Origin of the sequence: Sphingopyxis sp. YR583, from assembly GCF_900108295.1 — a bacterium.
Taxonomy (GTDB): Bacteria; Pseudomonadota; Alphaproteobacteria; order Sphingomonadales; family Sphingomonadaceae; genus Sphingopyxis.
In genome coordinates this window covers 1,756,261-1,811,510 of sequence record NZ_FNWK01000001.1, presented here as the reverse complement: position 1 = coordinate 1,811,510, position 55,250 = coordinate 1,756,261, and the positions used below count along the sequence as shown (strand labels likewise).

General features: G+C 64.9%; 60 protein-coding genes and 1 tRNA gene (1 of these 61 running past the window's edge). 34 read left to right on the top strand and 27 right to left on the bottom strand.

Annotated elements, in window-relative coordinates:
* Window positions 1-69: 69 nt before the first annotated feature.
* The 17 genes from fliE to BLW56_RS08350 all read left to right on the top strand — a co-directional run bounded on the left by fliE (window position 70) and on the right by BLW56_RS08350 (window position 13,551).
* Entirely contained in the window at window positions 70-411 is a 342-nt protein-coding gene (gene fliE, locus BLW56_RS08430) for a flagellar hook-basal body complex protein FliE (RefSeq protein WP_093510092.1), read from the top strand.
* A 3-nt stretch (window positions 412-414) separates the two neighbouring features.
* Window positions 415-2,079, top strand: a complete 1,665-nt coding sequence (gene fliF, locus BLW56_RS08425; RefSeq protein WP_093510091.1) for a flagellar basal-body MS-ring/collar protein FliF — start codon at window positions 415-417, stop codon at window positions 2,077-2,079.
* On the top strand, window positions 2,072-3,103 hold the full coding sequence (fliG, locus tag BLW56_RS08420) for a flagellar motor switch protein FliG (RefSeq protein ID WP_093510090.1): 1,032 nt from the start codon (window positions 2,072-2,074) through the stop codon (window positions 3,101-3,103). Before fliF ends, fliG begins: the two co-directional genes overlap by 8 nt.
* Window positions 3,096-3,695 carry a FliH/SctL family protein gene (locus BLW56_RS08415; protein ID WP_093510089.1) on the top strand — a complete coding sequence of 200 codons (600 nt, stop codon included), beginning with the start codon at window positions 3,096-3,098 and terminating at the stop codon, window positions 3,693-3,695. Before fliG ends, BLW56_RS08415 begins: the two co-directional genes overlap by 8 nt.
* A complete protein-coding gene (locus BLW56_RS08410; protein ID WP_093510088.1) occupies window positions 3,692-5,023 on the top strand; it encodes a FliI/YscN family ATPase in 1,332 nt (443 codons plus the stop codon). The genes BLW56_RS08415 and BLW56_RS08410 overlap by 4 nt, the downstream gene beginning before the upstream one ends.
* The gene (locus tag BLW56_RS08405) at window positions 5,020-5,466 is read left to right on the top strand and encodes a hypothetical protein (RefSeq protein WP_093510087.1); all 447 of its coding nucleotides are present in this window, start codon (window positions 5,020-5,022) and stop codon (window positions 5,464-5,466) included. The genes BLW56_RS08410 and BLW56_RS08405 overlap by 4 nt, the downstream gene beginning before the upstream one ends.
* Entirely contained in the window at window positions 5,463-6,593 is a 1,131-nt protein-coding gene (locus BLW56_RS08400; RefSeq protein WP_093510086.1) for a flagellar hook-length control protein FliK, read from the top strand. Before BLW56_RS08405 ends, BLW56_RS08400 begins: the two co-directional genes overlap by 4 nt.
* A 17-nt stretch (window positions 6,594-6,610) precedes the next feature.
* On the top strand, window positions 6,611-7,216 hold the full coding sequence (gene fliL / locus BLW56_RS08395; protein WP_093510085.1) for a flagellar basal body-associated FliL family protein: 606 nt from the start codon (window positions 6,611-6,613) through the stop codon (window positions 7,214-7,216).
* 89 nt (window positions 7,217-7,305) lie between these two features.
* Window positions 7,306-8,160 carry a flagellar motor switch protein FliM gene (locus tag BLW56_RS08390; RefSeq protein WP_256203352.1) on the top strand — a complete coding sequence of 285 codons (855 nt, stop codon included), beginning with the start codon at window positions 7,306-7,308 and terminating at the stop codon, window positions 8,158-8,160.
* Window positions 8,153-8,485 carry a flagellar motor switch protein FliN gene (gene fliN, locus BLW56_RS08385; protein ID WP_093510083.1) on the top strand — a complete coding sequence of 111 codons (333 nt, stop codon included), beginning with the start codon at window positions 8,153-8,155 and terminating at the stop codon, window positions 8,483-8,485. The genes BLW56_RS08390 and fliN overlap by 8 nt, the downstream gene beginning before the upstream one ends.
* Entirely contained in the window at window positions 8,485-8,763 is a 279-nt protein-coding gene (locus tag BLW56_RS08380) for a flagellar biosynthetic protein FliO (protein ID WP_093510082.1), read from the top strand. Before fliN ends, BLW56_RS08380 begins: the two co-directional genes overlap by 1 nt.
* Window positions 8,753-9,523, top strand: a complete 771-nt coding sequence (gene fliP / locus BLW56_RS08375) for a flagellar type III secretion system pore protein FliP (RefSeq protein ID WP_093510081.1) — start codon at window positions 8,753-8,755, stop codon at window positions 9,521-9,523. Before BLW56_RS08380 ends, fliP begins: the two co-directional genes overlap by 11 nt.
* Window positions 9,524-9,527: 4 nt before the next feature.
* Window positions 9,528-9,797 carry a flagellar biosynthetic protein FliQ gene (locus tag BLW56_RS08370; protein ID WP_037557392.1) on the top strand — a complete coding sequence of 90 codons (270 nt, stop codon included), beginning with the start codon at window positions 9,528-9,530 and terminating at the stop codon, window positions 9,795-9,797.
* A gap of 4 nt (window positions 9,798-9,801) precedes the next feature.
* Complete coding sequence (fliR, locus tag BLW56_RS08365) at window positions 9,802-10,581, top strand: flagellar biosynthetic protein FliR (protein ID WP_093510080.1); 780 nt, start codon at window positions 9,802-9,804, stop codon at window positions 10,579-10,581.
* Between the two features lie 3 nt (window positions 10,582-10,584).
* Complete coding sequence (flhB, locus tag BLW56_RS08360; protein ID WP_093510079.1) at window positions 10,585-11,724, top strand: flagellar type III secretion system protein FlhB; 1,140 nt, start codon at window positions 10,585-10,587, stop codon at window positions 11,722-11,724.
* Window positions 11,725-11,768: 44 nt separating this feature from the next.
* Window positions 11,769-13,136 carry a flagellar filament capping protein FliD gene (gene fliD / locus BLW56_RS08355; RefSeq protein WP_093510078.1) on the top strand — a complete coding sequence of 456 codons (1,368 nt, stop codon included), beginning with the start codon at window positions 11,769-11,771 and terminating at the stop codon, window positions 13,134-13,136.
* 25 nt (window positions 13,137-13,161) lie between these two features.
* The gene (locus BLW56_RS08350; protein ID WP_093510077.1) at window positions 13,162-13,551 is read left to right on the top strand and encodes a flagellar export chaperone FliS; all 390 of its coding nucleotides are present in this window, start codon (window positions 13,162-13,164) and stop codon (window positions 13,549-13,551) included.
* Between the two features lie 193 nt (window positions 13,552-13,744).
* Here the strand turns inward: BLW56_RS08350 and BLW56_RS08345 are convergent, their stop codons facing one another.
* From BLW56_RS08345 to flgB, 14 genes are all read right to left on the bottom strand, one after another.
* The gene (locus BLW56_RS08345) at window positions 13,745-14,818 is read right to left on the bottom strand and encodes a sigma-54 interaction domain-containing protein (RefSeq protein ID WP_093510864.1); all 1,074 of its coding nucleotides are present in this window, start codon (window positions 14,816-14,818) and stop codon (window positions 13,745-13,747) included.
* A 180-nt stretch (window positions 14,819-14,998) separates the two neighbouring features.
* Window positions 14,999-15,862 (bottom strand): flagellar motor protein MotB, encoded by an 864-nt coding sequence (locus tag BLW56_RS08340; protein ID WP_093510076.1) that lies wholly within the window; start codon window positions 15,860-15,862, stop codon window positions 14,999-15,001.
* Window positions 15,862-16,725, bottom strand: a complete 864-nt coding sequence (gene motA, locus BLW56_RS08335; protein WP_093510075.1) for a flagellar motor stator protein MotA — start codon at window positions 16,723-16,725, stop codon at window positions 15,862-15,864. The genes BLW56_RS08340 and motA overlap by 1 nt, the downstream gene beginning before the upstream one ends.
* 102 nt (window positions 16,726-16,827) lie before the next feature.
* Window positions 16,828-17,658, bottom strand: coding sequence for a flagellin N-terminal helical domain-containing protein (locus BLW56_RS08330; RefSeq protein ID WP_093510074.1), 831 nt, complete (start codon window positions 17,656-17,658; stop codon window positions 16,828-16,830).
* Window positions 17,659-17,671: 13 nt separating this feature from the next.
* Entirely contained in the window at window positions 17,672-18,997 is a 1,326-nt protein-coding gene (flgK, locus tag BLW56_RS08325; protein ID WP_093510073.1) for a flagellar hook-associated protein FlgK, read from the bottom strand.
* Entirely contained in the window at window positions 18,994-19,311 is a 318-nt protein-coding gene (locus BLW56_RS08320) for a rod-binding protein (protein WP_093510072.1), read from the bottom strand. The genes flgK and BLW56_RS08320 overlap by 4 nt, the downstream gene beginning before the upstream one ends.
* On the bottom strand, window positions 19,308-20,417 hold the full coding sequence (locus tag BLW56_RS08315) for a flagellar basal body P-ring protein FlgI (RefSeq protein WP_093510071.1): 1,110 nt from the start codon (window positions 20,415-20,417) through the stop codon (window positions 19,308-19,310). The genes BLW56_RS08320 and BLW56_RS08315 overlap by 4 nt, the downstream gene beginning before the upstream one ends.
* A gap of 14 nt (window positions 20,418-20,431) precedes the next feature.
* Entirely contained in the window at window positions 20,432-21,091 is a 660-nt protein-coding gene (locus tag BLW56_RS08310; protein ID WP_093510070.1) for a flagellar basal body L-ring protein FlgH, read from the bottom strand.
* Complete coding sequence (flgG, locus tag BLW56_RS08305) at window positions 21,072-21,857, bottom strand: flagellar basal-body rod protein FlgG (protein ID WP_093510069.1); 786 nt, start codon at window positions 21,855-21,857, stop codon at window positions 21,072-21,074. Before flgG ends, BLW56_RS08310 begins: the two co-directional genes overlap by 20 nt.
* A gap of 12 nt (window positions 21,858-21,869) precedes the next feature.
* A complete protein-coding gene (flgF, locus tag BLW56_RS08300) occupies window positions 21,870-22,613 on the bottom strand; it encodes a flagellar basal-body rod protein FlgF (RefSeq protein ID WP_093510068.1) in 744 nt (247 codons plus the stop codon).
* A 35-nt stretch (window positions 22,614-22,648) separates the two neighbouring features.
* Entirely contained in the window at window positions 22,649-23,476 is an 828-nt protein-coding gene (locus BLW56_RS08295) for a flagellar hook-basal body complex protein (RefSeq protein ID WP_093510067.1), read from the bottom strand.
* Window positions 23,477-23,503: 27 nt separating this feature from the next.
* The gene (locus BLW56_RS08290; protein WP_093510066.1) at window positions 23,504-23,806 is read right to left on the bottom strand and encodes a flagellar hook assembly protein FlgD; all 303 of its coding nucleotides are present in this window, start codon (window positions 23,804-23,806) and stop codon (window positions 23,504-23,506) included.
* A 1-nt stretch (window position 23,807) separates the two neighbouring features.
* Window positions 23,808-24,218 (bottom strand): flagellar basal body rod protein FlgC, encoded by a 411-nt coding sequence (gene flgC, locus BLW56_RS08285; protein ID WP_093510065.1) that lies wholly within the window; start codon window positions 24,216-24,218, stop codon window positions 23,808-23,810.
* Complete coding sequence (gene flgB, locus BLW56_RS08280) at window positions 24,215-24,568, bottom strand: flagellar basal body rod protein FlgB (RefSeq protein WP_093510064.1); 354 nt, start codon at window positions 24,566-24,568, stop codon at window positions 24,215-24,217. Before flgB ends, flgC begins: the two co-directional genes overlap by 4 nt.
* 258 nt (window positions 24,569-24,826) lie before the next feature.
* Here flgB and BLW56_RS08275 point away from each other — a divergent pair, with 258 nt between their 5' ends.
* From BLW56_RS08275 to BLW56_RS08250, 6 genes are all read left to right on the top strand, one after another.
* Window positions 24,827-25,348 carry a flagella basal body P-ring formation protein FlgA gene (locus tag BLW56_RS08275; RefSeq protein ID WP_177175879.1) on the top strand — a complete coding sequence of 174 codons (522 nt, stop codon included), beginning with the start codon at window positions 24,827-24,829 and terminating at the stop codon, window positions 25,346-25,348.
* 169 nt (window positions 25,349-25,517) lie between these two features.
* The gene (gene flgM / locus BLW56_RS08270; protein ID WP_177175878.1) at window positions 25,518-25,814 is read left to right on the top strand and encodes a flagellar biosynthesis anti-sigma factor FlgM; all 297 of its coding nucleotides are present in this window, start codon (window positions 25,518-25,520) and stop codon (window positions 25,812-25,814) included.
* Window positions 25,811-26,119, top strand: coding sequence for a hypothetical protein (locus tag BLW56_RS08265; RefSeq protein WP_256203351.1), 309 nt, complete (start codon window positions 25,811-25,813; stop codon window positions 26,117-26,119). The genes flgM and BLW56_RS08265 overlap by 4 nt, the downstream gene beginning before the upstream one ends.
* A gap of 80 nt (window positions 26,120-26,199) precedes the next feature.
* Complete coding sequence (locus BLW56_RS08260; protein WP_093510062.1) at window positions 26,200-27,036, top strand: transglycosylase SLT domain-containing protein; 837 nt, start codon at window positions 26,200-26,202, stop codon at window positions 27,034-27,036.
* On the top strand, window positions 27,033-29,156 hold the full coding sequence (gene flhA, locus BLW56_RS08255) for a flagellar biosynthesis protein FlhA (RefSeq protein WP_093510061.1): 2,124 nt from the start codon (window positions 27,033-27,035) through the stop codon (window positions 29,154-29,156). The genes BLW56_RS08260 and flhA overlap by 4 nt, the downstream gene beginning before the upstream one ends.
* Window positions 29,146-29,892, top strand: coding sequence for a sigma-70 family RNA polymerase sigma factor (locus BLW56_RS08250; RefSeq protein ID WP_093510060.1), 747 nt, complete (start codon window positions 29,146-29,148; stop codon window positions 29,890-29,892). Before flhA ends, BLW56_RS08250 begins: the two co-directional genes overlap by 11 nt.
* Window positions 29,893-29,944: 52 nt before the next feature.
* Here BLW56_RS08250 and BLW56_RS08245 read toward each other — a convergent pair whose 3' ends face one another.
* The 7 genes from BLW56_RS08245 to manD all read right to left on the bottom strand — a co-directional run bounded on the left by BLW56_RS08245 (window position 29,945) and on the right by manD (window position 34,781).
* Window positions 29,945-30,442 (bottom strand): MarR family winged helix-turn-helix transcriptional regulator, encoded by a 498-nt coding sequence (locus tag BLW56_RS08245; RefSeq protein ID WP_093510861.1) that lies wholly within the window; start codon window positions 30,440-30,442, stop codon window positions 29,945-29,947.
* A gap of 26 nt (window positions 30,443-30,468) precedes the next feature.
* Complete coding sequence (locus BLW56_RS08240; RefSeq protein ID WP_093510059.1) at window positions 30,469-30,882, bottom strand: hypothetical protein; 414 nt, start codon at window positions 30,880-30,882, stop codon at window positions 30,469-30,471.
* Window positions 30,883-30,907: 25 nt separating this feature from the next.
* A complete protein-coding gene (locus tag BLW56_RS08235; RefSeq protein ID WP_093510058.1) occupies window positions 30,908-31,282 on the bottom strand; it encodes a hypothetical protein in 375 nt (124 codons plus the stop codon).
* A 58-nt stretch (window positions 31,283-31,340) separates the two neighbouring features.
* The gene (locus BLW56_RS08230) at window positions 31,341-31,838 is read right to left on the bottom strand and encodes a response regulator transcription factor (RefSeq protein WP_256203350.1); all 498 of its coding nucleotides are present in this window, start codon (window positions 31,836-31,838) and stop codon (window positions 31,341-31,343) included.
* A 97-nt stretch (window positions 31,839-31,935) separates the two neighbouring features.
* Window positions 31,936-32,643 carry a FadR/GntR family transcriptional regulator gene (locus BLW56_RS08225; RefSeq protein WP_093510056.1) on the bottom strand — a complete coding sequence of 236 codons (708 nt, stop codon included), beginning with the start codon at window positions 32,641-32,643 and terminating at the stop codon, window positions 31,936-31,938.
* Window positions 32,644-32,676: 33 nt separating this feature from the next.
* Window positions 32,677-33,570 (bottom strand): DUF4861 family protein, encoded by an 894-nt coding sequence (locus BLW56_RS08220; protein WP_093510860.1) that lies wholly within the window; start codon window positions 33,568-33,570, stop codon window positions 32,677-32,679.
* Complete coding sequence (gene manD, locus BLW56_RS08215) at window positions 33,570-34,781, bottom strand: D-mannonate dehydratase ManD (protein WP_093510055.1); 1,212 nt, start codon at window positions 34,779-34,781, stop codon at window positions 33,570-33,572. Before manD ends, BLW56_RS08220 begins: the two co-directional genes overlap by 1 nt.
* 127 nt (window positions 34,782-34,908) lie before the next feature.
* On the opposite strand from manD, the gene BLW56_RS08210 reads away from it, so the two are divergent.
* From BLW56_RS08210 to BLW56_RS08190, 5 genes are all read left to right on the top strand, one after another.
* Window positions 34,909-37,386, top strand: a complete 2,478-nt coding sequence (locus tag BLW56_RS08210; RefSeq protein ID WP_093510054.1) for a glycoside hydrolase family 3 protein — start codon at window positions 34,909-34,911, stop codon at window positions 37,384-37,386.
* On the top strand, window positions 37,377-38,528 hold the full coding sequence (locus tag BLW56_RS08205) for a glycoside hydrolase family 88/105 protein (RefSeq protein ID WP_093510053.1): 1,152 nt from the start codon (window positions 37,377-37,379) through the stop codon (window positions 38,526-38,528). The genes BLW56_RS08210 and BLW56_RS08205 overlap by 10 nt, the downstream gene beginning before the upstream one ends.
* Before the next feature lie 173 nt (window positions 38,529-38,701).
* Window positions 38,702-41,629 carry a TonB-dependent receptor gene (locus BLW56_RS08200; RefSeq protein WP_093510052.1) on the top strand — a complete coding sequence of 976 codons (2,928 nt, stop codon included), beginning with the start codon at window positions 38,702-38,704 and terminating at the stop codon, window positions 41,627-41,629.
* Window positions 41,626-42,861 (top strand): alginate lyase family protein, encoded by a 1,236-nt coding sequence (locus BLW56_RS08195; RefSeq protein WP_093510051.1) that lies wholly within the window; start codon window positions 41,626-41,628, stop codon window positions 42,859-42,861. Before BLW56_RS08200 ends, BLW56_RS08195 begins: the two co-directional genes overlap by 4 nt.
* Window positions 42,862-42,870: 9 nt before the next feature.
* Complete coding sequence (locus BLW56_RS08190) at window positions 42,871-44,034, top strand: alginate lyase family protein (RefSeq protein ID WP_093510050.1); 1,164 nt, start codon at window positions 42,871-42,873, stop codon at window positions 44,032-44,034.
* Here BLW56_RS08190 and BLW56_RS08185 read toward each other — a convergent pair.
* The 3 genes from BLW56_RS08185 to BLW56_RS08175 form a co-directional block, all read right to left on the bottom strand.
* Window positions 44,031-45,629 carry an acyl-CoA dehydrogenase family protein gene (locus BLW56_RS08185; RefSeq protein ID WP_093510049.1) on the bottom strand — a complete coding sequence of 533 codons (1,599 nt, stop codon included), beginning with the start codon at window positions 45,627-45,629 and terminating at the stop codon, window positions 44,031-44,033. The genes BLW56_RS08190 and BLW56_RS08185 overlap by 4 nt on opposite strands.
* Window positions 45,630-45,703: 74 nt before the next feature.
* Window positions 45,704-46,915, bottom strand: coding sequence for a CoA transferase (locus BLW56_RS08180; protein WP_093510048.1), 1,212 nt, complete (start codon window positions 46,913-46,915; stop codon window positions 45,704-45,706).
* A gap of 65 nt (window positions 46,916-46,980) precedes the next feature.
* Window positions 46,981-47,057: transfer RNA gene (locus BLW56_RS08175), tRNA-Arg, on the bottom strand.
* Between the two features lie 131 nt (window positions 47,058-47,188).
* Here BLW56_RS08175 and BLW56_RS08170 point away from each other — a divergent pair.
* A complete protein-coding gene (locus BLW56_RS08170; RefSeq protein ID WP_256203349.1) occupies window positions 47,189-48,220 on the top strand; it encodes a YeiH family protein in 1,032 nt (343 codons plus the stop codon).
* A gap of 31 nt (window positions 48,221-48,251) precedes the next feature.
* Here the strand turns inward: BLW56_RS08170 and BLW56_RS08165 are convergent, their stop codons facing one another.
* Entirely contained in the window at window positions 48,252-49,049 is a 798-nt protein-coding gene (locus tag BLW56_RS08165) for a zinc-ribbon domain-containing protein (protein ID WP_093510046.1), read from the bottom strand.
* A 205-nt stretch (window positions 49,050-49,254) separates the two neighbouring features.
* Between BLW56_RS08165 and ftsE the strand changes: the two genes are divergently transcribed.
* From ftsE to BLW56_RS08145, 4 genes are read left to right on the top strand one after another with little or no spacing between them, the layout of a single operon-like run.
* Window positions 49,255-49,950 (top strand): cell division ATP-binding protein FtsE, encoded by a 696-nt coding sequence (ftsE, locus tag BLW56_RS08160; RefSeq protein WP_256203348.1) that lies wholly within the window; start codon window positions 49,255-49,257, stop codon window positions 49,948-49,950.
* A 3-nt stretch (window positions 49,951-49,953) separates the two neighbouring features.
* Window positions 49,954-50,859: a cell division protein FtsX gene (locus BLW56_RS08155; RefSeq protein ID WP_093510044.1), complete on the top strand. Its 906-nt coding sequence runs from the start codon at window positions 49,954-49,956 to the stop codon at window positions 50,857-50,859.
* Complete coding sequence (locus tag BLW56_RS08150) at window positions 50,856-51,386, top strand: YdcF family protein (RefSeq protein WP_058539316.1); 531 nt, start codon at window positions 50,856-50,858, stop codon at window positions 51,384-51,386. Before BLW56_RS08155 ends, BLW56_RS08150 begins: the two co-directional genes overlap by 4 nt.
* Before the next feature lie 11 nt (window positions 51,387-51,397).
* Window positions 51,398-52,129: a lysophospholipid acyltransferase family protein gene (locus tag BLW56_RS08145; protein WP_093510043.1), complete on the top strand. Its 732-nt coding sequence runs from the start codon at window positions 51,398-51,400 to the stop codon at window positions 52,127-52,129.
* A 25-nt stretch (window positions 52,130-52,154) separates the two neighbouring features.
* Here the strand turns inward: BLW56_RS08145 and BLW56_RS08140 are convergent, their stop codons facing one another.
* Window positions 52,155-53,060 carry a prephenate/arogenate dehydrogenase family protein gene (locus tag BLW56_RS08140; protein WP_093510859.1) on the bottom strand — a complete coding sequence of 302 codons (906 nt, stop codon included), beginning with the start codon at window positions 53,058-53,060 and terminating at the stop codon, window positions 52,155-52,157.
* Complete coding sequence (gene hisC / locus BLW56_RS08135; protein ID WP_093510042.1) at window positions 53,057-54,172, bottom strand: histidinol-phosphate transaminase; 1,116 nt, start codon at window positions 54,170-54,172, stop codon at window positions 53,057-53,059. Before hisC ends, BLW56_RS08140 begins: the two co-directional genes overlap by 4 nt.
* Window positions 54,173-54,250: 78 nt before the next feature.
* On the opposite strand from hisC, the gene BLW56_RS08130 reads away from it, so the two are divergent.
* Window positions 54,251-55,250, top strand: partial view of a homoserine O-acetyltransferase MetX gene (locus tag BLW56_RS08130; RefSeq protein ID WP_093510041.1) — the 5' portion only. 122 nt of this gene lie beyond the right edge of the window; 1,000 of the gene's 1,122 nt are visible here — the first part of the coding sequence; its start codon is at window positions 54,251-54,253; its stop codon lies off the right edge, out of view.

The following is a 55,250-nucleotide window of genomic DNA, read 5'->3' as shown; positions in this document are numbered from 1 at the left end:
TGGCACATACTTTGCATTCTTCTTTGTGCGTGCGGCAAACCGCCGCGCATCAGGACGGATGAAGAAGCAATGAGCGCGATTGACCCGAGCCGGCTGCTGCAGATGCGCAGTTCGATTCTCAATCAGAACCAGGCGTTGCAGCGCGCCGCGGGCCAGGGCGGCATCGGCGGCGGTGCCAACGCCGAGGGAGCGCCCGATTTCGGTGCCGCGATCAACAACGCACTGCAACAGGTCAACGCCCAGCAGTCGAAGGCGAGCCAGATCAGCGAAGCCTATGAACGCGGCGACACGCACGACATCGTCAGCGTGATGATCGAGCGCCAGAAGGCCTCGCTCGGCTTCGAAACCACCCTGCAAGTCCGCAACAAGCTGCTGTCCGCGTATCGCGACATCATGAACATGCCGGTGTAATCCATGGCCGAGACCCAGATCCTTACCCCCGTCCCCAATATGGACGACGGCAACGCGAACCGCCTCCCCGCCCCCGTCCTGGGCGGTCGCTTCGCACCGTTGACGCAGTTCATGCGCCAGCCCGCCGTCCAGCGCGCACTGCCCGCTATCGCGATGACCTCGGCGATCGGCATTGCCGCGCTCGCCTATTTCACGATGCAGGCCGCACCGCAGGCGCAGCTCTTCGCCGGGCTCGACGACACCGACAAGGCGGCCGTCGCCGACGCGCTGCAGACGCAGGGCATCGCGCACAGTATCGACCCGACCACCGGCGCGCTGACAGTCGATGCCGACAAATTGCATCAGGCGCGTATCGCGCTCGCCGGACAGGGCCTGCCCAAAGCGGCGCCGAGCGGCGACAGCCTGATCGCCGCTCTGCCCATGGGATCGAGCCGCGCGATCGAAGGCGAAGCGCTGCGCTCGGCGCGCGAAGCCGACCTGTCGCGCACGATCGAGACGATCGATGCGGTCAAGAGTGCGCGCGTCCATGTCGCCGCTGCCGAACCCAGCCTGTTTGTTCGCGAAGACAAGCCCGCCACCGCTTCGGTAATGCTGACGCTTCAGAACGGCCGCTCGCTGTCCGACGGTCAGGTGCAGGCGATCCGCTTCCTCGTCGCTTCGTCGGTGCCCGGCATGAACGCCGATCAGGTGTCGGTGATCGATCAGCGCGGCGCGCTGCTGTCGGAAACCGCGACCGGCAGCGATATGAAAGCCTTTCAGCTCCAGCTGCAGGTCGAGGACCGCTTCCGCCGCGCGCTCGACACCCTGCTCGGCCCGATGCTCGGTGCCGGCAATTATACCGTCGAAGTCCACGCCGACGTCGACATGTCCGAAAGCCAGGCGACGCGCGAAAGCTTTCCCGAGAATGATCGTGCGCTGACTAGCGAACAGATCACGCGCTCGACCAGCGGCTCAAGCGCCCCCGCAGTCGGCATCCCCGGCGCGCTGTCGAACCAGCCGCCGCAGGCGACGACAATCACCGCGACCGGCCCGCAGACGGTTCCGCCCGGCGCCCCCCCCGCGCCCGGAACCGAGAGCAACGAAAATGCCGCGCGCGCCTATGAAGTCGGCCGCGAGATTTCGGTCACCCACTCGCCGCAGGGCAAACTGCGCCGCGTCTCGGTCGCCGTCGCGCTCAATCAGGGGAAGAAGGCGCTGACGCAGGCCGATCTCACCAAGATCGACAATCTGGTGAAGGGCGCGATCGGTTATGACGCGACGCGCGGCGACCTGGTCGCGATCAACCAGCGTCCGTTCGTCGCGGTCGAAGACACGTCGCCTGCCTTTTACGATCAAGGCTGGTTCCTGCCGCTGATCAAACAGGTCGGCGCGATCCTCGCCGCGCTGCTCGCCTTCCTGTTCATCGGTCGCCCGATGATCCGCGCCGCCAAGGAGCGCGCCGCGAAACGCATCGCGCAGAATCAGGAACTCGAAGCCTCGCTCCTCGCCGCGACCGACCGCCCGGCCCTTGCCAGCGGTCAGGGCGGCCGCGAAATCACCCTCGAGATGATCGAGCAGGCGCCGAGCTATGAAGCGCGCGCCAATCTCGTCCGCGCCTTTGTCCGTCAGGATTCGGCGCGCGCCGCGCTGGTCGTCCGTCACCTGATGCAGGAGGGCGCCCGTGCCTGAAGTCGCCGAATTGGATAACGCCCCCGCACCGGCCGCGATCGAAGGGTCGGCCGCCGCCGCGATCCTGTTGATGCTGCTCGACGAAAGCGAGGCTGCGACGATCATGAAGCAGCTCGATCCCGACGAGGTGCGCCAGCTTGCCAAGGCGATGTTCGACACCGCCAACGCCAGCGAACAGCAGATCGGGCTGGCGCTCGACCGTTTCGTGACGCGCAGCCGCGACGTCAGCGCGTTGGCGATCGGCGCCGACATGCGCATTCGCACCGTGATCAACGAAGCCGTGGGCAACGTCCGCGCCGACAATATCCTCGCCGCCGTCGCGCCGCAGCGGAGCGCCGCGTCGCTCGAAATGTTGCGCTGGATGGATGTCGACGCGATCAGCGGGCTGCTCGCCAGCGAGCATCCGCAGGTCGGCGCCCTGATCCTCTCGGTGCTCGTCCCCGATGTCGCCGCCCGCGCGATCGAAACGCTCGACGAAGTGCTGCAGGCCGATCTCGTGCTCCGCGCCGCCATGCTCACCTCGGTTCCCGCCGCCGCGATCGAAGATCTCGAATCGGTGCTCGCCAGCGCCAATGTCGACGGCCAGCGCGTCGCCAAGCAGGCGATCGGCGGCCCGAGCGACGTCGCAAAAATCATGAAGAAGATGCCGAAGCAGCTGTCGGAGCGCACGCTCCGCTCGCTGAAGAAGCACGACCGCATCCTTGCGCAGACGATCGAAGAAGAGATGTTCATCTTCGAAAATCTGCGCGACCTCGACAAGAAGAGCCTCAGCAGCGTTCTGCGCTCGGTCGATGCCGCCCAGCTTGCGATCGCGCTCAAGGGCGCCGACGAGGATATGGTCGACATGTGCCTCGCCACCATGTCGCAGCGCGCTGCCGAAACGATCCGCGACGAAATGACCGAAATGACGATGGTCAAGCGCGCCGATGTCGACGACGCGCAGAAGAGCGTGATGCAGATCGTGCGCCAGATGGCCGCGGCAGGCGAAATCATGATCGCTGGCGGAGGCGACGACTATGTCTGATCACTCCGCCGAAACCGGCTTTGCGCCCGTCAGCCTGGCCGACGCCATGGCGCGCGGCACCGGCTTTCGCCCGATCTCCTTCGCGCCTTCGGCCTATGCTCCGCAGCCCGTCGAAGAAAGCATCGACGAGCCCGCGCTCGACGATCCTTTCGCGCTTGGCCTGGCCGAAGGCCAGCGCCTCGCCGAAGCCGCCTTTGTCGCCGAACGCCACCAACTGCTCGCATTGCTCGCCGGTGCCGAAGCGCTGCAGGACGAACCGAGCGAAGAGCTGGCACAGCTGATCGCGACGACGGTCGAGCGGCTGGTCCGCCAGATCGTCGCGACCGCACCGATCGATACCGAATGGTTGCAAGCGCAGGTCGACACCGCCACCGCGATGATCGCCGACGCCGACAAGGCGCGCACGCTCCGGGTCCATCCCGACGATGCCGCGCTGCTCGCCGACGCGCCGCTCGCAATGGCGATCGAAAGCGACGCCGCGATGATGCGCGGTACGGTGCGCATCGAAACCTCCACTGGTTGGATCGAGCACGGCCGCGCCGTCTATATCGACGAACTTCGCACCGCGCTCGGCACGGGACACGCCGCATGACGCGCCGCCTTGCCATGAGCGCGCAGCAACTGCTCGACCCCGTCGACCTGGCTGGCGCCAGCCCGCGCCGCATCGGCACGCTCGTCGCGCACGAGGGAATCATGCTCGAAGTGTCGGGTTTCCCGCAGCCGCTCGGCAGCAACGTCCGCATTAAGTCGGCCGACAATGATTATGTCTATGGCGAAGTCGTCGGTTTCCGCGGTCACCGCAGCCTCGTCCTGCCGTTCGACATGAACAAGCCGCTGGTCACCGGCGCGCCGGTCGAGCCGCACGGTGCCAGCTCGATGGTCCCCGTTGGCAAGACACTGCTCGGCCGCATCATGGATGCGCAGGGCAACCCCCTCGACGGCCGCCCCGCGATCAAGTCGCAATTCCAGTGGCCGCTCGCCGGTCGCAAGGTCAATCCGCTGCGCCGCGGCCGCGTAACCAAACCGCTCAACATGGGCGTGCGCGCCATCAACGGCCTGCTCACCGTCGGTGAAGGCCAGCGCGTCGCAATCATCGCGGGCTCGGGGGTCGGCAAGTCGGTCCTGATGGGCCAGATGATCGCCGGTACCGAATGCGACGTCATCGTCGTCGGGCTGATCGGCGAGCGCAGCCGCGAAGTCAGCGACTTCGTCGAAACCAAACTGCCCCCGGAGGTCCGCAAGAAGTCGGTCGTCGTCGCGGTTCCCGCTGATCATCCGCCCTTGCTTCGCCTGCGCGCCGCGATGCGCGCAACCGCGATCGCCGAAGCTTTCCGCGCCGAGGGCAAGAAGGTACTGCTGCTGATCGACAGCTTGACCCGCGTCGCGCACGCGCAGCGCGAGATCGGACTGACGCTCGGCGAGCCCCCGACAATGAAGGGTTATCCGCCGTCGGTCTTCGCGCTGATCCCCTCGCTGTGCGAACGCGCCGGTATCGATCGTGAAACCGGCGGTTCGGTCACCGCGCTCTATACCGTGCTCGCCGATGGCGGCGACATCGACGATCCGGTCGTCGATTCGGCGCGCGCGATCGTCGACGGTCATATCATCCTGTCGCGCCAGCTCGCCGAACAGGGCGTCTATCCGGCGATCGACGTCGCCCGCTCGCTGTCGCGCACGATGGTCGATTCGGTCGATCCCGAACATGCCGCCGCCGCAGCCCGCTTCCGCCAGCTCTGGTCCGCCTATGAAGAGAATCGCGACCTGATGCTGATGGGCGCTTACGTCGCCGGCGCCGATCCCGTGCTCGACACCGCCATCGCGCGTCACGCCGACCAGCTCGCCTATGTTTCGCAGCCTGCCAAGGCGCAGGTCGATTTCGACATTTCCCGCCAAGCCCTGATTGAAGGATATTCCGCATGAACGCCCGTACCGCACGCCGCAAACGTATCATCCGCGTGCGCTCCGTCGAACATCAGATGGCGGAGGCCAATCTGGCGCGCGCCAATGGCGAACTCGCGAACCTCGTCGAGTTGGCGAAGCGGCTCGAAACGCTGCGCGTCGACCTCGCGATGGCCAAGGGTGCAGTCGCCGGCCGCGCGCTCAATACGATCGGCGAACTCGCGATGCGCCTCGACATCGCGCAGGAAAGCCTGACCGCACCGCTGAGCAATGCCAGCGAGCGCCGAGATCAGGCCGGCGCGCTGGCGCAGAGCGCGATGGTCAAGGAAGAATCGGCAGTCCGCCTCTACGAACGCAGCCGCAAGGCGGCGCAGGTCGAACAGGAACGCCGCGACGACGCCAACCGCCCACACCGCCCCCGCACGGGCATGCGCCTGCGCCTGATCGAAGGCGGCGCGGCATGATGAGCGCCCCCTCTCTCCCGGCGCAACAGGGTGCGATGCCCGCGGGCTTTGCAACCTTCCTCGCTAATATCGGCCAGCTTCCCGACGGTGGCGGCGAAGGCGGTTTCGACCAGCTTCTCGCCGCTGCTCCGGTTGCGAACGCCGCCACGACGATCAAGATCGATCCCGCGCTGGCTCTCGATGCCATGGCTTCGCAGATCGAAACCCCCGCGCAAACCGACGTCGCGGTCGAGACTCCCGTCGTGAAGACCGAACCCACGAACACCGATCCGGCGGCACTGGCCACGAACCTTCTTATCGCGCTGAACGGCAGCATTTCCGGAGCGACGCCCGCATCGGGCAAGACGAGTCCGGCCAATGCCGAAGCGGATGCCGCATCGCCGGACACGGCGGAGACCGGCGAGTCCGCGGCAACGGCATCCACGACCAATTGGGCCGCGATCGTCGCGGCAGCAATCCCTGCCGCTGCGAAACCCGCGAAGCCGGTGGATGCTGCGCCGGCTTCGGCCGACACGAGCCCGCCCGCACTTCCTGTTGCCGCGCGTCCGCGCGACGCCGCCGCACCGATCATCGCCGGTGCCGAGGCGCCGGCTGCCAAGCCGATCGACGCAGCGCCGTCGATGACGATCCTCTTCACCCAGCCCGCCGCGCAGGGCACCGCCACGCTCGCCGGCGTGAGCGCGCCGGTACAGATCGCCGAACGCGTGCTCGACCTGGACAGCGACGGCGCGTGGATCGACCAGCTCGCGCGCGATATCGCCGCGACGAAATCGGACAGCGGCGATATCAGCTTTCGCCTGATGCCGAAGCATCTCGGCCGCCTCGACGTCGCGATGCAAATGGGCGACGAAGGCGTATCGCTGAAGATGGACACCCACCATGAAGCGACCGCGACGATCGTCACCGCCGCGCAGGGCCGGCTCGTCGACGAACTGCGCCAGCAGGGCGTGCGCGTCACCGGCGCCGAAGTGACCTGCACCCCGGGCGAGACCGGACGCCAGTCGCAAAGCCAAGGTCAGGCCCGCGCAGGCGCGCCCGATACCGCACATCTCATCGAAACCGCAACCGAACGCGCCGAACCGCGCGACGAAGAGCGCGCCGCGGATCGCCGCGGGCGCTTCGCCTGATCAGAAAGGGTCTTATCATGGCCAAGGATAATGTCGAAGGCGCCCCCAAGAAAAAGGGCAAGTTCAAGAAACTGCTGTTCATCGGCGTCGGCGCGATCGCGCTGATCGGCGCGGGCGCCGGCGCGGGCATTTATTTCGGCGCTCTGCAGGCGCATGAAGCAAAGCCCGAGGATAATTATCCCAAGCTTGTCGTGCGCGGCGAAGGCGAGCCCGAAGCCGCCGCCGAAGGCGAAGGCAAGGAAGCGGCACCGAAGGTCGGCACGGTATCGGTTCCCAACGACAAATATAAGGTGGATCCCAAGAAATATGAGATCACCTATTACCCGATCACCGACGCCTTCACGACGAACCTCGCCGACGGATCGGGCTTCCTGCAGATCGGTATCAGCCTTTCGACCTTCTACGACGGCAAGGTTATCAATAATATCAAACGGCAGGCCGTGCCAATTCGCTCGGTCGTGCTAATGGTGCTCGCCGAACAGGATCCGGCTCTGCTCTCCACATCGCAGGGGAAACAGCGGCTTCAACGCCAGTTGACCGCCGCAATCAACGATGTGCTGCGCGAAAAGGAAGGTTTCGGGGGTATCGACAATGTCTATTTCACAAGCCTGGTGATTCAGTGACCGCCAGCACCAAAACCGTCAAAGCCGTGAAGGCACCGGCCGCACCTGCGCCTGCAGTTGCGGCCGCGTCCGCGGATACGAAAGAATCCTTGCTGCTGCGCAGGGCTGCGGACGGCTATGCCTTCCCCGCGCTCGAGGGCGTGGCAAACCAGTTTGCGCGCAGCTTGCGCGATCTGATCCGCGCACTCGGCGCGCCGACGCTCCAGATCGAACGCTCCGGCGCGCAGCAGATGAGCTTCGCCGAATGGAGCGCATCGGCCGCCCCCGCGATCTTCTGGCGCTATCACGCGCCGCCGCTCAAGGGGCCGGTGCTGCTCGCAGGCCCGCGCTCGCTACTCCTCCAGCTCGTCGACATCTTCTATGGCGGCCGCGGCCAGCTTGCCGCCGAACGCGAAGAGCTGACCGACGCCGAAGAACGGTTCGCGGCGCGCCTCGGCCGCGACATCGGACTGCAGCTCGCCGCCGCTTGGCGCGGCAAGCTGGCGATCGAACCCGAACTCGACTGCGTAACCGGCGACCCCGCAAAGCTCGCCGCCGTGCGCGCCGATGACGAACTGTTCGTTCAGCGCTTCACGCTGCGCGGCGCACCGTTCGAGGGGCGCACGATCATGTGCGCTTATCCGGTCGCCGCACTGCGCGGGATCGCCGGCGACGAACTGCTGCCCGACATGCAGCCGAACGGCGCCGACCCGGCGTGGGCCGGCGCGCTCGACAAGGCGCTGCGCGATGTGCGCATGCCCGTACGCTCGGTGCTCGCACGGCCCGAGATCAGCCTCGTCAAATTGCTCGCGCTCGAAGTCGGCGACATCATCCCGCTCACCATGCCGCGCCATGTGCCGGTGACCGTCGCCGGTCGCAGCTTCGCACTCGGCAGCATCGGCGAAGCCAATGGCAACGCCGCGATCATGATAGACCATATCGAAAAAGGACCCGACCATGACTGACATCAGCGACGCCCCGAAGGCGCGCAGCGACCGGCGCGACAAGAGCATCGCCGCCGCGCCCAATTTCGACCTGCTCGCTGGCGTCTCGCTGCGCGTATCGGTCGAAGTCGGATCGACCTCGATGACGCTTTCCGAACTGCTCGCGATCGACGAGGGCAGCGTGATCGAACTTGACCGCGCCGCGACCGACCTGCTCGACATCTATGCGAACGGAACGCTCATCGCGAAGGGCGAGATCGTCAGCGTCGACGGCCGCTATGGCATCCAGGTCGCCGAAGTCGTCGCCCCGGCGCGCGGGCTCGAAGGCTTCGAACGGAGAGGCTGATGTTCGAATATATCCTCCGCCTGCTCATCCTGCTGCCGCTGGTCGGCGGCATGGCATGGGGCAGCCTGTGGCTGTGGAAGCGCGTCCAGATGGGCGTGCCGCTCGTTGGCGGTGCAACCAAGTCGCGCGCGGTCGAGATGGTCGACGTGCTGCCGCTCGGCCCCGGGTCGAAACTCGCGGTCGTCGAGTTCGCGGGTCAGCGCATTCTCGTCGCGGTGTCGCGCAATGGCATCACGCGGATCGCCGATGACAGCCAGGGCGATTTCCATGCGGACTGATCGCCGCTTCTGGTTGCGCGCCGCGGCGCTCGCCGGCGGCGCTGCGCTGCTCTGCGCCGCACCCGCGGCCTGGGCGCAGGCCACCGATGGCCTCAATCGCGCGGTCAGCGAAATCGGCGGCGATGGCCGCCCCCTGAGCCTGTCGCTCCAGATCCTCGTCCTGATGAGCCTGCTGACGGTGCTGCCGTCGCTGCTGCTGATGATGACGAGCTTCACGCGCATCATCATCGTACTGTCGATCCTGCGCCACGCGCTGGGACTGCAACAGACGCCGCCTAACCAGGTGCTGGTCGGGCTCAGCCTCTTCCTCTCATTGTTTGTGATGCAGCCCGTGATCAGCGAAGTGAACCGTGTCGCGATCGAGCCTTATGGCCAGGAACAGATCGATATCGGTGAAGCGGTCTCGCGTTCAGGCACCGCGCTGCATGGCTTTATGATGAAACAGACGCGCAAGACCGATCTGATGATGTTCGCCAAGATTGCCAAGGCGCCGAACTATGCGAGCCCGAAGGACGTGCCCTTTTCGATCCTGCTTCCCGCCTTCGTCACCAGCGAACTCAAGACGGCGTTCCAGATCGGCTTTCTGATCTTCCTGCCCTTCCTCGTCATCGACCTGATCGTCGCATCCGCGCTGATGTCTCTCGGTATGATGATGCTGTCGCCGACGATCATATCGATGCCGTTCAAGCTCCTGCTCTTCGTCCTCGTCGATGGCTGGGCGCTGACGATGGGATCACTCGCCTCCTCCTTTGTAAGTTAGCGGGATGGAGGCCGACTATTTCATCGGGGTCGCGCAGCAATCGCTGTGGATACTTGCCCTCGCCTCGGCCCCGCTGCTGCTGCCGGTGCTCGTCATCGGCGTGCTGCTCGGCATGGTCCAGGCCGCGACGTCGATCAACGAGCAGACGCTGACTTTCGTGCCCAAGCTGATCGTTGCCGCGATCTGCCTCGCGATTTTCGGCGGCAGCATCCTCGTCCTGCTCACCGATTTCACGCGCGAGTTGTTCGCGCAAATTCCGGCGCTCGTCCGCTAGGTCGATGAATCCCGCCGACATCCCGAATATCGAGGCGATGCTCCAGCTTTGGATGCTGGGCATGATCCGCCCCGGCGCCGCCTTCATCGCCGCACCGGTATTCGGCGCATCCAGCGTCCCGATACAGCTCCGGCTCGTCATCGCGCTTGCCGTCGGAGTACCCGCTGTCGCGGCATCGGGCATGGCGCTGCCGCCCGAGGGTATCGTATCGGTTCCGGGCTTTTTCTTCATCATCGGCGAGGTCGTGATCGGCCTCGCGATCGGCTTCGTGCTCCAGATGGGGCTCGCCGCCGCGCTTCTCGCCGGCGAGGTGATCAGCAACGCGATGGGGCTCGGCTTCGCGTCGATGGTCGATCCGCTGAGCGGCGCCTCGAGCTCGGCGATCGGCCAGTTCCTGTCGATGATGGCCACCGCGCTGTTCCTCGCCGCCGACGGCCATCTCGTGCTGATCGACATCGTCGTGAGCAGCTACACCGCGCTGCCGCCCGGCAATGCCTTCCCGTCCTGGGATGCGCTCGGCGGGGCGATCCGTTTCGGTAGCCTGATGTTCGCCGCGGGGCTGACGATCGCGATGCCCGTCGGCTTCGTCCTTATCCTCGTCCAGATCATCATGGGCGTGATCGGTCGTTCGGCGCCCGCACTCAACCTGTTCGCGGTCGGCATTCCCGCGACGTTGCTTGCCGGGATCGTCCTTCTCGGCGTCGCGACGCCGGCGATGGCGGAAGCGATCGCGCATATCCTGTCCGACGCGCTCGACGCGGCACGCATGGTCGCAGGGATCTGACCGATGGCCGAAGGCAGCGACAAGGACCAGAAGACCGAACAGCCGACGGCGAAGAAACTCGCCGATTCGGCGCGCGAAGGCGATGTCCTCATGTCGCGCGAGCTGGCAACGGCGCTGATGATGCTTGCTGCCGCGGGCTGGATCGTCGCCGCGGGCGGCTGGTTCGTCCAGTCGGCAAGCGATCTTGTTCGCCGCGGGCTGACCCTGACCGCCGCCGATGTCGCCGATTTCGCGCCCGGAGAGGCGCTGATGCGAAACGGGGTCGAGATTCTGCTGCCGCTTGCCAGCCTGTTTGCGCTCGCGCTCGGCGCCGCAATCGCGGGTCCGGCGATGCTCGGCTCGATGGGCTGGCGCGGCAAGGCGTTGCAGTTCAAGGGCAACAGAATGAACCCGATGAGCGGCCTGAAACGCATGTTCGGGATGCAGGGCGTCACAGAGCTCGGCAAGGCGTTGGCGAAAGTCCTGCTGCTCGGCACGATCGGTTACTGGCTCGTCCTGAAAAGCCTGCCCGCGATTATGACGATGGCATCGACCGACCTGCTCGCCGCTATCGGCCTCGCCGGAAAGGAAATCGGCCATGCGATGCTGACGCTCGCCGGCGGACTGGTGATCATCGCGCTGATCGACGTCCCGGTGCAATGGTTCCAGCGCAACAAGCGGCTGATGATGAGCAAGCAGGAGATCAAGGAGGAAATGCGCCAATCGGACGGCGCGCCCGAACTGAAGCAGGCACAGCGCCAGCGCGCGCATGAGATTTTGAGCGGGTCAGCGCGCAAGGCGGTGTCGGAGGCGACCGTCGTCCTGACCAACCCGACCCATTTTTCGGTCGCGCTGCGTTATCGCCCGGGGACCGATGCGGCGCCGGTCGTCGTCGCGCGCGGGCGCGGCGATGTCGCGATGTCGATCCGCGAGCTTGCCCGCGCCGCCAGCGTGCCGATGCTCGAATATCCGCAGCTCACCCGCGCCATCTATTTCACCGCGCGCGCGGGACGGACGATTCCAGAGGAATTGTTCGTCGCGGTCGCCACCGTGCTCGCCTTCGTCTTCCAGCTTGAGCGCGCGGCGGCCGAAGGGACCGCCCAGCCTTCCGTCGACGTTCCGCCCTCGCATCGTTTTGATCCGGAGGGTCGCCGACAGGCTTAATCTTGTCCGCGGGCCGCCGTTAAGGGGTTCGAAGGATATTTGCCATGGTCAGCTCAATCGCAAACAGCCTCGGCTTCGGGTCGGGTATCGACATCAAACAGCTCGTCACCGACCTGTCGAACGCATCGCGTGATCCCAAGATCAAGCAAATGGCGGATTTGACGCAAAAGAACCAGACGCGGATCAGTGCGCTGGCGCAGGCGCGATCCGATCTTGATGGCTTTGCCGATTCCCTCGGCCAGATGGTGAGCGACGGAACACTGCGCAGCACGCCGACGGTTTCCGACGAAAGCGTGCTCGGTGCGACCAGCCGCGCCGGCCTTTCGGCCGACAGCTTTGCCGCGACCGTCGTCGTGAACCAGCTCGCGCGCGCGCAAACCAACTATTCGGGCGTCGTCGCCGACCGCACCGCCGCAATCGGCACGGGTACGATGACACTGACTGTCGGCGGCGTCGCCAAGACGATTACCATCGGCGCAACGAACAACAGCCTCGACGGACTTGCGAATGCGATCAATACCAGCGGCGCCGGTGTAACCGCGTCGATCATCGCCGACGAAGGCGGCCATCGGCTGATCCTGAAAGGCCCGACGGGCGAGGCCGGCGCTTTCACGTTCAGCGCCGACGCGGGCGCAGATCCCGGACTTTCATCTTTCTCCACCAGCGGAATGACGGTCGGACAGAGTGCGGCAAACGCCGAATTCACGATCGATGGCGTCGCATTCAGCCGTGCGACCAACATCATCGACGACGTCGTTCCCGGTATGTCGCTGACGCTCAAGAAGGCGGCCCCCGGACAGCCCGTCGATATCGGCGCGAGCCGTCCGCTCGACATGATCAAGCAAACCGTCGGCGATTTCGTCGCAGTGTATAATCAACTCAAGAAGAGCCTTGTCGCGGCATCGAGCATGTCGGGGCCGACCACCTCACTTCGCGAGCTCGAGCGCGAACTGTCCGGGCTCCTGCACAAAGTCATTTCGAGCCACGGCAGCATCAACAAACTATCCGATATCGGCATCACGTCGACCAAGGACGGCCTTCTGGCGGTCGATAACGCCAAGCTCGACAAGGTGCTCGCGTCCGATGCCGGCGCGGTTGAGGCGCTCTTCAATCCGCGACGCGACGCGACGCATACCGAGCAGAGCGATCCCGGCATCGCCTTTGCGCTCGACGCGATCCGCGACAAGGCGGTTGGCGTGAACGGCGCGATCGAGCGCGTTTCGAAGTCGCTGACCGAGAAGAAGGAAAATCTCGCCGAACAGCTCGAGAAGATCGAGGAGCGCGAAGAGGCGTACAAGAAGCGGCTCGAGAAGCAATATGGCTCGCTCGAGGCTCGCCTCGCGTCGTTCAAGGCAACGCAAAGCTACCTCGAACAACAGATCAAGCTCTGGTCGAACCAGGGTAACGACTAATAGCTAGAGCTTGGGGACCACCGCCGTGACCGCTACCGCCTCGACCGTCCGGGCAACCGGGCTGTATCGCCGATTGCAGAATGAAAGCCGCGCCGCAGCGGCCGATCCCGTCGAGCTGGTTACCATGCTCTATGACGAGCTCGAAACCGCTGTCGGCGTTCTGGGAGCCATGGTTCGGCAGGGACAACGCATTTCGGCGACCGAGCCCGCGCATCGCGCGCGCGCGATCCTGATCGGCCTCGACGTCAATCTCGACCGCGACAAGGGCGGCGACGTCGCGACGGCACTATCGCGCGTCTATCGCAGCATGCGCCGCAAGCTTGACGATGCCGTCGCCGCAAACAGCGGCGAAGGGCTGGCCGAACTGCTAGAGGGAATTTTGACGATCAGCGCCGCCTGGCGACAGCTCCGCTGACATCGGCCTCACCCGCCTGACAGCAAGACGGCCCGCCCTTTCAAGGAAAGGAGCGGGCCGTTGTCGTTTTCGGGTTCGTAAGAGCCCGCTGGTTACCCGGCCGCCCAAAGGTGGGGACGGGCGGCCGGGTGGTGCGGGAGCGGACCAGAGCTCCCTTTTCCAGCGGGTGCTGAAACTCGTGTGTGCGGGCTGGTCAGGCGGCCTGCTGGTGAACGCCATATTTGCGCATCTTTTCGATCAGCGTCGTGCGCTTCAGCGTCAGCAGGCGCGCAGCTTCCGAAATAATGCCGTCGGCAAGGTCGAGCGCGACGTGGATCTGTTCGAGTTCGATCGTCTCGATCTCGCGCTTGAGGTCGATCGGACGGCCCGGCGCCGGCGTCTTTGCCTGCGGCGTCGCCGAAGCAAAGGGCATGGCGGCGAAGTCTTCCGCGCTGGCCTGCACCGCGGCAGGGCTGCTGGGGACAGCCTGCCACGGCGCAAGCGCTGCGGTGGGGTTCAAAAGCATGGCGACGTCTTCGAGACCGAGCGTCTCGCCGCTATGGAGAACGCTGGCGCGTTCGACGAAGTTACGCAGTTCACGGACATTGCCCGGCCAAGCGTGCTGCATCAGCAGGGCCATCGCGGCATCGTCATAGCGGCACTTGGTCTCCGCCGGCATGTTGCGCTGAAAGTGGCGGATGAGCGCCGGAATATCCTCGGCGCGGCTGGCAAGGCTGGGGACCTGCAGCACAACCACGCCGAGCCGGAAGAACAGATCTTCGCGGAACTTGCCATCGGCGATCGCGGCGCCGAGATCCTGATGAGTGGCCGAGATGACGCGAACGTCGACGGCCTTCACTTCGCTGCTGCCGACGCGGACGATCGTCCGGTCCTCCAGCACGCGGAGCAGCTTGACCTGCATGTCAAAGCGCATGTCGCCGATTTCGTCGAGGAAGAGCGTGCCGCCCTCGCTCGCTTCGAAATGGCCGATGCGGCGAGCATGGGCGCCGGTGAAGCTGCCCTTCTCATGCCCGAACAGTTCGGATTCGATAAGCTCGCCGGGGATCGCGCCGCAATTTATCGCAGAGAAGGCCTTGCCCGACCGGGCACCCTCGTCGTGGATCGCACGCGCCACCAGTTCCTTGCCCGAGCCCGACGGGCCACAGAGCATCACCGATGCGTTCGAGCGCGCTACGCGCCGGATCATCTCGCGCAGCCGGCAAGCCGCCGCGCTCGTGCCGATGATCAGCGCTTCCAGCGCCGTATTGTTGTTGTGCCCCACAGTCATTCTGGTCTCCACCGCACCGCCCGCTCGGTGCCCCTTCGATGGATTTACGAATTGACGAAACTGGTAAACAAAAGCTTATCGAGCGTTAGCTAAGTCATTCAAAACAAATAGATATTACCATATTGGCAGTATCTGGCTCGCAATTGCGTCAATCGGCTCCAATATGCCGCCAAATTGGCACTAATTGTCTTCGCCGGTTCGCCAGCCGAGCGTGATCGAGATGCGGCGATTGCGCGGATCGAATCGGTCGGAGGGGACATAGGGCTCCCGATCGGCGACCCCCTCGATTCGCGAGAAGCGCCCCGAAGAGATCCCGCGGAACTCCAGATAGTGGCGCGTCACCTCGGCACGATCGACCGACAGGCGCCAGTTGTTCGTGCCCGACTTCGCCGACCAGGGAGCGGCATCGGTGTGGCCGCGGATCATCACCTGGTTTGTCACCGCTGCGACGGGCTTTGCGATTTCGCTGAACAGCCGCGCCCCGTCGGGGGTCAGCTGGCTGGTTCCGATCACGAACATCGAAAAATCGGCGTCATCGACAACATCGATACGCAACCCTTCGAGCGTCTCGGTAAAACGCAGGTTCGGCGCGAGGCGCTTCAGATCGCCCTTGCTCTGCAATTGCTCCATCAGCGTCTGCGCCAGTCGCTGGAACCGCTGCTTGTCGCTTGCGCGTTCGCGCCCCGAGGCTTCGCGCGGTCCGCCCGTGGCGTCGCGCGGGATCGTCATCGAACGGGTCCCCGTCTGCGCCGCGCCGTGGGGATATTTGTCGACCGAAACGAGCGAGTCGCCTCCGAACAGGCCATTCGACCCCGCCGTGTCCTGCTTGCTCTGGACGATGGTGGGCGCGAAATAATCGGCGAGCGCCTTGCGCTGCTTCTCGTTCGTCGCGCCGAGCAGCCACATCAACAGGAAGAAGGCCATCATCGCGGTCACGAAATCGGCATAGGCGACCTTCCACGCGCCGCCATGGTGGCCGCCGTGCGCTTCCTGGATCACCTTTTTGACGATGATCGGCCGCGGCATGTTGGGGCGCGCGGCCATCAGCGGCCCCGCATCCCGTCAAAGACCTCGGCAAAGCTCGGCTGGTTGCTATGGTCGACGCCCGAGCGCGCGGCCTCGATCACCAGCGGCTGCGGATGGCCGTGGAGCGACGCGATGATCAGCTGCTTCACCGTATGATAGATGGCGTTGTCGCTCTCGATCACCGCCTTGGCGCGCGTCGCGAACGGACCGACGAGACCATAAGCGAGCAACACGCCGAGAAAGGTACCGACGAGCGCCGAACCGATCATGCCACCAAGGATTGCCGGCGGCTTGTCGATCGAACCCATCGTCTTCACGACGCCGAGCACCGCGGCGACGATGCCGAGCGCCGGAAGCGCGTCGGCGAGGCTCTGCAGACCCTCGGCGGGTTTCATCGAATGATGGTTGTGGCTCTTCAGCGCATTGTCCATCACCTCTTCGACCGCATGCGGATCGAGCGTACCCGACGACACGACGACGAGGCGCAGCGTATCACAGATCAGATGGACGAGCGTGTCGTCCTTCAAAAGCTTGGGGTATTGCTGAAAGATCGTCGAATTTTTCGGATCTTCGATATGCGGCTCGACCGCGACCGGTCCTTCGGTGCGCATCATCTTCATCAGCGTCGAGACGAGCAGGATGCAGTCGAGATAATCCTGCTTCTTATATTGCGGCCCTTTGAACACCTTGCCGAGCCCGCCGCCGAGCGCCTTCAGATCGGCGCCCGAATTGCCGATGATCAGCGAGCCGAGCGCGGCCCCACCGATGATCAGCATTTCGTGGGGCAACGCATGCATGACCGGACCCAGATTGCCCCCGGTCAGCGCGAAGCCCCCGAAGACCAGCAGGATCAGTACGACAATGCCGACAGCGGGAAACATGTGCGAGCAACTCCATTCGGGATCCGACTGTCGAAGCCGGCCCCCGCCAATTCAGGTACGTCTTGATGATTAACGGCAGCAGCGCCGCAAAGTTGAGCGGCCTCAGTTCAAAATATCGAACAAGGTCCGGCTGTTGATCTTTGCGAACGCCGCCTGCGCGGCTCGCAGCGTCAGATCCTGCGCATTGAGTTCGGCAATCGCGACATCGAGGTCGGTGTCCTCGATATCCGATCGCTCGTCCTTGAGCGTGATCTTGCGCAATTCGAGCCCGTCGCCGATGCGGTCGAGCCGCCCGCCCGCAAGCCCGATTTCGGCATGCTTGTCGGCGACATGGTCGATCGAGGTGGCAAGGGCGCCCAGTGAAGCGTTCATTCCGGCCTTGTCGCCGGCAGCGACCGCCGTAGCGGCGTCGCGGATACCGGTCGAAAGGCTGTTTCCGCCGACGACGAAAACATCGGCCGCCGACGGAACCGGCGCAAAGGTCACGTCGGAATCGAAACGCATCACGCGCGCGGTGCCCGTCGCGAACACCGGTTCACCATTCGAATCGCGCGTCGCGGCCAGCGCATCGAGCTCGTCGGCGATCGTGCCGAGTTCGGCGGCGATGGTGGCGCGGTCAGCGGGGTTCGTCGTATCGCTCGATGCCGCAAGCGTCAGTTCGCGTGCGCGCGTCATCAAATTGGTCACCGACTTCATGACGCCGTCGGCCTGCGACACGAGCGCCGATGCCGAATTGATGTTCGACGACCAGGCGGTCATGCTCGATTGGGTCGTCCCGATCGTCGCGATGCGCCGTGCGGCGACCGGATCGTCGGACATGCGAAGCAGCTTCTTGCCTCCCGAAATCTGGATCTGCGTCCGTTCGAGCGCATCGGCGAGTTTCTGTTGGCGCGCGATTTCGCGCGTCATGCGGTTGCCAACGGCGTTGATCATGGTCCTGCCTTCCTTACAGCGAGCTCAGGAGCGTCTGCATCGTTTCGCGCGCGACCTGGATCGTCCGGGCGGCCGCCGAATAAGCCTGCTGAAAGCGCAGCAACTCGGCGGCTTCGGTATCGAGATCGACCTGGCTGACGCTGTCGCGCGCGGCGGCCGAAGCGTCGGCGCGGGTGGCCGCAGCAGCATCCTGCGCGCGGGCCGACGAAACCGCCTGTGCCTGCGTCGCAAGATGCCCCGACCAGCGGGCCTCGGGATCGTTCGCGCCGCGCATCGTACCAAGCGCAAGCATATTGCCGTTGCTGCCCGACGCGTTCGCCGCCGCCACCTGATCGGGGTTCAGCGCCGCGGCGGTCAGCGTGGCGGCACTGGTGCCGGTGAACAATGGCTGGCCCGGATTGCCATTGGCGTCGGTACCGGCCTGATGCGCCGCGTTGAGCTGGCTCGCGAACTGAGTCGCCATCGTATCGAGCGAAGCGCGCTGATCGGCGACATGGTTCGCGCCTTCGGCAAGGCCGGCCAGCGAGCCCGTCGAGATGGCGAGCGGCGATCCGCCGACGCTGTACGACAGGCGGCCGTCGGGTGCGGCGGTCACCGAAATCGGATTCACCACGCCGCCGCCGACGAGCAGGTCGCCCGATCCGGCCGCACGCAGCGTCACGGCGCCATTATTGTCGAAGGTCGGACTGACGCCCGCCTGCGCCGACAATTTGTCCAGTAACCTGTCGCGTTCGTCGAGCAGGCTCGCCTCGTTGGTCGAGCCCGGCCGCGCCTTACGCAGCCCGATGTTGATCTGTTCGAGCGCATTGAGGTTCGCGTTGAACTGATCGACTTCGCTCGTCGCGGCCCCTTCGATCCCCTCGCCCATCTTGTCGAGCTGGTTCGCGGCGGTACGGAAACCCGATGCAACATCGTCGACCGACTGCAGGAACTGCGCGCGCAGCGTCCGGTTTGCCGGGTCGGAAGTCAACTGGTCGGCGGTCGTGTACAGCTTGGTGAGCCCGGTCTTGATGCCGTTGGTTTCGTCGCTGAGCGCACCCTCGACCTTGTCGAGCCACGAAAGCTTCGCCGCCGAACGTTCGGCATCGCCCGAGGTGATGCGCGAATCCTCGATCAGCCACTGGTCGACCGAACGGTCGATGCCGCGGATGTCGACGCCGCCAGGATTGGTATTGCCGCGATAGAAGATCGAATTGCCGCCACCGACGGCTTCCATCATCTCGAGCCGACGGCGCGCATAACCGGGCGTCTGCGCGTTGGCGATATTGTCGCCGATCGTCGAGAGCGCACGCGAATAGGCCTTGAGCCCGCTGTAGCCGATGCCGAGCAGGTCGCTCATTGTACGCCTCCCCCAAATTTGTTGGCGTGAGCCGCAAGCTGGCCGCGAAACTGCTGCTCGACCATGTCGGCGATCCCGAACTGGCGCATCGCGGCGAGGCTGTCGGCAGTGCGCGCGTCGGCCATTTCGCGGAAATTGTCGGTCGCGCTCGATCCGAAGATGTCGTCGCCGAGCTTCGCCTGCCGCATCGACGCCATCAGCTGGCGCAGGATCACGGCTTCGAAAGCCTCGGCTGCCTTGCGGAGCCCCCCGTCGCCGCCACCGGCGGCTGCGGGGGTCGGCGTCGCGCCGATCGAAGAAATGGGGCTCGTCATATGATCACCAGTTCCGCAGTGAGCGCGCCGGCCTGGCTCAGCGCTTCGAGGATGGCGACGAGGTCGCCGGGAGGAACGCCCATGCGGTTGATCGCATCGACGAGTTCGGAAAGCGAAGCGGTCGGCTTGACCAGCATCACCGGACGATAATCCTGTTCGACACTGATATCGCTCGACGGCTCGATCGCGGTCTGCCCGCGGCTGAACGGCGCGGGCTGCACGACAGTCGGCGATTCCTTGATCGAGACGGTGAGCTTGCCCTGCGTCACCGCCGCGGTGCCGACGCGAACCGCGCCATTGATCACCACGGTGCCCGTGCGGGCATTGACGATGACCTTGGCCGGCGGCTCGGCGCGCTGGACGCCCAGATTCTCGATCTGCGAGATCAGCCGGATGCGCTCGTCGCCGGTGCCCATCGCGCGAATGGCGATGCTGGCGCCGTCGAGCATCGTCGCCGATCCGGGGATCGCGGCGTTGATCGCATCGGTCACGCGCTTCGCATTGGTCGCGTCGAACTGGTGGAGGTTAAAGGTCAGCTGGCTCGCCGAGGCAAAGCCGGTATCGACCGCACGCTCGACCGTCGCGCCGCCCGCGATGCGTCCGCTCGACGGCACATTGACCGTCAGTTTCGATCCGTCGGCGGCATCGACGCCAAGCCCGCCGATGACGAGATTGCCCTGCACCATCGCATAGATCTGACCATCGGCACCATAAAGCGGCGCGAGTACGAGCGTGCCGCCGCGAAGGCTTTTCGACTTGCCGATCGCCGACACGGTGACGTCAAGGCGTTGGCCGGGCTTGGCGAACGGCGGCAGCTCGGCGGTGATCATCACGGCCGCGGCGTTCTTCAGCGCCGGATTCACCCCCGGCGGCAGCGTCAGGCCGAAGCGCGACACCGCGCCCTTCATGCCCAGCGTCGAATAGTCGAGGCTGTCGTCGCCCGTTCCCGCAAGGCCGACAACGATGCCGTACCCCGTCAGTTGGTTGGCGCGCAGGCCCTGGAACTGGCCCATGTCCTTGATGCGCTCGGCCTGCGCGGGCGCCGCAAAGGCGAAGCTCGCGAGGAGAAGCGCAATAAGGGTGAACAGGGTCGGACGCTGGGTCACTTCAAATTCCTCTGTTAGAACGGGCTGATGATCGAGAAGAAGCGCTGCAGCCAGCCCTGCTGGCTCGCGCGGGCGATCTCGCCCTTGCCGACGTAACGGATCTTGGCATCTGCGACGCGGGTCGACAGGATGCGGTTGTCGGGGCTGATGTCGATCGCGCGGATGATCCCCGAAATCTGGACGCGTTCGTCGCCGCGGTTGAGCGTAAGCAGCTTTTCGCCGCGTACGAACATCGTGCCGTTCGGATAGACGGCGGCGATCGTCACGCTGACTTCGCCCGACAGCGCGTTCGACTGCGACGCGTCGCCCTTGCCCTTGAACTGCTGGCCGCCACCCGCAGCGATATCGCTGGGGCTGAACAGCGACAGCGGGCCGGTCGTGGGCGGCGTGAGGCCGATGCTGCCGTCGCGCTGCGTGCCGGCGGCATTGCTCTTTGTCGCGGCGGTGCGCTCGACGAGCTGGATCGTGACGATATCGCCAACGGCGCCTGCACGGCCGCCCGAGGTGAGCGCCACATAACTGCCCTGAAAGATCGAGCCGTTCGCCGGCGGTGCCGGCGGCGGCGGCGGCATCGAAACCGAAAAGGCGTCGGGCGGCAGCTTGTCCTTCGCGAACGCCGAAGCAGGCGCCAGCACGAGGACCAGCATCGCCAGTTTAGAGAGTCTGCGACGCATTTTTCATCATCTCGTCGGTGGCAGAGATCATCTTCGAATTGACCTCATAGGCACGTTGTGTCTCGATCATGTCGACGAGTTCCTCGACGACATTGACGTTCGATCCCTCGAGCATCCCGCCACGCAGCGAACCACGACCTTCCTCGCCCGCACCGCCGACCAGCGGCGCACCCGATGCCTGCGTTTCGACGAGCATATTGCCGCCGATCGCCTGCAATCCGGCGGGGTTTGCAAAGCGCGCAATCTCGATCCGGCCGAGTTCGAGCGCGGTGCCGTCGGAACCCGTTGCCGATACCGTGCCATCGAGCCCGATCGTCACATTGCTCGCATCTTCGGGAATCTGGATCGCGGGGGTCAGCGGCTTGCCGTCCGAGGTCACGATCGTGCCGTCGGGGGCGCGGCCGAAATTGCCCGCGCGAGTATAGCCGGTGCGCCCGTCGGGCATTTCGACCTGGAAATAGCCGGCGCCGTCGATCGCGACATCGAGGCCGTTGCCCGTCGTCTGGAACGTGCCCTGCGTGTCCATACGCGCGGTGCCGTTAAGCGCGACGCCGGTACCGAGGTTGAGCCCGGTCGCATAGCGGTTTTCCGCCGTCGACGGCGCACCCGGCGCGGTCATCATCTGATAGCTCAGCGTCTCGAAGCTCGCGCGGTCGCGCTTGAAGCCCGTGGTGTTTACGTTGGCGAGGTTGTTGGCGATCACCTGCATCCGGAAGCCTTGGGCATCCAGACCGGTCCGCGCGACGTGCAAGGCACCGATACTCATTTCATTTTCTCCTTAACGGGGGAGCTGCATCAGATTGGCGGTCGCGCTGTCCATGTCGCGCGCGTCGCTGATCATCTTCAATTGCGTGTCCCAGCTGCGGCTCGCCTCGATCATCTCGACGAGCGCGGTGGTGGCGGTGACGTTCGATCCTTCGATCGAGCGGGTGAGCAACCGCGCTTCGGGATCGTCGGGCAATATGCCGCCGCCCTTGACGCGGAACAGGCCGTCGAGGCCCTTCGCAATGTCCGACCCCGTCGGGGTCGCAAGACGAAGCCGGTCGACCTCCTGCGGATTTTCGGGATCGCCGCCCTGCGGCACGATCCATACGCGGCCTTCCTGGTCGATATTGATCGCGTCGGCGGGCGGGATGGTGACCGGGCCCTGCGTACCCTGGACGGGACTGCCGTCGCCGGTCGTAAGGAGACCACTCGGCGAGACCTGCAGGTCGCCGCGCCGCGTATAGGCTTCTTCGCCGTTCTTTGCCTGCACTACGAGCAGCGCGTCGCCCTGCATCGCGATGTCGAGGTCGCGGCCCGTCTGGGTGACGGTGCCCGCCTTCATGTCGGCGCCGAGAACTTCCTCGGAAGACATGGCGCGCGCATCGAGCCCGCCGCCGTCCAGCCACAGCGCCTGCGCGCTTGCCATGTCGGCGCGGAACCCCGGCGTCTGGGCGTTCGCCAGATTATTGGCGATCGCCGTCTGCCGGGACATGCTACCCCGCATCGCGGCAAGGCTGGTGTAGATAAGGCGGTCCATCTGATTACTCCCGGCAGGCGGCGGTCAGCGATGCGTCAACGCATGCCGATGATCGTCTGGGTCAGCTGCGACGCGCCCTCGATCGCCTTGGCATTCGCCTGGAAATTGCGCTGCGCGGCCATCAGCATCACCAGTTCCTCGGTGATATCGACGTTCGAACGCTCGAGCGCGCCGGCGCGGATTGCGCCCATCGGGCCATTGGTCGCGGCATCGATCGTCGGCGGGCCGCTTTCGCCCGTCGATTGCCAGTGCGCGTCGCCTGTCGGACGCAGGCCCGACATGGTCGGGAACGTCGCCATCGCAACCTTGCCGAGCACCTGGTCCTCGCCATTGGCGAAGGTCGCAGTGACGAGGCCGTCGAGGCCGATCGAAACGTTGACGAGGCCCGAGGCGGGGTCGCTCGGCGCCCCGGCGGGCAGGCGCATGTCGAATGCACCGGCGAGCGTGTTGTTCGTGACGTTACCGTCCGCGTCGACCGGAAGCAGCTGCAGCTTCGCGCCCGTCGAATCGATGACATAGCGGTCGGGGGTCGGTTCGAACGAGCCGTTGCGCGTGTAGGTGATCGCCTCGCGCGGCGGATCGCCCTTCACGATGAACATACCCTCGCCGACGATCGCCAGATCAAGCGTCTTTTCGCTCGATTCATACGACCCCTGCGTGAACTGCTGGGTGATGCCGTTAAGGCGGGTGCCCTGACCCGCGATCATCTTCGTCGACTGCGTCGGCGACGACGCGAAAATATCGCCGAACTGCGCCTTGCTGCGCTTGAAGCCGATCGAACCGGCGTTCGCGATATTGTTCGAAATGACCGACATGTCGGTCTGCGCGCCCTTGAGGCCCGAAAGCGAGGTATAGAATGACATGGACTTATCCTTCTTGAGAAACAGGGCTTAAGTTGTGGGCGTCGTCGGCGCGGGCGCCGGCGTGGCGGCCTTGATGTCTTTGAGCAGCTGCGTCTGCGCCGTGAGCTGTTCCGAAATCTTCGCGAGCGCGGTGTTGGTATCGCTGATCCCGGCGAGGCTCGAGAATTGCGCCATCTGCGCAACCATCTGCTGGTTATCGACCGGATTGAACGGATCCTGATGCGACAGCTGCGCGGTCATCAGGCGCATGAAGTCGCTCTGATCCATCTGCTTGCCGCCCTTGGGCTGGAATACGGGGTTGCTGTTGTTGGTGACGCTGTAGACGCTCATTTTACTGTCCCATCCTGAGGGTTTCGTTGATCAGGCCCTTCGCGGTTTCGAGGACCTGGACATTGTTTTGATACTGGCGCGCGGTCTCGACCATCTCGACCAGCTCGGCGGCGCTATCGACCGCGGCTTCCCAGACGTTGCCGTCCGCATCGGCGAGCGGGTTCGACGGATCGTGGCGTTTCGACGGCGCCATTTTCGAGGTCGTGACCTCGTCGATCTGGACCGTCGCGCGGCCATGATCGTCCATCACGGTACGAAACACGGGCTTCAGCGAACGGAAAGCGCCCGCTTCGCTGCCCGCGACCGTTCCCGCATTCGCGAGGTTCGATGCGGTGGTGTTCAGCCGGACGAGCTGCGCCGACATCGCGCGGCCGCTGATATCGAAGACGGAGAAATTGCCGTTCATCGTCATTCGCCCTTGATCGCGCGCGACAGCGTATTGATGCGGCCACTGAGGAACGACAGGCTCGAGCGATAGGCGAGCGCGTTTTCGGCATAAGCGGTCTGCTCGGTCGCCATTTCGACAGTGTTGCCGTCGAGCGAGGCCTGCACCGGGACGCGATAGCTGATCGCGCCCTCCATGGCATGGGCGGTCGAGCCGCCCTGCTGCGCCAGATCGAGCGCCTTGGCAAAGTCGATATCGCGCGCCTTGTAGCCCGGCGTCGCGGAGTTCGCGATGTTCGACGCGAGCATCATCATGCGCTGGCTGCGCAGCTGCAGCGCCGTCGCATGCAGGCCAAAGAGTTTCTCGGATGCCATCATCAAATTCCTTTCGCCGGGGTCCGGGCCGGATCGGGCACGGACGCGCGGAAAAACACCAAGGCATTATGCAATGGGCGTGCCAAATGTAATTTATGTATTATTTTCAATTATTTGATATGGATTTGAGATGCAGCTGATTTGCACGAGTCAAAAAACCGACGATGTCGCGCGCGGCCCTGCAAAACCGGGCATCAAACCGCGACTGGCACGCTTCCTGCTTAATGAGGGTCGACCATTTTGGACCGAAGGAGATGGACCTTGTCCCGTAACACTCTCGCGCGCCTTGCCATATGCGCCGCCACCCTGTCGTTCGCGGCCCCGGTCGCGACCTATGCCCAGCAGGGCAATGAGGATTGGCAGACGATCGATGTGCTGACCGACATGGTCGCGAACGCGATGGGCCGCAACGCGACCCCGATCGACCGTCGCATCAAGCTCGCGCGCTGTCCCGAACAGGCATCGGTCACCGCGGTCGACGCCCATACGCTCGCGGTTCGCTGCGCCTCGCTGGGCTGGCGCCTGCGCGTCCCGATGACGGGCCCCACCGACGCCGCACCGATCGCCGCGAGCTTCGCTCGCCCTGCGGCGAGCGCCCTTGTCATCCGACGCGGCGACAATGTCCGCGTCACGATCGAAACCGAAAGCTATTCGATCAGCTACACCGCCGTCGCGACGCAGGACGGCCGCGTCGGCGAGACGATCGCGCTGCGCGGTGCCGACGCGAAATCACCGCTCAGCGCCACCGTTACCGGCGCCGGACGCGCGATCCTGCAAGACTGAAAACGCCCTCTCTACCCACCATCTGGCCCGGGCTGTCGGCTTTCCGACGGCGCCGGGCCTTTCTTTTGTCTTTTTTGCGACGGGCCGCCTTAATCGCCGCATACACCATCCGTTAAAGCCTTCGTGAACCGCGTCGTCACTTTTCTGACGGCACCGGATGGAGGCTTTTATGTCGGGTGACAGCAAGATCGGACCAGTCGGCGGCATCGGCCGTGCCGGCCCGCTGCGCAGGGTCGCCAGCGAGGCGACGACCGCGATGCGCGCCCCGGCGCAGCTCCAGCCGACGCAGGACAATCTGCCGACCGCGCGCCTGACCCGCCTCGCGAGCAGCCTCGCCGAACAGGCGCCGCCAGTCGACGTCGCGCGCGTCGCATCGCTGCGCACCGCGATCGCAAATGGCAGCTACGGCGTCCATCCCGCCATCATCGCCAGCGCAATGCTCGACTTCCACGGCGGGGCCGAATGATGCTGGCGCAGATGGAAGAAATTGAAACGCGGCTCGAAACACTGGTCGGCGCACTCGACGGGCACGACGCCGGCGCGATCATCGCGGCGACCGAGGAACTCGCGACCGCCGTCATCCTGTTTCGCGGCGCGAACGTTCCCGCGGGCAGCGAACATCGCGCGCGGGCACTGATCGGGCAGACGCTCGGTCAGCTCGAAGCCGCCGCGATGCGCGTCAACATATTGAAGAACTGGACGCGTCAGAGGATTGACAAGAACCACGAGATCCGTGGCACGCGTCCGCGCGGAGCGGCTTTAAGCTACTGATAACCCTATAATTCACTGCCGTTTCCGCGAAATGGCACGATGATTGCTTTTGGTCTGCTGAACAAGCGGAACCAAGAGCCATGAACGCAATCAACAATCCCAATGCCGCGACCCGCATCGCCGCACCCGTCCTGGATGCGGTGCAGAGCGCGTCGGCGCGCACGGGGATCGATTTCGATTATCTGTTCGACGTCGCACGCGTCGAAAGCGGCTATAATCCGACCGCAAAGGCGCCAACTTCTTCGGCGCGCGGACTGTATCAGTTCACAAAACAGACCTGGCTCGCGACCCTCGACCGCCATGGCGCCAACCATGGGCTCGCCTGGGCGGCCGATGCGATCGGCCGCGACGCGTCGGGACGGCTGACGGTCGCCGATCCGGTGCTCCGCCAGCAGATTCTCGACCTGCGCGACGATCCGACGGCATCGTCGAGCATGGCCGCTGCGCTGACCGGCGACAATCGCGACTATCTTGAAAGTCGTATCGGCCGCGCCGCCGAACCGGTCGACCTCTATCTTGCGCATTTCCTCGGGAGCGGCGGCGCCGCCAAATTCCTGACGGCGCTCGAAACGAACCCTGACCAGCCCGGCGCATCGATGATGCCCGAGGCCGCCGCCGCGAACCGGTCGGTCTTTTACGCGCCCGACGGCAGCATGCGCAGTCTCGCCGAGATCCGCGAACGCTTTCGCGTGAAGCTCGAGGATGGCGGCGGCAAGATCGAAAATATGAAGCCCTTCGCCCCCGGGGGTTGGCACGTGCAAGCGAGCAGCTCGATCGGACTTGCCGGCCCAGGCAACGGAGGGGGGCGTCCGCCCCTGCAAATGATGGATATCCAGCCTATGCCCAAAAAGCTCTCGATGGGCTTTGCCGCCGATGCCTATCGGCGGCTCGCGTCGCTTTCGGGAGGCGCGGCATGACCGACGGTTTCAACCTCCGCAATTTCTCGCGCATCGCCAGCCTCTCGGCTTTGCCGGCGGGGATGCTGATCGTCGTCGGACTGATGGTGATCCCGGTTTCGCCGCTGATCCTCGACATCAGCTTTGTCGCCAACATCATGATCAGCCTGCTCATCCTGATGGTCGCACTGCAGGCGTCGAAACCGCTCGACTTCTCGGCATTCCCGACCGTCCTCCTCCTCGCGACGCTGTTCCGGCTCGCGCTCAACGTCGCCTCGACGCGCGTCGTGCTCGTTCACGGCCACGAAGGCACCGCGTCGGCGGGCCATGTGATCGAGGCGTTCGGCCAGGTGCTGATCGGCGGTGACTATATCGTCGGCCTGTTCGTCTTTTTCGTCCTGATGATCATCAACCTGATCGTGATCACCAAGGGCGCAGGACGCGTGTCCGAAGTGTCGGCGCGATTCACCCTCGACGCCCTCCCCGGCAAGCAGATGGCGATCGACGCCGACCTGAACGCCGGGCTGCTTACACCCGAAGAGGCCAAGGCACGCCGCGTCGAAGTCGGCACCGAAGCCGATTTCTATGGCTCGATGGACGGTGCCTCGAAATTCGTGAAGGGCGACGCCGTCGCCGGCCTGCTGATCCTGTTCGTCAACATCGTCGGCGGGCTGATCCTCGGCATCTTCAGCCATGGCCTCAGCCTGTCCGAAGCCGGCAGCACCTATATCACGCTCGCGATCGGCGACGCGCTCGTCGCGCAGATTCCGGCGCTGCTGCTCTCGATTGCGGCCGCCGCGATCGTCACCCGCGTGACCTCGCCCTTCGACCTCAGCGGCCAGATCGGCAGCCAGTTTTCCTCGCCCACCATCTGGATGGCGGTTGGCGGCATCCTTTTCATCCTCGGCCTCGTTCCCGCGATGCCGCAGATGCTGATCCTGCCCGCCGCCGCACTCGCATTTGCGGTCGGTTGGCAACTCCGCCGCGCCGAGGCCGCCGTCGCCGACCTGCCCGAACCCGTCGCGCCCGCACCCGACCCGTCGCATATCGAATGGGCCGACGTCAGCGACGCGAGCGCATGCCAGCTCGAGATCGGCTACGCGCTCGTCACCCTCGTCGACGAACGCAAGGGTTCGCCGCTGATGACGCGCATCACCGGCATCCGCCGCCAATTGTCGAAGGAACTCGGCTTCGTCGTTCCACCGGTGAAAGTGACCGACGACCTTTCGCTGCCCGGCAACGTCTATCGCATCTCGGTCGCCGGGGTGATCGTCGGCGAGGACGAGGTCTTCCCCAACGAAATGCTCGCGCTCGATTCGGGCGATCTCGTCACCAAGGTCGCCGGCCGCCCGTGCAAGGATCCCACCTTCGGCCTCGACGCGCTCTGGATTCCCAAGGCGATGCAGAATGATGCGATCGCCGCGGGCTACACCGTCGTCGATCCGGCAACCGTCGTCGCAACGCACCTCAACAACAGCATCGTCGGTTCAGCCGCCGAACTGTTCGGCATCGACGATGCCCAGGCGCTGATCGACAATCTCAAGACGCATTATCCGCAGCTTGCGCAGAACCTCAGCCCGCAAGGCTATTCGCTGCCGCGCGTCGCAAGCCTCTGCAAATCCTTGCTCGTCGAGCGCGTGCCGCTCCGCGATTTCCGCAAGATCGCCGAGGCGATGGTCGCGCTGTCGCCGCAACAGCTGGGCGAGATCGACCTGATCGAAGCGGTGCGCCAGCGCATCGGCGCGCTGATCGTGCAGACGATCGTGCCGAGCCGGATGCCGCTGCCCGTCGTCACCTTCAGCCCCGAGGTCGAAGTGCTGCTCAACCAGGCGGTGCGCGCGAACCCGGCCGCCGAATGGCCGTTCGAACATGGCATGGCGATGACGATCATCGAACAGGTCGGCCAAGCGGTCGAACCTCTGCTTTTGCAGACGCGCAGCTTCGCGCTCGTCGCATCGCCGATCTGCCGTTCCGCTCTTTCGCGTCTCGTGCGCGCCACCTTCCCCGACGTCGCCGTCATTTCCTATCTCGAAATACCGGCGACCAAGCAGACCGAAATCGTCGCGACGATCGGCGCCGAAGTACCGCGCCTCGCGTCCGGGCCCGATGCCCACATGGAGGACCAACCGCATGAGAATTGAGCCCGCCGAGCAATTTGCCGGGGCCACCAGCCGGACGTCGCGCGCACGCGGCTATGGGGAAAGCGTCGAGGCGCTGGTCGAGGAATATTCGCCGCTGGTCCGCAAGATCGCCTGGCAGGTGTTTTCGCGTGTGTCGCGGACGAGCGAACTCGACGACCTGATCCAGACGGGGCTGATCGCGCTGATCGAGGCGAGCCGCAACTATGAAGAACGCGGGTTTGCCTTTGCCACCTATGCCACGACCCGCATCCGCGGCGCGATGATCGACCAGCTGCGCCGCGAGGCCGATGTCGGTCGTTCGGCGATGGTCGCCGCAAAGCGGATCCACGCGATGCGCGCCGCGCTCGAACAACAATTGATGCGCGCGCCGACCCCCGCCGAAATGGCGGTGGCGTTCGATATGTCGGCCGAGGACTATTTCGCGCTCGAACGCAATGCGACGCACGGCCGTTCGACCTCGCTCGACGAGTTGACCGATATCGGCGCCTTCCTTGCCGCTGACGAAGACGAAGGTGCCGACGAGCGGTGCGAGCGGGACGATCTGATGGGGGCGCTGCGCCAGTGCGTCGGACGCCTCTCCGAGCGCGAACAGATGGTCCTGCAGCTCTATTTCTTCGAGGAACTCAACCTGCACGAAATCGGGCTGACGCTCGACGTCAGCGCCGCGCGCATCTGCCAGATCAAGCGCGAAGCAATGATCAAGGTCGACCGCATGATGAAGGAAATGACCGAATAGGGGGGACCAGGTGCGACGCGCGCGACCAGTCGGCCCGCACCCGGTCCGGGGGCTAGGCTGCCAGCGTTTGCCCGCCCTGCCAGGCGGTGCCGATTTTCTCGAAATAGCTTGCCATGCGCTCGGTTCCGACATCGGTCAGCCGGACGATGGTACGCCGCCGGTCGCGCTCGTCGATCGAGCGATGTACGAATCCCTGCTTCTCCAGCGCGCTGATCATGCGCAATCCCGACGACAGCGGAACCGCCGCGCCGGTCGCAAGGTCGCTCGCACTCAGCACGCGGCCGTGCGCGCCCGCCAGCATCAGGTCGAGCATCATGTCCCACACCGGGCCGGACATTTCAGCCGTGCCGAAATGGCTGCGACGAAGGCGCCGGATCTGAATGCTGAACGACAGCTGGTCGAGCAGCCCCGCCTTGATGGACGTTCCGTCGGCATCGACGACGCGCAGACCCACGGGCGACGATTCCTCGCCGCGGCCCGCAAGCAGTTCGTGGATCTGATCGACCCGCGATTTCAGTTCGGCAATTTCTTGGTTCGAAAATTGCTGCATGTGAAGATGCCCTTTGGGCAGCCACATCAGACCGTGACGTCATTCCGCCGACTGTGCGACCCCGATGCGTAGATAATCAGCAACAGGATCGGGTACGATATATAGACCGAGAGGAGCGAATAGGGTCGCGCCAATATCTCCGAAAACATATATTTCTGGATGTGGCCAAAGATAGCAATGAGCTGCCATCCGGTGATCCAGTAAGGCCAGAAACTGTGGGTCTTCATGGCGATGAACCAGAAGCTCAGCAGAACCAGCACGTCTATGATGAAGATATTCAGTTCAATATCGGCCCAGGTCGGGAAAGGTGTCACGGCACTGGTAAGGACCGAGGCGATCAGCGCTGTATAGGCCGCCCAGCGTTCCAGCGGCCCGCCGCGTCGGATCGCGACGGCCACCGTGATGAGCAGAACAACATAATAGATCGCGACGGACCACATTGTGGCTGTCAGCCTTTCTTGCGGATCAACCGGCCTTCGCGAATGTAGCAGCGCCGTCGCCCGAGCGATCGTTGCTGCCTTGGTCGACCAGCTTTGCGGCGGCCGGCTTCACACCCGCCCCGAACATCCGCGTGCCAAGCCCGACTTCCTTCTGCGTCACCGTCAGCGCCAGATGCGCATCGGTAAGCAGCTGACGGACTTCGCCGGCGGCCGCGAGCGCATGTGCGACCTTTGCCATCGCTTCCTGGCCGACGATCGCCGACATGTTGGTTTCGCGGCGCGCGGTGGGCAGCGTCGCGGCAAGCTGGGCGATACGGATCATCGCTTCGTCGATGGCGTCTTCGGCATGGTGCAGGTCGGAAGCGATCTTCTTCGCCGCAGAAACTCGTTGATTCAGCATGTTCTTTTTCCTTGAAAAAGAATGCTACCGGTTCCCCCCCGCAGCATTCGTTCGAGCATCAAGTCAAAACACGACCGAGCCCGACAAGGATCGAATAGAGGGCGGAGAAAGCCAAGATTGTCGCGAATGCGATCAAAATCGGCCAGATTATCCTTTCCATCAACCCGTGCCGGTTGGCCGGCTGGGACGCGGTAGGAAATGGCGAACCTATATCGAATAATCGCCGAAACGAACTGCGCCCCGGATCCGCATCGTCGGACGGGGAAACGTCGCCAAGGTCGATCAATTGATATGTCAAAGGCTGATAAGGGGTAACATGATCGAAGACACCGTTAACCGCCAGGATACGCGCAGCCTCTATCCTGTTAGAAACATTAAGTTTCTTTAACACCCGGCGCACCCGCTCGTCGACCGTGTGCGGCGAGACGTTCATCAGGCGCGCGATCTGCTTGGAATTTTTATGCTCGTAAACATGCCGCAACGTTTCGATCTGCGCGGCAGACAGCAGGCTTATATAATTGTCGGGGTCGCCTTGCACGGGCTTGGAATAGAGCATCACGAGTCGAAATCAAGGTCAGTAGATAGCTAATTTCCCGCCTGCCCCATTCCCGGCCGACCGTGTCGAGTGATTCGGCTGACCAAGGGAAGTTGGCTTAACGGCTCTCCTTAAGTGTCCGATAGCGCAGGATCGATTTTTCGATGTGGCGGCGTGCCGCGCGCCGCGCAGCCACGGGGTCGCCCGCCTCGATCGCAACGACGATCGCCTCATGGTCGCGGTTGATCGTATGGGCATAGCGCTGGTGCTGAACCGGATCGTCGCCCTGCAGGTAGAGCCGCCGCGAGGGGACAAGGCGCACGCCGAGAAACTGGGTGAAGCGCAGAAAATAGGAATTGCCTGTCGCGCTCGCGATCGCCGCATGAAAGGCGGCGTCCGCAGCGACCGACGCATCGACGTCGCTGCTTTCCTCCATCGCGTCGAGCGCATGACGTAGTGCGGCCAGATCGGCATCGGTCCGGCGGCGCGCGGCAAGGTCCGCCATCTCGGCTTCGAACCCCATTCGCATCTCAAGCAGCTTCAAGACATCATCGATCTCGCCGACTTCCTCGGCGGTCACCTGGAAGGCGCGATATTGCGCTCCGTCGGGGACATAGGCCCCCGATCCGCGCCGCGACACGAGCAGGCCGCGCGCCGCGAGGCGCGAATAAGCCTCGCGCACGACGGTGCGGCTGACGCCGAACGTCTCAGTGATGTCTTTTTCGGTCGGGAAACGTGATCCCACGGGCATTTCGCCCGTTTCGATCTGTTCCTCGAAGCGCTGGACGAGATCGTCCGCCAGCGACGCCGCCTTGGTTACCGCCATGGATGCTGCGTTATCATTGCGCCGCGAAACTGGCTAGGGCCGGAAATCAGGCCGCTGCGCATCGACATAGCTATTCCACGCAACCGCGCTCGCAAAGTCGCCTCCGCGATCCCACGCCGCGCCGCTATAATAGACAAACGGCGTGCCCGGCTGGACGCGAACGAGGATCAGATAATTGTCGGCGTCCTCGACGAAGCCGGCAAAGGCAGCCGGGTCGACCATCACGGCCGCCGCCATCCGGCCCTTTTCGCCATCGGCAGGGCCCCACCAGCTCATGCGCGCGTTCGCGCGATCCTGCCGGATCTCGCCCAGCTTGCTCCCATTGATCGGCCGTTTCGAGATTCCGATCCCGACGATCAGTTCGGCCTCGCTGCTCGACGCGATGGTCGAGGTCAGCCGGGTAAAATTCGTCCCCGCCATCAAAGCGAAGCGCCGCGTCTCACGCACCGTGCGCAACGTATCGACCGGCCAGGGATCATAATCGACCGCAAAATCGGCAATGTCTCCGCCCGACTGCAGGATGCGCGGGCGGACATAGTTGCGCGAGGTCCAAAGCTTGTTGTCGTACCAGATGCCGAGCCCGCCGGTTCCACGGCCGGTACCGACATTATAGAAGTCTATGCCCTCGCCATGGTCGGCGTGCTGATCGCCGGTGCGCAGTTGGCGGTCCATGAAGGGCCAGCGCACCCGCTTTCCCCACACGTCGATCCCCGACGACGAGGGCGGCTCGGCTCTTTCGAGCGCGCGGCCATAGATGCGATGCGCGATCCGGTCGTTTTCCCACAGCAGGTCGTCGAAACGATAATCGGCGATCACCACCGCCGCGCGCACCCTCTGCTCTTCCGCTGTTGCCGGCCGAAGCGGTTCATGTTCCTGCCCGGCCGCTGGTACGACCAGCAAGGCAAGCGCCAGAGACGGCAAACGCATCACCAGCTCCACATCGTCCCGTCCTCAAGCCGGTTCACCGGCAGATAGGCGCGGGCATAAGGAAAGGATTCGGCGAGCGCCTCGTCAATATCGACGCCTAGGCCCGGTACATCGCCGGGATGAAGCATGCCGTCCTCAAAGCGCCAGGCGTGTGGGAAGACAGCGTCGGTCTCGTCCGTATGCCGCATATATTCCTGCACGCCGAAATTGGGGATCGCGAGACCAAGGTGCAGCGCCGCCGCCATCGTCACCGGCGACAGGTCGGTCGCGCCGTGGCAGCCGGTGCGGATTTGATAGAGATCGGCGAGCGACGCGATTTGGCGCATATGCGTGATGCCGCCGGCGTGGAGCACAGTCGCGCGAATATAGTCGATCAGCCGGTTCTCGATCAGCGCCTTGCAGTCCCAGATCGACGAGAAGATTTCGCCGACCGCGAGTGGCGTCGTCGTATGCTGGCGGATCAGGCGGAATGCATCCTGATCCTCCGCCGGGGTCGCATCCTCGATCCAGAACGGCCGGTACGGCTCGAGATCCTTGCCGAGCCGCGCCGCCTCGATCGGCGTCAGCCTGTGATGGATGTCATGGAGCAGATGGACGTCCCAGCCCAGCGCTTCGCGCGCCGCCGCGAAAAGTTCGGGCACAACGCGCATATATTTCGCCGTCGACCAGACATTCTCGGTCGGCAGGTCATTGTCGGCGGGCTCGTAAAAATAGCGATCTTTGCTGACGCCATAGGTCGACGCCATCCCGGGCACGCCGCACTGCAGGCGGATCGCCCTATATCCTTGCCGCCGATAATCGAGCGCAGCCTCGATCGTATCCTCGATCGTCGTTCCGTTGGCGTGGCCATAGGCCATGCACCCCTCGCGCGCCGCGCCGCCAAGCAGCTGGTACACCGGCAGCCCGGCGACCTTTCCTTTGATGTCCCACAGCGCCATGTCGACCGCAGCAATTGCCGCCATCGTCACCGGCCCGCGCCGCCAATAGGCGCCCTTGTAGAGATATTGCCAGATATCCTCGATCCGGTGGGCATCGCGTCCGATTAGGCAGGGGACGACATGTTCGGACAGATAGGCCGCAACCGCGAGTTCGCGGCCGTTGAGCGTCGCATCGCCGACGCCGGTCGTCCCGTCGTCGCACTCGATCTTCAGCGTCGTGAAATTGCGACCCGGCGCGGTCAATATCACCCGGGCTGACACGATCTTCGGCATTCCATCCCCTCATCGCCACATCGATTAGTTGTGTGACAACCTTATTGACACTCGCATCAAAAGGAAAGAGATATGTCACCGGTGTCAAGGTAAAAACCCGACCGTTTCACATGGGAGAGATTGAGTGATGCGAAGCGCCTGGCGCGCCCTGACCGTGGCAAGCCTGTCCACGGCAGCGCTGTTTGCAGGCTCCGCGTCGGCGGCCGCCGAGGCCACCGGGGCCGTGCATCCCGAATCCTGGCCCGCACTGGCAGCGCCTGTCACCGACCCCGCCATCGAGCAACGAATCGACACCCTGATCGCGGCGATGTCGATCGAGCAGAAGGTCGGTCAGATCATCCAGGGCGATATCGGCAGCACGACACCCGAAGACGTCGCGACCTATCATCTCGGCTCGATCCTCAACGGCGGCAGTTCGTCGCCCGGCGGCGATGAATTCGGCCCCGCATCGGCATGGGTCGCAGCCGCCGACGCCTATTATGACGCGTCGATGCGCCCGAACGGCAACCTGCCGCGCATCCCGGTGATGTGGGGGTCCGATGCGGTCCACGGCCATAACAATATCGTCGGCGCGACATTGTTTCCACACAATATCGGCCTTGGCGCAGCACGGAACCCGGCGCTGATGGAAAAGATCGGGCAAGCGACAGCGATCGAGATGCGCGTCACCGGGCTCGACTGGACCTTTGCGCCGACGATCGCGGTCGCACGCGACGACCGCTGGGGCCGCACCTATGAAAGCTTTGGCGAGGATCCCGCCATCGCTGAATCCTATGCCGCAGCCCTCGTCCACGGGATCCAGGGACGGCGCGGTGATCCCGACTGGCTCAGGGGCCCGCATATCATCGCGACGGCCAAGCATTTCCTTGCCGACGGCGGCACAGCGGACGGTCGCGACCGCGGCGATGCGAGAATCGACGAGGCCGAACTGATTCGGCTCCACGCCCCCGCCTATGTCGCCGCGCTCAAGGCCGACGTGCAAAGCGTGATGGCCAGCTTCTCGGGATGGAATGGCGTCAAGATGCACGGCAACGTCAGCCTGCTGACCGGCGTTCTCAAACAGCGCTGGGGCTTCGACGGGCTCGTTGTCGGCGATTGGGACGGCCATGCCAAGGTGCCGGGCTGCACCCCGACCGACTGCCCTGCCTCGATCGCTGCGGGGCTCGACATCTATATGGGGCCCGCGAGCTGGAAGGGCCTTTACGCCTCGACACTCGCCGCAGCGCGGTCGGGCGCGCTACCGATGGGACGGCTCGAAGATGCGGTGCGCCGTATCTTGCGGGTCAAGCTGCGCGCGGGGCTTTTCGGGGCAGGCAGGCCTTCGTCGCGCCCCTATGCCGCGCGCTATGATCTGCTCGGCGCGCCCGAGCATCGCGCGATTGCGCGACAAGCGGTGCGCGAATCGCTCGTCCTGCTCAAGAGCAACGGCATCCTCCCGCTCAAGGCCGATGCGCGCATACTCGTGGTGGGCGACGGCGCCGACGATGTCGCGAGACAGTCCGGCGGCTGGACGCTGACCTGGCAGGGCACCGGCACACGGCCCGAACATTTCCCCGGCGCGACATCGATCTTCGCGGGGGTGCGTGACGTAGCGCAGGCGGGCGGCGGCTCCGCCGAACTCGTGGTCGATGGCCGCTATTCGGCAAAGCCCGATGCCGCGATTATCGTATTCGGCGAGGACCCCTATGCCGAGTTTCAGGGCGACCGCGCCGACCTCTATTTCGACGACACGCGCGGCAATCTGGACATAATGAACCGGCTGAAGGCTGCGGGCATTCCCGTCGTGGCGGTCTTTCTTTCGGGGCGCCCTTTGTGGGTCAATCGCCATATCAACGCCGCCGACGCGTTCGTCGCGGCGTGGTTGCCGGGATCCGAAGGCGGCGGCGTCGCCGATATCCTGTTCGGCAAGGCCGACTTCAAAGGCAAGCTCCCCTTCTCATGGCCCGCCGACGCCAGAGGGGCGCCGCTCAATGTCGGCGATGCCGGTTACAAGCCGCTCTATCCTTTCGGTTTCGGCCTGACCCTGACCGACCGCAAACGCGCGCGGGCGCTTTCCGAAGACCCCGGCATTATCGTCGAGCAGCCGCTCACCGGCCCGATCTTCGCGCGCGGCCGGCCGATAGGCACACGCCAACTGCAGATCGACGGAGCGAACGACAGCCCGCAGGCGATCAGCGGCGCCGCCGACAATGGCGCGATCGCGGTGCGCCCGATCGACCGCGACGCGCAGGAGGATGCGCGTGAAATCATCTGGGCGGGCAAGTCGCGCGGGACGTTGATCGTCGCCAATCCGCGCGCAGCCAATCTGTCGGGCGCCGGATCGCTCGCACTGACGGTCGACCTCAAGATCGATCAGGCACCAACCGCGCCCGCGACGCTCGAATTGCGCTGCGGTCCCGGCTGTACCGCGCGCCTCGATATCGGGCCGCGCCTCGCAGCGATCGCGAGCAAGGGCTGGCAGAGCCTTTCGATCCCGCTTTCCTGCCTTCCCGACGTCCGCCTCGACAATGTCACAGCCCCCTTCGCGCTGTCGTCGAACGCGCCGCTGCGCCTCACCCTCTCGTCGATCGCCCTCACGCCCATAAAGGAAACACCATGTCGCTGAGCCTCTTTGCCCTGATGATGAGCAGCCCCGCCGCCGCGGTCGCTCCGGCCGAGCCCGTCATGCCCAAGCCCGCGGTGATACTGGCCGAAACGAAGCGTGTGGCCGACTGGCAGCTTGCGAATCGCACCAACTGGGCGACGATGCCTGCAGCGCGCAAAAGCGTGCAGGAAGTGCGCGACTGGCAGCAGGCGACCTTCTGGATCGCGCTCACCGAACTCGCGAACCGCGATAAGGCCTATGCGAAACCGCTCCTCGACCTCGGCCGCGCCGAAAAATGGCAGATGGGCGACCTGCCGTTTCACGCCGACGACCAGTTGATCGGACAGGCTTGGCTATGGGCAGCACAAAATGGCGAAGGCAGGAAAGCGATTGCGCCGACGCGCGCCTATTTCGACCATGTGCTCGCCAATCGCCCGACGATCGGACTCGAATTCATCCCGGTCGCGCCCGGCAAGGGTACGTCGACCTGCACCGACCGGTGGTGCTGGTGCGATGCGCTGTTCATGGCGCCACCGACGATGCTCCGTCTCGCCAAGGCAACGGGCGACAGGCGCTACGCCGATTTCGTGCATCAGGAGTGGAAGGCGACGACCGACTATCTCTTCGATCCGTCGGAGCAGCTCTATTTTCGCGACAGCCGTTTCTTCGACATGAGCGACGCGAAGGGCCGCAAGCTGTTCTGGAGCCGTGGCAACGGCTGGGTGATGGGCGGTCTCGTGCGCGTGCTGCAGGTGCTCGACAAAAAGGATCCGCAGCGCCCCTATTACGAGAAGCTGTTCAAGGGCATGGCGGCAAGGCTCGTCACGCTGCAAAAGGCCGACGGATACTGGCCCGCCTCGCTGCTCGACAACGACCCCGGCGCCCCGCCCGAATCGAGCGGAACCGCGTTTTTCACCTATGCCTTTGCCTGGGGGGTCGACAACGGCTTGCTCGATCGCGCGACCTATCAGCCTTCGGCCGTGCGCGGATGGGCTGCATTGCAGCGCGCGGTGCAGCCCGACGGCATGCTCGGCTGGGTTCAACAGGTTGGCGATCGCCCCGACAGCGTATCGGCAACGGAAACGCAATTCTATGGCAGCGGCGCCTATCTGCTCGCCGGAACCGCTATGTACGATCTGTCAAGTAAACAGCTAAAACATTGATATAAAAGGAACGGATCATCAAAACCGGCCCGCCTTCGTCCACACGATGCAGGCAATTGACTTACCTTCTCAAAGTTGTAATACATTTCTCAAGTTGTATTACATATAAAAATGACACCGGTATCAAGCGGGTCAGCGTCGCGGACGGCGGCGGCAAAAAAGAGGAGAGGGAAATGAAGTCACCATCGGCCTTGCCGGCCCGCGCAGCCTTGCTGGCCTCGGCGGCGCTTTTCGCCGCCCTGCCCGCACAGGCGCAGGAAGCACCCGCCGAAATCGAAAGCGACCAGCCCGCAGCGGTCGATAGCGGCGACGAGATCCTCGTCACCGGCACCCGCGCAACGCAGCGGAGCTCGATCGAATTCAAACGCGCCGCCGACGTCGTCGTCGACGGCCTCGTAAGCGACGAGATCGGCGCGACCCCCGACAACTCGGTTGGCGACACACTCGAACGTATCGTCGGCGTCTCGGCCGACCGCTTCAAGGGCAATGCCAACGAGCTGTCGGTGCGCGGCCTCGGCCCGACGCTCAGCTTCTCGACCTTCAACGGGCGCGAGGTGTCGACTGCGGGCCCCGACCGCTCGGTCGCGTTCCAGCAATTCCCGTCGGAACTCGTCAACGGCGTGCTCGTCTATAAATCGCAGCGCGCCGACTTCCTCGAAGGCGGCGTCGGCGGAATTATCGAGCTCAAGTCGATGAAGCCGCTCGACTATGGCAAGCGCCGCGTCCAGTTCGAGGTGCGCGGCGATTTCCAGCCGCAGGACAATGACGTCTATCAGCACGACGGCCTCGGTTATCGCGCCAACTTCTCTTACACCGACCAGTTCTCGACCGGGCTTGGCGATATCGGCATATCGATCGGTTACCAGCGGCAGGACACGACCGCGCCCGAGGATTATTACAACGCCAATTCGACTTTCCAGCTCTGCAACACCTCGGCGAACAACCCCTTCCAGCTGACCGGAACGACGGCGGTACAGACGGGCGCCGGCGCCAACCAGAATTGTACCTTCGCCACAGGGCCGCGCAGCGCCGGTACACCGCCGGTGCTGGTCGGCGAGACCCGCGGCGATGCCTATTTCGCCAATTCGTCGCGCAGCTTCCGGACCCAAACCACGTCGGAAGTGCGCGACGGGCTGATCGGCGCGATCCAGTGGCGCCCCTCGCCCGATTTCGAGATTGCCCTCGACGGCCAATATTCGAAGCGCAACAGTCTCGAGGACCGCAACGTCCTTGGCATTACCGAGGGACTGCGCGGGGTCCAGCCGCTGATCATCGGCAATGGCAGCAACGGCTATTCGCCCGGCGCCCTCATCAGCTATCGCGGCAATTCGAACCTTGAAAACCAGCTCGAAATGCGGCGCCGCGTCGAGGAATATCTTGGCGGTGGGCTCAGCCTGATCTGGTCGCCCGACCGCTGGAACGTCGCCTTCGACGCCTCCTATTCGAACAGCCATCGCACCGAAACGCAGAAACAGACGCGCATGCGCTCGACGCGCCGCGTCGGCTACACGCTGACCTATGAGGGCGACGATGTCGTGCCGGTCGTCGAGTTCGACAATTTCGATATCACCGACCCCAACCTCTTCCTCGCGACCGCGAACAATGCCGTCTATGCGCGCAACCGCTTCGTCACCGACCGCAAGGATCGGATATGGGCCGCACGGCTCGACATCGACCGCGAACTCGACGGCTTCATCACCAGCGTGAAATTCGGCGGGCGCGTGTCGGATCACCAGCGCACCAACGACAATGCGCGCAACAACGATCTCAACACCATTCCTGGCACCCCGGCACAGGTCACCGCGCTGATCACCCAAGCAAACCAGAACTGCCGCGTCCCCTTCACCACCACCAGCTACATGCGCGGCATGGGCACGAACGTCACCAAATGGGCGACGTTCGATAACGACTGCCTGTTCCGTACTTTCGCCGGTTCGGATGACGCATTGCCCTATCCCGCCGACGGCCGCGACCCCAGCGACATCGACGTCACCGAGCGCATCTATGCCGCATATGCGATGGCCAATTTCGCGTCGGATGCGGGCAGCGTGCCGTTCAGCGGCAATATCGGCCTGCGCTGGGTCAAGACCGACATCACCTCGATCGGTTTTCGCCAGCCCTATCGCATCGTGATCGACACCGTCGGCGACACCTATTCGATCGGCGTCGATCCGGCAGGCCAGCTCCAGACCAACAAAGCCAAGGGCAGCTATAATTATTTCCTGCCGTCGGCGAATATCGCCTTCGAACTCTCGCAGCAGGTCAAACTCCGCCTCGCCGCCTATCGCGCCATCGCGCGGTCGGGGATCGAAAGCTTCGGCGCGGGGGTGAACCTCAACCCGACGACGTCGGCGACGGGCGTCGACAACATCATCTTCAACGCGACCACCGGCAACCCGAACCTCAAGCCGTTGCGCGCATGGAACCTCGACGCCAGCCTCGAACTTTACGCGTCGCAGGACACGCTGATCTCGGTCGCGGGCTATTATAAATGGGCAAAGGGTACGGTGATCGGCCGCTCCGAACCGATCCCGTCGGACATCACCGTCACCACGATCCGCGATGGCGGCACACCGGTGACCGAGACCTTCACGATCAACCCCGTCGCACCCTCGAACGACCTCGAGACGCGGCATCTGTATGGCATCGAAGCGACCGCGAGCCATGCCTTCACCTGGCTGCCCGACCCGCTCGATGGCTTCGGCGTGCAGGGATCGGTCAACCGCGCCTTTGCCAATTTCGAATATCCCGACACCTCGCCGATCGCCGACTATGTCGATCCGGCGAACCTCATCGGCCTGTCGAAATGGACCGCGAGCGGATCGGTGTGGTTCGAAAAATGGGGCCTCTCGCTCCGCGCGAACCTTCGTTACCGCTCGGGTTATTACAAGCCGAATGGCGGCACCAATCGCGAGATCCGCGGCGGCACCTACCTCAACCTGTCGGCACAGTACGACATCACCAAAAATGTCCAGCTCAAGCTGCAGGCGCTCAACGTCACGAACACGCAGGATATCATGTACAAGGGCGGATACGACAGCATCGCCGAGGTATCGCGCAGCGGCCCGCAATATTTCTTCGGCTTCCGGGTCCGCCTGTGAAGCGAACGACTTTAGCCCGACTCCCTTGGGCTATACTGGCCGCCGCCGCGTATTTTCCATCCGCGGCGGCGGCTTTTTCCCCGGCTCCCGCCTGTCAGGCGAGCGACGGCTATGCGGCATCGTTCGATGGGCGCCGCACCTTCTCGCTGCACCCGGACGATCTCGAAGCGATCAAGACGGCGCTGCCGAACGATCCGGCGATCAAAGCGGCTTACGACGAACTGATCCGGCGCGCCGACAAGGCACTCGCGGCGAAATCCGCCTCGGTGATGGACAAGCGCAGCATCCCCGTTTCGGGCGACCGCCACGACTATGTCAGCCTTGCGCGTTACTGGTGGCCGAACCCGGCAAACCCCAAGGGCGCTTATGTCCGCCGCGACGGCGACACCAACCCCGACGTCGAAAGCAATCGTTTCGATCGCACGGCGCTGAGCCGCATGGCGCGCGACGCGGACACGCTCGCACTCGCTTTCTATTACAGTGGCGAGCGCAAATATGCCGAGGGCGCGGCGCGCGTGATCCGCACATGGTTCCTCGATCCGGGGACCGCCATGAACCCGCATATGAATTTTGCGCAGGCGGTGCCGGGCGTCTCGAATGGCCGCGCCGAGGGCGTGCTCGATGGAGCCAGCTTCATCGGGGTGATCGACGCCGCAGGGCTGATCGCCCCGTCGGGCGCGCTGACGCCGGACGAGACCCGCGCGCTTGAAAGCTGGTTCGCGCGCTATCTCGACTGGATGCTGAAGAGCGCCAACGGCAAGGCGGAGGGCAAGGCATCGAACAACCACGGCCTGTGGTACGATGCGCAGGTTGCACGCTTCGCATTATTCGCGCGCAAACCGGAGATCGCGCGCAGGATCGCCCTCGCCTTTCCAAAAGCGCGGATCGCGCAGCAGGTCGACGCGTCCGGCGCCCTGCCCAAAGAGCTGGCGCGCACACGCAGCTTCCATTATTCGCTCTATGCGCTCGATGCCGCCTATATAGTTGCCGACAGCGCGGCATGCCTTGGCATCGACCTCTATCGCACCGTCGAAAAAGGGCGTTCGCTGCGCGGGGCGACCGATTATGTCGCTGCCTATCGCGGCCGGGGGGCCAGCTGGCCTCACAAGGAACAGGGCTGGCCCGCCGACATGCTCGACGAGTTGCTCGTTCGCGCCGACGACGCCTGGGGCCCCAGTGCCTATCCACGCACGATCAGCGGCGACCTGTTGCTGCGCCATCGCATCCGATAAGGACAGGACATGATTGCGCGCCGCTCGCTGCTCCTTGCCGCCTTGCTCGCCGCCCCGGCAGCATGGGCACGCCCGCAATTTCACACGCCCGACATTCGCGCGATCGAGCGCCGCCGCCTGCTGCCGCAGGCAGCCGCGCTGCTCGCTGCGGCGCCGCGCACCATCGCCGTTATTCCCGCGCCGCGCAGCCCCGCAGGGCCGCAGGACTATTATTCCGAAGGCGATTATTGGTGGCCCGATCCGGCGAATCCCGGCGGCGCCTATGTGCGCCGCGACGGCCGTTCGAACCCCGACAAGTTCGACGGTCACCGCGACGCGATGATCGCCTTCGGCCGCACCGTCCCGGCGCTCGCAGCGCTTTGGGAGCTAACTGGTGAAGCGCGGTTCGCCGACGCCACGATGCGCCATCTTCGTGGCTGGTTCGTCGACCCGGAAACGCGGATGAACCCGAATCTCAACCATGCGCAGGCGATCATCGGCGTCAACACGGGCCGCGCGATCGGCGTGATCGACACGCTGCAAATCGTCGAGGTCGCACGCGCCGCAGCTTTGTTCGCGCGCAAAGATGCGCCGGGCTATGCCGCGATCCGCGCGGGGGTGGAGGGCTGGTTCACCGAATATCTGGACTGGCTCACCACCTCTCCTTTCGGCACCACCGAACGCGATGAAAAAAACAATCATGGCACCTGCTGGCTCCTCCAGACGGTGTCGTTCGCCGCACTGCTCGGCCGCGACGATCTGATTCAGGAAGCGCGTCACCGGCTGCAGACGATCATCGTCCCGAACCAGATCGAACGCGACGGGCGCCAGCCGCTCGAACTCGCGCGGACCAAACCCTATGCCTATTCACTCTTCAATCTCGACGTGCTGGCGGCGACAGCATGGCTCGTCGGAGGCCGCGAGCTGATCGACTGGCAGACTTCCGACGATCGTTCGATCAGCGGCGCGATCGCATGGATGGCACCGTTTATCGCGGACAAGAGCAAATGGCCGCTTCCGCCCGATATCGAATATTGGGACGGCTTTCCGGTGCGCCAGCCGAGCCTGCTCTTCGGCGCCATGGCACAAAAACGCGCCGACTGGCTGAAGCTTTGGCAACACCTCGATCCCGATCCCACGACAGCGGAGGTCGTGCGCAATTTTCCGGTGCGCCAGCCGTTGCTCTGGCTCTAGTTTCGGCCCTCGACCAGCCCGCGCGCGATTACCTGCGCCTGAATCTCGGCAGCCCCCTCGAAAATGTTGAGGATACGCGCGTCGCAAAGCACACGGCTGATCTCATATTCGAGCGCATAGCCGTTGCCGCCATGAATCTGCAGGCTCGCATCGGCATTCGCCCACGCCGCCCGCGCGCCCAGCAGCTTCGCCATGCCCGCCTCGATATCGCAGCGTTTGCCCGAATCCTTCGCGCGCGCGGCGGCATAGCTCAGTTCGCGCGCCATCACGAAATCGACGAGGCTCATCGCGAGCTTGTCGGCGACGCGCGGGAAATGGATGATCGCCTTGCCGAACTGTTTGCGGCCGCGCGCATAATCGAGGCCGAGTTCGAGCGCGCGGCGCGCCACCCCGACCGCGCGCGCCGCGGTCTGGATGCGTGCGCCCTCAAAGGTTCGCATCAGTTGCTTGAAGCCCTGTCCCTCCTCGCCGCCGAGCAGCGCATCGGAATGCGCCGTCATCCCGTCGAACTGCAACGCATATTCCCGCATGCCGCGATAGCCGAGCACCTCGATCTCGCTGCCGCTCATGCCCGCGGCGGGGAATGGTTCGGCCTCGCTCCCACGCGGCTTGGGCACGAGCAGCATCGACAGTCCGGCATAGCCCTTTGCGTCGGGGACGGTGCGCGCGAGCAATGTCATCAGGTCCGAGCGCGCTGCGTGGGTGATCCAGTTCTTCGCGCCATCGATAACCCAATGTTGTCCCTCGCGGCGCGCTTTCGTCTGGAGCGAGCCAAGGTCCGAGCCGACGTCGGGTTCGGTGAACACCGCGGTCGGCAGAATCTCGCCGCTGGCGATTTTCGGGAGCCATTCGGCCTTCTGCGCCTCGGTGCCGCCGAGCACGATCAATTCGCCCGCGATTTCAGATCGCGTGCCGAGCGAACCGGTGCCGATCCACCCCCGCGACAGCTCTTCGGTGACGATGCACATGACGAGCTTGCCGAGGCCAAGACCGCCGAACTCCTCGGGAATGCAGACGCCGAAGGTGCCAAGGTCGGCCATGGCCTGCACCGTCGCGTCGGGGATCAGATCGTTGGCGAGATGCCAGCCGTGCGCGTGCGGGATGATCGCAGCGTCGGTGAAGCGGCGATATTGATCGCGGATCGCGTCTAGGTCGGCGTCATGCAATGTCTCGCTCGGCCAATGCCCTTCGGCGAGCGCGGCGGCGACGTCGGCGCGGGTCGCGGCATGATCGGCGTCGAGCAGATCGGCACAGGCGTCGGCAAGTGCGCGCGCCGCCGCACCGACGCCAAGGTCGGCGGGACGGAAGATTTCATTCTGCCCCATCGGCAGACCGCCGGCGAGCTGTCCGATGCTCTCGGCAAAGGCAAGCGTGGCGATCTTCGCGTCGAGCGGATTCGCCTCTTTGCCCGCATCGAGCCAGTCGATCGTCGCATCCAGCGCCGCAACCGTCGTCGCGACCCATGCAAAGCCGTGCGCCGCGCGCTGCTGACCATCGATCGGGGTTGCAGCCAACCGTGCGGTCAGCGCCGCGTGCGCCGCGCCGCGATAGGCGCGTACCGCCGTCAGCGCGTTATGAAGCGTAGCGCGCGTCATTGGAGCTTGTTCCTTTTCCTTCGCCGTCCCGGGCCTGATCGGGGTTGATGATGACCGCGCGACGACGGCTCATCCTATTGCTTTCCTCCGTCGGCGATTCCGACGATACCGGCATCGATCAGGCGGGCGAGTTCGCCGCTCGAAAGCGACAGACGATTGCTCAATATTTCCTCGCTATGCTGTCCGTTGCGCGGCGCAGAAGCAGGCGGTCCGCGCTCCTGCTGCGGCAATGTCGCAAAGGCGCCGGCGGCGGGATAGGCAAATCCGCTAGGATTGGCGGCTTGCCCGAAGATAGGATTGTCGGCGACGAGTGCTGGATCCTGTACCGCATCGTGCATCGTGCGATAGGGCGAATGGACGATGCCCCCGGCGTCGAACGCTGCAGCGAGGTCGGCGTGGTCGCGCCCCGCGATCGCACTCTCGAACAGGGGATAGAGCGCATCGCGATGGACGAAACGGAGCCCGTCGTCCTTGGCGAAGGAAACCCCGCGCGTGGCCTCGATCGCTGCGATCGCCTCACCAAGACCAAGTGCCGCGACCAGATTCGTCCATTGGCGCGGGGTCACGACGACGATCATCGTCCGCCGGCCGTCGCGGGTCACAAAATCGCGCCCGAACAGGCCATAGACAGCATTGCCAAGCCGCGGCCGGTTTGCGCCCGCGTAAAGCACCTCGGCGAGGCCGCCGAGATTGGCGACGGTACCGATCGCAACGTCGGACAGCGGCAGCCGTATCTCGCCACCCTCGCCCGTCATGGTCCGCCGCTGGATCGCCGCGAGCAGTGCGAAGGCCGCGTAAGCGCCGGTGAGCAGATCCCATGCCGGCAGGACATGGTTGACCGGGTCGGGGCCTGCGCCCGTGAGCATCGGATAACCGACGCTGTTGTTCACCGTATAGTCGAGCGCGGGCGAGCCGTCGGCCCATCCCATCACGCGCACGGTGATCAGGTCGGGCCGCCCCTCGGCCAGCACCTCGTGCGACAGGAACCCCCCGACCGGAAAATTGGTGACGAACTGGCCGGTCGCGCGCACCAGCGCCTGCAACAATTCGCGCCCCTCGGGCCGGCCAAGATCGAGGGCGACCGACTTCTTCGCGCGATTGAGATTTTCCCAATAGAGCGAATCATTGGCATCGGTGACGGGCCAGCGCCGGAAATCGGGGCCACCGCCAATCTGGTCGACGCGGATCACTTCGGCGCCCATTTGCGCACAATAAAGCCCTGCGGTCGGAGAGGCGACAAAGGACGATGCTTCGATCACCGACAGGCCAGCCAGCAGGTCGTACATCCGGCCCCCAATCGCTCGCGAAAATATTTCGCGAGATTACCCGGCATTTTTGCGCGGTAGGAAAATGGCGCACCCGAAGGGATTCGAACCCCTGGCCTCTGCCTTCGGAGGGCAGCGCTCTATCCAGCTGAGCTACGGGTGCCGGTAGAGCGCGGCCTCTAGCAAGCCCGCGCGCTGCCAGCAATGGCCTATCGACCATGGCGCGCCGATGTGCGAAGCGCGGCGCATGGGCAGAAAGCATCCTGCGTGAAATCATCCGAACAGGGTTGGCCGATGGCCGCCGATCTTTATGGCGAGATGCAGCTTGAGGCGCACCCGCCCGCCAAGCGGCGCTGGCGCGACTTTCTGCCCGGCATTCTCGTCACCGCGACCGCCGCGCTCGCCGCCGCGTGGCTGGCCGACCATTATGCCGCACCGCTGGTGCTGATGGGGCTGCTGATCGGCCTCGCGATGAGTTTCCTTTCGCAAGACAAGCGCACCCACGCCGGGCTCGACCTGATGTCGCAGACCGCGCTACGTATCGGGATCGTCCTCGTCGGCGCGCGGATCACCGCCGAACAGCTGGTTGAACTCGGGCCGTGGCCCTTCGCCCTGCTGGTCCTCATCATGTTGGCAGTCATCCTGATTACCGTGGCGAGTGCGCGGCTGTTCGCGCAGGACCGGCATGCGGCGCTGCTCGCCGGCGGGGCGACGGCGATCTGCGGCGCCTCCGCTGCGCTCGCGCTTTATTCGCTGATCGGCGACCGACGCGTCGACCAGGCGCGATTCACGCTGACGCTCGTCGGTATCACCGTCGCGAGCGCGTTTGCGATGACGCTCTATCCGGTTCTCGCGGCCGAGCTGGGGTTGACCGACGCGCAGGCGGGATTTCTGATCGGCGCCTCGATCCACGACGTCGCGCAGGCGATCGGCGGCGGCTTTTCCTTTTCGCCGGCCGCGGGCGAGGTCGCGACGATCGTCAAGCTGACCCGCGTCGCCCTGCTTGCGCCGATGCTGATGCTTGTAGCATTCTGGCTTGGCCGCGCTGGCGAAGGAGAGACGGGGCGGATTCCGCTGCGCCTCCCCTGGTTCATCCTCGGTTTTCTGGCCATCGCCGCACTCAACTCGCTGATAGCGATCCCGAAGCCCGTTCAGGACGGCGCCGCAACGGGAGCGCAGGCGCTATTGCTGCTCGCGATCGTCGCGACCGCGATGAAAGCGCGGCTGCACCTTTTGCTCGATCAGGGATGGCGCAGCTTTGCGCCCATCATCGTCGCGACGCTGACAAGCTTTCTGTTATCACTTGCTGCGGCGATGAGCCTGTGACGCCACGACGTCACCGAAAGCATTTTCGATGTCAGCTTTTCGGTAGCGCCCAACTGACCGTAAGCTGCGTCGCGCGGCGCGGAATATCGAGCTTCGCCTCGCTGAAATTGACCTTCTCGTTCGGCGGCAGCATCCGCACCGGCGGCTTGATCGTCCAGCTATAGACGATCGTTCCCTGCGCATCGCGCAGCTCGGCAAGGATCGGCGGCACGCGCTGTTCGCGGTCGGTGGGGTTGATGATCACCCCCGACGCGGCGAAATAGATCGTGCCGTCGGCAAGTTCGCGGTGATCCTGGTTCGGCGGCAGTTCGATCACCAGGTCGGGCTCGTCGGCGCCGCCCGGCAGGCCCAGCCCCTGCGCCCAGGCCGGCAGGCCGAAATACATGAGTCCCCCGGTCGCGGCGAGCATCAGCGCGGCGGCGCTGGCGGCGACGATCGTCCAACGCTTTGCGGGGTTGCGCCGCGGCCGACGGAACGGCAGCGGGGCATCGTCGACCGGCGGCGTGCCGCGGCGCGCCGGCTCGGCAGCAAAGCCCGAGGGTGCCGAAACCGGGCCGGGTTCGGAGAAATCCGAATAGGTGGCGGCCGGGACCGGCGGTGCTTGGGGGGCCGGCGTCGACGCGGGCGCCGGAGCCGGTTGTGAAGCGGACTCGACCGAGGGCGCGGGCGGAGGCGCGACTGGGGCCGTCGCGGCTTCTACCGGCGCGGCGGCCGGCTCCTGAAACCAGCTATGGCGGCAATTGGCGCAGCGCACGGTGCGGCCTGTGGGTCCGATCGCCGTATCGGGAACGACATAGCGTGTGTGACAGGACGGACATGCAAGGATCATGGGCTTCCTCTAAACACGGCGATTCGCGCGTTGCAAGCGCCGCGTGCCGTTTGAGTCGGCTACAGCACTTGTCCTCTGTGGATAGCCGTGCGAGATGCTGCCGGATGAGCGGACCAGCGCCCCTGTTCCTTGACCCCACGCCGGCGCGAAACAGCGGGCCGGTGACGCCATGACGGACGCCGCTCCGGCGCGGCCCGGGGGGGCCATGGTCGAATTCGACGGGGTTGGCCTTCGCTATGGCCCCGACGCCGAAATATTGAGCGATATCAGCTTCAATCTTCAACCGGGCAGTTTCTATTTCCTCACCGGCGCATCGGGTGCGGGCAAAACGTCGCTGCTCAAGATGCTCTATCTCGCGCAGCGCCCGAGCCGCGGCATCGTCCGCCTGTTCGGTGAGGATCTGGTCGCGATGCCGCGCCACCGCCTGCCCGGATTTCGCCGCCGTATCGGCGTGGTGTTCCAGGACTTCCGGCTGATCCCCCACCTCAGCGCACGCGACAATATTGCGCTGCCGCTGCGGATTGCGGGGGTCAGCGAAGAGGATTTGTCGGGCCCGGTCGGCGAAATGCTGAGCTGGATTGGCCTTGGCGACCGCGCCGATGCCCGTCCCGCGACGCTGTCGGGCGGCGAGCAGCAACGCGTCGCGATCGCGCGTGCGGTGATCGCCCGCCCGCAACTGCTCGTCGCCGACGAGCCGACGGGTAACGTCGACCCCGACATGGCGATGCGCCTGCTTGGCCTGTTCGAGGCATTGAACCGCCTCGGCACCACCGTCGTCGTCGCGACCCACGATATCCACCTGATCAGCCGCATCGAAAATGCCCAGATGATGCGGCTCGAAAGGGGCCGGCTTTCCGATCCCACCGGGGCATTACGCTATCCGCCGGCGAACCGGACCTGATCGATGATCATCCCGCGCGTTCCCGTCCAGCATCGCCGCCTGCTCCCCGACCGCCGCCTGTCGGGACCGACCCCATGGGTGATCGCGATATTGATGATGCTGACCTTGCTCGCCGCCGCCGCCGGGGTAGGACTCGCCCGGTCGGCGAATGCGATCGGCGCCGCGATCGCGGGACGCGTGACGGTGCAGATCGTCACCGCCAATCCCGTGACGCGCGCCGAGCAGGCCGCGGCGCTCCGCCGTGCCGCCGCCGCGCAACCCTTTGTCCTTTCGGCGCGCTCGGTTGAGCAGGAAGAATTGCAGGCGACGCTCGGCCAATGGTTCGGCAGCGCAGAGGGCGACGATCCGGTCCTGAAATCGCTGCCCCTGCCCGCGCTCGTCGACATCGATTTCGTCGGCGAAGATCGCACCGGCCATATGCGTCAGTTGCAGGCACTGGTCGCGCGCGAGGCGCCGGGCGCGCGGATTATTCCGCACGCCGAATGGCTCGGCCCGGTCGCGCGGCTGATCCGCTCGCTGGCGTGGATCGCCGGGGGCCTCGTCGTGCTGATGACGCTCGCCAGCGCCGCGGTGGTGATCATGACCGCCCGCGCCGCGCTCGCCACTCATTTCCCGACGATCGAGATGCTCCACATGATCGGCGCCACCGACCGTCAGATCACGCGGCTGTTCCAGCGCCGCATCGCGATCGACACCGCCTATGGCATCGCGCTCGGCACCGCCGTTGCCGCAGCGATCCTGCTGCTCATTGGCTGGCAATGGTCGGGGATCACATCGGGCCTCGCCGCGACCGCATCGCTCGGGCCTGCAGGCTGGGCGCTCTTGCTGGCGCTGCCGCTATTGGCTATCGCGCTAGCCGCTCTCACGGCGCGGCAGACCCTGCTCGCCGCGCTCAAGAAGATATTATGATCAAGCGCCTGATTTCGCTGTTGTTCCTTGCCTGGGTGCTCGGCTTCGCATGGTTCGCGCTGCTGTTGCCGCTGCCCGCCGACGCGCAAAAGACCGACGCGATCGTCGTGCTCACCGGCGGCCCCGGACGCATCGACCGCGCGCTCGAACGGCTCGAGGCGGGCGATGCCAAACGCCTCCTCATCAGCGGCGTCGCGCGCGAAGTGAAACCGCGCGAACTCGCCGCCGAATATAAGCGCCCGGTCTCGCTCTTCGATTGCTGCATCGCGCTGGGGTTCGAGGCCGAAGATACGCGCTCGAATGCGACCGAGGTCGCAACCTGGGTGGAACGCCGCAAATATAAGAGTATCCGGCTGATCACCACCGACTGGCACATGCGCCGCGCCGAATATGAAATCGGCCGCGCGGTCGGCGACAAGGTCACCATCCTGCCCGATGCGGTGCGCAGCCAGCCCAACTTCGCGACTTTGTTTCGCGAATATCATAAATATCTCGCGGGGCTGGCGGGCGGGCTTCTCGGCCTCTAAGACCTGCGCCGATGCGCTACACTGTCGCCCTTTTCCGCTCGATCCTCTTTTGGCTGCTCTTCGTCCTGATGAGCAGCTTCAGTTCGATCGGCGCCGTGATCTCGCTACCCATCTCGCACAAGGCGACGATCTGGTTCGTCCGCATCTGGGCGCAGTTCCACCGGCTGATCTGCCGCTTCGTGCTGGGCCAGAAGATTGTCGTCGAGGGCGAAATGCCCGATATTCCGGTGCTTTATGTCTTCAAGCATGAGGGCGCGTTCGAGACGATCGAACAGCCGGGGCTCTTCAAGCATCCGGCTGTCTTTGCGAAGGAACAGCTGTTCAACATCCCCGTCTGGGGCCAGGCGGCGCATTTCTATGGCCTGATCCCGGTCGACCGCGACGGCGGCGGCAAGGCAATGCGCGCGATGCTGAACGCCGCCAAGGCCGCGCTCGCCAAGGATCGCCCGCTCGTGCTGTTCGCCGAGGGAACGCGCATTCCGCACGGCGAGGCGCCGCCGCTGCGTTCGGGTTTTGCCGGCATCTATCGCCTGCTCGGCGTCCCCGTCATCCCGGTTGCGGTGAACAGCGGCATCGCCTATCCGCCGCGCCGCTGGGTCAAATGGTCGGGGACGATCACCTACAAGGTTGGCGAGACGATCCCGGCGGGCCTGCCGCGCGAAGAAGCCGAGGAGCGCGTGTGGCGCGCAATCAACGCGCTGAACCCGCCCGAAGCCTTGCTGGAAGGCTATAAAGCCTCCTGATTCCCGCGAAGATCGGCGTCGGCTTTCAGTGTTTCCGCCCGAAGTCGGGCGCCGCATCATCCTGACCCTGCTCGATGATCGACCGCCGGATCGCGCGCGTGCGCGTGAACCAGTTCTCGAGCTTGTCGGCGTCGCCGCGGCGGATCGCCTGCTGGAGTACCGTCAGATCCTCGTTGAAGCGCTGCAAGGTCGCTAGCACCGCATCCTTGTTGGCGAGGAAGACGTCGCGCCACATCACCGGGTCGCTCGCCGCGATGCGCGTGAAATCGCGAAAACCGCCCGCCGAATATTTGATGACTTCGCTTTCGGTGACTTCCTCGAGCTCGCTCGCGGTCCCGACGATAGTATAGGCGATCAGGTGCGGCAAATGGCTGGTTACCGCGAGCACCATGTCATGATGCGCGGCATCCATCATCTCGACCTTTGCGCCGAGCGCCTGCCAGAAGGACGTCACCGCCGTCACGGCGTCGTCGGATGCCCCCGCGTCCGGCGTCACGATGCACCAGCGGCCGTCGAACAGCGATGCGAAACCCGCAGCAGGGCCGCTATTTTCGGTCCCTGCCACCGGATGCGCGGGAATGATGACATGATCGGGCAACGCCCTGGCGAGCGCCTCGGCCACCCCGGCCTTCGATGAACCGACATCCGAGATGATCGCATCGGCCTTCAGCCCCGGCGCGATCGCGGCGGCCGCATCGGCCATGCGTCCGACGGGCACCGCGAGGATCACAAGGTCGGCGTCCGCCACCGCTGCGGCCGGATCGTCGATGATCGCGTCGCAAAGTCCAAGTTTGCGGGCGATCTGGCGCACCTCGTCGCTGGCGTCGTGACCGATGACGCCTACATCCGGCAGCCGCTCGCTGACCGCGCGCGCGACCGACGAGCCGATCAGGCCCAGTCCGACGATCGCGACGCGCCTTATCGTCATCAGCCGTTCAGCGCGGCGCGGATCGCCGCCGCGAGCCCGCGCGTTTCGTCTTCGGTGCCGATCGTCATGCGCAGCGCGTTCGGCAATCCCTGCCCCGGCAGCCAGCGAACGATATAGCCCGCATCCATCAGCCGGTTGTAGACGGTCTCGGCGCTCACATCGCCCTCGAACAGCACGAGCAGGAAGTTGCACGCCGACGGTACGACGTGCAGGCCATGGTTGCCGAGGCTTTCAAGCTCGCCGGACAGCCACGCGCGCCATTCGGCATTATGTTCGCGGCTGTGCGTCACGAATTCCTCGTCGCCGAGCGCCGCAACCGCCGCCGCCTGTCCGGCGCGCGTGACGTTGAACGGCAGGCGGATGCGGTGCAGCGCCGAAATCACCTCGGCAGCGGCATAACCCCAACCGATGCGTTCGGCGGCGAGCCCGTGGATCTTCGAGAAGGTACGCGTGATGAACACATTCGGCTGCGTCTTTGCGAGCTCGAGCCCACCGTCATCCTCGGCGTCCGAGAGATATTCGCTATAGGCCTGGTCGATCACGAACAGGACATTCTTCGGCAGCCCGGCATAGAGGCGGGCAACCTCTTCGCGCGTCGCGAGCGTGCCCGTCGGGTTGTTCGGATTGGCGAGATAGACGACACGCGTCTTGTCGGTCACTGCCGCGAGCAGCGCGTCGACATCGGTCGCATAATCCTTGTCATCGGCCTCGATCGGCACGGCACCGACCCGGCGCGCCGCGATTTCGTAGACCGCGAAGCCGTAGCGCACATAGAGGATCTCATCGCCCGCGCCGGCATAGGTGCCCGCCGCGAGGTGCAGCAATTCGTCCGAACCATTGCCGCAAATGATCCGCGCCGGATCGAGCCCGAACTTTGCCGCGATCGTCTCGCGCAGCACGGCGGAGCCCGGATCGGGATAGCGCGACAGCGCATCGGGTGTCGCCTGCGCCGCTGCGAAGGCCGCACGCGCTTTCTTCCCCGTCCCGAGCGGATTTTCGTTCGCGCTGAGCTTGATCAGCGGGCGGCCGTCGGCGCCTGCCGACTTGCCCGGAACATAAGGAGCGATGCCGCTGATCCACGGCTTCGGGGTGAGAGTGGCGGTGTGATCGGTCATGCCGCGCCGTTTAACGGCTGCGCGGCCCAAGTCCAGCACGTTGACAGGGTGCGCGCGCACGCTTAGCCCGCGCGAACCATGGCGAGCCTTCTCCACGATATCCGGCATCACAGCGTGACGATCGCCGCGCCGCTGCCTCTCGACAGCGGGCAGGTCTTGCCGTCGGTGACGATCGCCTACCAAAGCTATGGCGCGCTCAACGCCGACAAATCGAACGCGGTGCTGATCTGCCACGCGCTGACCGGCGACCAATATGTCGCGAGCGACCATCCGGCGACCGGCAAGCCCGGCTGGTGGGCGCGCATGGTCGGCCCCGGCAAGCCGATCGACACCGACCGTTTCCACGTCATCTGCGCCAATGTGCTCGGCAGCTGCATGGGGACGAGCGGCCCCGCGTCGCCCGACGCGACAACCGGCGCGCCGCTCGGCATGGCCTTCCCCGTCATCACAATCACCGACATGGTGCGCGCGCAGGCGATACTGCTCGACCATCTCGGGATCGCACGACTTCATGCCGTCGTCGGCGGTTCAATGGGCGGCATGCAGACGCTCGCCTGGGCCGCGGCCTATCCCCATCGCCTCGCCTCGGCGCTCGTCATCGCGAGCGCGGCACGCCATTCGGCGCAGAATATCGCGTTCCACGAGGTCGGTCGGCAGGCGATCATGGCCGACCCCGACTGGCAAGACGGTCAATATTACGGCAGCGCACGCGCGCCGACCAAGGGCCTCGCGGTCGCGCGCATGGCGGCGCACATCACCTATCTCTCCGAAGAAGGGCTGACCGAGAAATTTGGCCGCCGCCTGCAGGCGCGCGATATCAAGAGCTTCGGTTTCGATGCCGATTTCCAGGTCGAATCCTATCTCCGGCATCAGGGGCTCGCCTTCACCGACCGTTTCGACGCCAACGCCTATCTCTATATCACCCGCGCGATGGACTATTTCGACCTCGCCGACCCGCACGACGGGCGGCTTGCCGGCGCGTTCGCCGCCGCGAAAGATGTACGCTTCACGCTCGTCAGCTTCGACACCGACTGGCTCTATCCGACCTCCGAATCGCGCCGCGTCGTGCAGGCGTTGC

Excerpts from the sequence above, each read along its gene's own strand:
- fliE (WP_093510092.1), top strand. The coding sequence starts at position 70 with ATGAGCGCGATTGACCCGAGCCGGCTGCTGCAGATGCGCAGTTCGATT.
- fliF (WP_093510091.1), top strand. The coding sequence starts at position 415 with ATGGCCGAGACCCAGATCCTTACCCCCGTCCCCAATATGGACGACGGC.
- BLW56_RS08415 (WP_093510089.1), top strand. The coding sequence starts at position 3,096 with ATGTCTGATCACTCCGCCGAAACCGGCTTTGCGCCCGTCAGCCTGGCC.
- BLW56_RS08410 (WP_093510088.1), top strand. The coding sequence starts at position 3,692 with ATGACGCGCCGCCTTGCCATGAGCGCGCAGCAACTGCTCGACCCCGTC.
- BLW56_RS08405 (WP_093510087.1), top strand. The coding sequence starts at position 5,020 with ATGAACGCCCGTACCGCACGCCGCAAACGTATCATCCGCGTGCGCTCC.
- BLW56_RS08400 (WP_093510086.1), top strand. The coding sequence starts at position 5,463 with ATGATGAGCGCCCCCTCTCTCCCGGCGCAACAGGGTGCGATGCCCGCG.
- fliL (WP_093510085.1), top strand. The coding sequence starts at position 6,611 with ATGGCCAAGGATAATGTCGAAGGCGCCCCCAAGAAAAAGGGCAAGTTC.
- fliN (WP_093510083.1), top strand. The coding sequence starts at position 8,153 with ATGACTGACATCAGCGACGCCCCGAAGGCGCGCAGCGACCGGCGCGAC.
- BLW56_RS08380 (WP_093510082.1), top strand. The coding sequence starts at position 8,485 with ATGTTCGAATATATCCTCCGCCTGCTCATCCTGCTGCCGCTGGTCGGC.
- fliP (WP_093510081.1), top strand. The coding sequence starts at position 8,753 with ATGCGGACTGATCGCCGCTTCTGGTTGCGCGCCGCGGCGCTCGCCGGC.
- BLW56_RS08370 (WP_037557392.1), top strand. The coding sequence starts at position 9,528 with ATGGAGGCCGACTATTTCATCGGGGTCGCGCAGCAATCGCTGTGGATA.
- fliR (WP_093510080.1), top strand. The coding sequence starts at position 9,802 with ATGAATCCCGCCGACATCCCGAATATCGAGGCGATGCTCCAGCTTTGG.
- flhB (WP_093510079.1), top strand. The coding sequence starts at position 10,585 with ATGGCCGAAGGCAGCGACAAGGACCAGAAGACCGAACAGCCGACGGCG.
- fliD (WP_093510078.1), top strand. The coding sequence starts at position 11,769 with ATGGTCAGCTCAATCGCAAACAGCCTCGGCTTCGGGTCGGGTATCGAC.
- BLW56_RS08345 (WP_093510864.1), bottom strand. The coding sequence starts at position 14,818 with ATGACTGTGGGGCACAACAACAATACGGCGCTGGAAGCGCTGATCATC.
- BLW56_RS08340 (WP_093510076.1), bottom strand. The coding sequence starts at position 15,862 with ATGGCCGCGCGCCCCAACATGCCGCGGCCGATCATCGTCAAAAAGGTG.
- motA (WP_093510075.1), bottom strand. The coding sequence starts at position 16,725 with ATGTTTCCCGCTGTCGGCATTGTCGTACTGATCCTGCTGGTCTTCGGG.
- BLW56_RS08330 (WP_093510074.1), bottom strand. The coding sequence starts at position 17,658 with ATGATCAACGCCGTTGGCAACCGCATGACGCGCGAAATCGCGCGCCAA.
- flgK (WP_093510073.1), bottom strand. The coding sequence starts at position 18,997 with ATGAGCGACCTGCTCGGCATCGGCTACAGCGGGCTCAAGGCCTATTCG.
- BLW56_RS08320 (WP_093510072.1), bottom strand. The coding sequence starts at position 19,311 with ATGACGAGCCCCATTTCTTCGATCGGCGCGACGCCGACCCCCGCAGCC.
- BLW56_RS08310 (WP_093510070.1), bottom strand. The coding sequence starts at position 21,091 with ATGCGTCGCAGACTCTCTAAACTGGCGATGCTGGTCCTCGTGCTGGCG.
- flgG (WP_093510069.1), bottom strand. The coding sequence starts at position 21,857 with ATGAGTATCGGTGCCTTGCACGTCGCGCGGACCGGTCTGGATGCCCAA.
- flgF (WP_093510068.1), bottom strand. The coding sequence starts at position 22,613 with ATGGACCGCCTTATCTACACCAGCCTTGCCGCGATGCGGGGTAGCATG.
- BLW56_RS08295 (WP_093510067.1), bottom strand. The coding sequence starts at position 23,476 with ATGTCATTCTATACCTCGCTTTCGGGCCTCAAGGGCGCGCAGACCGAC.
- BLW56_RS08290 (WP_093510066.1), bottom strand. The coding sequence starts at position 23,806 with ATGAGCGTCTACAGCGTCACCAACAACAGCAACCCCGTATTCCAGCCC.
- flgC (WP_093510065.1), bottom strand. The coding sequence starts at position 24,218 with ATGACGATGAACGGCAATTTCTCCGTCTTCGATATCAGCGGCCGCGCG.
- flgB (WP_093510064.1), bottom strand. The coding sequence starts at position 24,568 with ATGATGGCATCCGAGAAACTCTTTGGCCTGCATGCGACGGCGCTGCAG.
- flgM (WP_177175878.1), top strand. The coding sequence starts at position 25,518 with ATGTCGGGTGACAGCAAGATCGGACCAGTCGGCGGCATCGGCCGTGCC.
- BLW56_RS08265 (WP_256203351.1), top strand. The coding sequence starts at position 25,811 with ATGATGCTGGCGCAGATGGAAGAAATTGAAACGCGGCTCGAAACACTG.
- BLW56_RS08260 (WP_093510062.1), top strand. The coding sequence starts at position 26,200 with ATGAACGCAATCAACAATCCCAATGCCGCGACCCGCATCGCCGCACCC.
- flhA (WP_093510061.1), top strand. The coding sequence starts at position 27,033 with ATGACCGACGGTTTCAACCTCCGCAATTTCTCGCGCATCGCCAGCCTC.
- BLW56_RS08250 (WP_093510060.1), top strand. The coding sequence starts at position 29,146 with ATGAGAATTGAGCCCGCCGAGCAATTTGCCGGGGCCACCAGCCGGACG.
- BLW56_RS08245 (WP_093510861.1), bottom strand. The coding sequence starts at position 30,442 with ATGCAGCAATTTTCGAACCAAGAAATTGCCGAACTGAAATCGCGGGTC.
- BLW56_RS08240 (WP_093510059.1), bottom strand. The coding sequence starts at position 30,882 with ATGTGGTCCGTCGCGATCTATTATGTTGTTCTGCTCATCACGGTGGCC.
- BLW56_RS08235 (WP_093510058.1), bottom strand. The coding sequence starts at position 31,282 with ATGCTGAATCAACGAGTTTCTGCGGCGAAGAAGATCGCTTCCGACCTG.
- BLW56_RS08230 (WP_256203350.1), bottom strand. The coding sequence starts at position 31,838 with ATGCTCTATTCCAAGCCCGTGCAAGGCGACCCCGACAATTATATAAGC.
- BLW56_RS08225 (WP_093510056.1), bottom strand. The coding sequence starts at position 32,643 with ATGGCGGTAACCAAGGCGGCGTCGCTGGCGGACGATCTCGTCCAGCGC.
- BLW56_RS08220 (WP_093510860.1), bottom strand. The coding sequence starts at position 33,570 with ATGCGTTTGCCGTCTCTGGCGCTTGCCTTGCTGGTCGTACCAGCGGCC.
- manD (WP_093510055.1), bottom strand. The coding sequence starts at position 34,781 with ATGCCGAAGATCGTGTCAGCCCGGGTGATATTGACCGCGCCGGGTCGC.
- BLW56_RS08210 (WP_093510054.1), top strand. The coding sequence starts at position 34,909 with ATGCGAAGCGCCTGGCGCGCCCTGACCGTGGCAAGCCTGTCCACGGCA.
- BLW56_RS08205 (WP_093510053.1), top strand. The coding sequence starts at position 37,377 with ATGTCGCTGAGCCTCTTTGCCCTGATGATGAGCAGCCCCGCCGCCGCG.
- BLW56_RS08200 (WP_093510052.1), top strand. The coding sequence starts at position 38,702 with ATGAAGTCACCATCGGCCTTGCCGGCCCGCGCAGCCTTGCTGGCCTCG.
- BLW56_RS08190 (WP_093510050.1), top strand. The coding sequence starts at position 42,871 with ATGATTGCGCGCCGCTCGCTGCTCCTTGCCGCCTTGCTCGCCGCCCCG.
- BLW56_RS08185 (WP_093510049.1), bottom strand. The coding sequence starts at position 45,629 with ATGACGCGCGCTACGCTTCATAACGCGCTGACGGCGGTACGCGCCTAT.
- BLW56_RS08180 (WP_093510048.1), bottom strand. The coding sequence starts at position 46,915 with ATGTACGACCTGCTGGCTGGCCTGTCGGTGATCGAAGCATCGTCCTTT.
- BLW56_RS08170 (WP_256203349.1), top strand. The coding sequence starts at position 47,189 with ATGGCCGCCGATCTTTATGGCGAGATGCAGCTTGAGGCGCACCCGCCC.
- BLW56_RS08165 (WP_093510046.1), bottom strand. The coding sequence starts at position 49,049 with ATGATCCTTGCATGTCCGTCCTGTCACACACGCTATGTCGTTCCCGAT.
- ftsE (WP_256203348.1), top strand. The coding sequence starts at position 49,255 with ATGGTCGAATTCGACGGGGTTGGCCTTCGCTATGGCCCCGACGCCGAA.
- BLW56_RS08155 (WP_093510044.1), top strand. The coding sequence starts at position 49,954 with ATGATCATCCCGCGCGTTCCCGTCCAGCATCGCCGCCTGCTCCCCGAC.
- BLW56_RS08150 (WP_058539316.1), top strand. The coding sequence starts at position 50,856 with ATGATCAAGCGCCTGATTTCGCTGTTGTTCCTTGCCTGGGTGCTCGGC.
- BLW56_RS08145 (WP_093510043.1), top strand. The coding sequence starts at position 51,398 with ATGCGCTACACTGTCGCCCTTTTCCGCTCGATCCTCTTTTGGCTGCTC.
- hisC (WP_093510042.1), bottom strand. The coding sequence starts at position 54,172 with ATGACCGATCACACCGCCACTCTCACCCCGAAGCCGTGGATCAGCGGC.